This window comes from uncultured Pseudokineococcus sp. (genome assembly GCF_947495735.1).
In the GTDB taxonomy this organism is placed as follows: Bacteria; Actinomycetota; Actinomycetes; order Actinomycetales; family Quadrisphaeraceae; genus Pseudokineococcus.
Genome location: NZ_CANMAA010000014.1, coordinates 1 through 56,844 on the forward strand (window position 1 = coordinate 1; position 56,844 = coordinate 56,844).

A 56,844-nucleotide genomic window follows, 5' to 3' on the forward strand; every position below is an offset into this window, starting at 1 on the left:
CCAGCATCCAGATGCTCCTGCACGCCGCAGAACGCGCGGACCAGGACCGACCCGGCCTGCAGCACGTGCGTCTGGCCAGCGAGACCGCCGCCGCCAACCTCGCCGAGGCCCGCCGGTTCGTACGCGAGCTGACCCCGCCCTCCCTCGACCACGGCCTGGGCACCGCACTGCGACGGATGTCCACCGACGAACAGCACCCCGACCACGGGCCCCGGGTCGACGTGCAGGTCGCCGATGAGCATCCTCTGCCGATGGAGGTGCAGACCGCCTTGCTGCGCATCACCCAGGGCGCCGTCGCCAACGCCGCCCAGCACGCACACGCCACCCGGGTCCGGGTGCACCTGCAGACCGGACCCGCCCAGGCACGACTGGTCATCGCCGACGACGGCGTCGGCTTCGACCTCACCGAGATCCGCCACACCGCCCCGTCCTCGGACTCCTTCGGGCTGCGCGCCATCACCGCACGGGTGGCCCAGCTCGAAGGGACGCTGGACATCGACTCCGCACCAGGGCGCGGCACCACCCTGACCGTCAGCCTCCCGACGACCACCCGGAGCCCGTGATGATCCGCCTGCTCATCGCCGACGACCACCCCGTCGTGCGCGCCGGGATCCGCGCCCTGCTCGAGAGCGAGGACGACCTCACCGTCCTCGCCGAAGCCTCTACCCCCGACCAGGCCATCGCCCTGGCCCGCGACCTGGCCCCCGACATCGTCCTGATGGACCTGCAGTACGGACCGGGCGCCACCGGCGTCGACGCCACCCGGGCGCTGCGGGCGCTCGAGGTCGCCCCCTACGTCCTCGTCCTGACCAACTACGACACCGACGGGGACATCCTCGGCGCTGTCGAGGCAGGCGCCAGCGGCTACCTGCTCAAGGACGCACCGCCCGAAGACCTCGTCGCAGCCGTCCGCGCCGCCGCCGCCGGCGAGAGCGCTCTGGCCCCCTCCATCGCCGGACGCCTCATGGCGCACATGCGCTCACCCCAGGCCAACCTGTCCCGACGGGAGATCGACGTCCTGGCCCTCGTGGCCGACGGGGCCTCCAACAACGACATCGCCGGCCGCCTGCACATCACCGACGCCACCGTGAAGTCCCACCTCGTCCACGTCTTCTCCAAGCTCGGCGTCAACTCCCGCACCGCCGCCGTCGCCGCCGCGCGCCGACGCAACATCATCTGACCCCGGCAACTCGCGCCTACCAGGTTCAAACGCACTGGGATTTAGACGAAAGCGTCACATCCGGGCGGCGTTACCCAACTGTCGACTGCCTGCCGGAGCACCTTGGCGCCCGAGGCCGGACGCGAACCCCCTCGTGACTCTGTGCCGCAGAGGATCGCTGTCCGGTCAGCGTCCCGCTGACGATCCTCATCCGGTCGCACCGCCCGGACATCGCAGGCTCCGACGCCGCCGACTGCTGCAGCGGGTCCGCTGCCCCTTCCTCAGGCGCAGTCGTGACAGCGATCGATCTACCCCAGCACGGGCACGCGACGGGCTACGTCGCCCCACCCGGCCGGGGCGGATCGCCGGCCGGCGCCGACGAGGACGGCTTCGACGTCGTCGTCTGTCGGGAGCACCTGACCTGCGAGCTCTTCGATCGTCGTACGCGCGAGACCGAGCGCCTTCGCGGGTACGGCCCCCTCGCACCGGAGGTCTAAGTGGTGGACGACGTCCTCGACAGCCCACGTGGCAAGGAAGTCCCCGACCGTGAGCACCTCGCCCTGGAAGACCCGCCCCTCCTCGGGACCGGCAGCGCCGCGCTGCACCGCCGCCGCGACGTCACGAAGCTGGGCCACCGCCGAGGAGGGCCGTGCGAAGGACGCAGTCCTCCTGCGCTGGGCCATGAGCTCGGCGACGGGGTCTTCTCCTGCAGTGGCAGCGGCGAAGCCCGTCCAGTAGCTGGCGGCGTCGACGGTCGGGCGGTCGCTCGTGCGCGAGACGAGGCCTCCGAGGACTTCCTGCCACCCCGCGAGCACGTGGACGACGACATCGAGCCGTGTCCACCCGTGGCACCGTGAGGCGCCGAGGAGCTCGAGCTCCTCGAGCCCGTCCACCGTGCACACAAAGGCCTCGACGGACTCGACGAAGGCAGCGCGGCCGAAGTCAGCTGGCACCGAGAGGCTCACGCGGCGCAACCTAGCGACGGAAGCGCTGCCAGCCGGGCCCACGGTGCCTGGACGTCGACGACGCGGTGGTGGCTTGGCTACCCATACGTCGTCACCATCAGCCGCTCCTCCGCCGATCCCGCAGACGATCCACAACTGAGAACGTCGCATGCTCGTCGTCAGTGAGGAGCCTCCGTACGGTTGCTGGGTGTCTTCCAGCGACGACGGCCCGAGCGAGGCGGTGAGGTCCGCCGCTGCGGGGGACGTCACGCTCGAGAGCTACCAGGCCGCCGCCGACGTCTACCGCGACCAGACCCCATCGCCCGGGCCCGCCGTCGCCGGCTTCCTGGACGAGGTGGCCCGGCGGGTCGGCAGCGGGAGCATCTTGGAGATGGGCAGCGGTCCCGGCGCCGACGCCACCTACCTGGAGGCCCGCGGGCCGCGCGTGGTGCGGACAGATGCCGTGCCGGCGTTCGTGCAGATGCTGCGCGCCGACGGCCACCAGGCCCGGGTGCTGGACGTACGGGTGGACGACCTCGGTGGCCCGTACGCGGGCGTGCTCGCCAATGCGGTGCTGCTGCACCTGACCCGCGAGGAGGTCGCAGACGTGCTGACGCGCGCCCGTGACGCCGTCGTGGACGGCGGTGTCCTGGCCATCACGCTCAAGGAGGGCGACGGGGACGCGTGGACGTCGGCCAAGCTCGGCCTGCCGCGGCACTTCACGTACTGGCGCGAGCCGCAGCTGCGCGCTGTGCTGGAGGCGACGGGCTGGAGCGATGTGGTCGTCGACCACGTCGCCGGTCGCGACGAGGCCTGGCTCTTCGTGCTCGCCCTCGCTGCACGTCATGCACCGGCCGTTGACCACGGCCTCGACTGACCGTTCTCGAGGGCGGCGTGCGCAAGGCGTCTCGCGGCACGCGGTCCGGGAGGATCAGCGCGTGATGGAGCACCGGGGCGTCTACGGGCTGTGGCGCCAGCACGGTCTGCTCGTCGCCGTCCGCAAGGCCCGCGGGCCCTACACAGGCTTGCTCGACCTTCCCGGCGGTGCCCCCGAGGACAGCGAGACGCCCGAGGAGACCCTGAGACGGGAGCTGGCCGAGGAGTGCGGTGTCACGCTCCACCGCCACGGCCCCTGGCACCCCTTCGAGCTGCACGTCACCCGCGACAGCAGCGGCGGGCCCATCGACTTCCGCCACCGCGGGCTGATCACACCGGTGACCGTGCTCGACGAGGTCGCAGCGGTCCAGGACGTCGAGGACGTCACCGGCGTCGAGCTCGTCGACCCAATTACGACGCCCCTCGAGCAGATGAGCGCCTTGACCCAGCACGCGCTCACCATCCTCGAGCCAACCACCCTTCCAGTGAGCCGCTGCGGCTCAGCATCCCTACGGCCGGATTAGGTCGTGTCCGTGGCGGCCAGCGGACCACGTCGCCAGGCCTCAGCCTCGGCGTGCGACCGCAGCCGCACCACCGGCAGGGCCGGGACCGTCGTCGCCAACGCCTCGACCCGCGCCCCAACCGCGCGTGGGAGGTCCAAGCCCACCGCACGATGTGCTCCTCGTCGGTGAAGAAGGTCCGCAGCGGCGGCTCGACGTTGCCGTTCCACAGGACCTCCCGACGCAGCCGGCGACGCAACGTCCGCCGCACCACCTGCCGCATCACCACCGCCCGCGGCAGATCCAGCCACACCAGCAGGTCGGCCCGGGCCGCCAGCACGTCCCGCGTCGGGCCGTAGCCCCACTCCGTGACCCACCCCGGCCTTGCGGTGAAGTCATCGACGTCCGCAGCGAAGGACGACCGCGGCACCCACCCGGGGCCGTGGTGCAGCGCGTCGAGCTCGACGTGCGGCACCTCCAGGTCGACGGCGAGCCGGACCGCCATCGTCGTCTTGCCCGCTCCTGACGCACCGGCCACGACGACCCGTCGTGGCCGCGCGCCCATCGCATCGCCCGCCCCCAGCACGAGGGTCGACGCTAGCCGTCAGTCCAGCAACGCCCGGTGGGCTCGTCCGAGTGGCGAGTTCGCCAAGTGCCTCGGCGGGCAACGGCGTCTCCGACGCCGGCGGTCGGTTGCGCCAAGGGCGTCCCAGCAGGCGACCGTCTATCGGTGACGCCGGAGGTCAGCGGCCTGCCGAGACGCCAGCTGGCATCGGACGTCCCGATAGACCTGTCCGGATGGTCAGTCCCGCACAGGGGCGTCATACGGAGCAGCCCAACAGCTCCCCGACCGGTCCACCGGCAGGCGTCAGCGGGACACGCCGCCGCGGAAGGTGCCGGCAAGGAACGCACAGCGGCGTCCACGGTCTCGTCTCGCGCCGCCAGCCCAGGCGCGAGCTGGCGCACCTCGTCCAGCAGATGCTCGTCGACGCGGCCGCCGTCGGCGTAGGTCACGAGCATCCCCACGAGCATGTCGACGACGGCCTCGCGCTTCATCCAGGCGTCCTGCTCGTCGCCGGGCAGGTGGTCGGGGTACTCCCCCGAGTCGTTCGCCAGCCGCTGCGACAGCCGTCGCGCTTTCTCCTCAGAGCCGCTGGGCCACACCCCCGCCCGCTCGACCACCACACCACCTCCCGTCCGGCGTCCAGCGCCATCCCCCTGGCCGCTGACCATCAACGGCGTCGGCGCACCCACCGCCGCAGGCGATCGACCTGGTGCTCGCTGTGATCGACGAAGATCGGCAGCATTCGGGGTGAGGTCCAGAACATGCTCAGCGGCGTCCACCGTGCGCGGCCGCGTCCGTCACGCCATCGCACGGCCGGGAAGTCGGTCACCTCGACGACCGCCTTGCGCGGCACGGTCCGCGTCCACAGCCACCCGCGGACCACCACACCCCGCTGGTCGCACACCACCTCGCACCCGGGCGCCCGCACCGCCAGGTAGACACCGAGCGGGACTGCCACCACGGCCGCCGGCCACCGCCACGAGCCGAGGTCCCCGTCAGTGGCCAGCAGCCACGCGAGGAGGACGAGGGACACCCCCGGGGTCACGTTGCCGACCCGCGCGACAGCCAGCGGCCTCAACCGTATCCCGGTCCTCCCCGCGGCTTCGCCCGCTTCGGCGCGGCGTGAGGGCTCATGCCTGCTCCTGCCGGGACAAGACGTTGCGGTACAGCGTCGCCCGGCTCACCCCGAGGTCCTTGGCCACCGACGTCACCGTCGCCCCCGGCACCGCGAGCAGCGCCTTGGCTGCCTCGACCCGCGCCGGCGTCATCACCGTCGGGCGACCACCGACGCGACCGCGCGCCCTCGCCGCCTCGAGCCCAGCGATGGTGCGATCCCGGACGAGGTCACGCTCGAACGCGGCCAGAGCCCCGAAGATCGAGAAGATCAGCCGGCCACCCGGGGTGGTGGTGTCGATGGCCTCGGTCACCGACCGGAACCCCACTCCCCTGCCCTCGAGCTCGGTGATCGTGGCGAGCAGGTGCGGCAGCGACCGGCCAAGCCGGTCCAGCCGCCACACCACCAGTGTGTCGCCGGGCAGCAGCCGCTCGAGCAGCTTGGCCAGCTCGGGCCGGTCGTCCTTCGCGCCGGAGGCGACGTCGGTCCACACCTGCGCGCACCCCCCCGCCGTCAGGGCGTCATGCTGCAGCGACGGGTCCTGCGCGGTGGTCGAGACCCGGGCGTAGCCGAGCGCGTGTCCCATGCCTCCGAGCGTACGGAAACCCCCCGGCGGGGGTTCCGCGACACAGGAGTTTCGGACACGAGTTCTGGACGCCGATCCGTCGGCGTGTCGCCCCGCCGGCGCGACTGTCGCTCAAACGATGGCGAGCTCAAGGGGTGAACGCACCGCTTGGGAGCGTGACAGTACTGGCCGCTTTCTCTAGTGCAGTGGTGGTTGCTGCTGCGTAGACCTCGGCGGGGGTTCGCCAGCCGAGGACCTCGCGTGGTCGTCCGTTGAGTCGGGCGGCGAGGGCGTCGAGGGCGGCCTGGTCGAGCTGGCGCAGGTCCGCGGCGCGGGGCAGGTACTGGCGCAGCAGGCGGTTGGTGTTCTCGTTGGTGCCGCGTTGCCAGGGGCTGCGGGGGTCGCAGAAGTAGACCGGGCAGCCGGTGTCGGCGCTCAGGCGGGCGTGCTGGGACATCTCCCGGCCGCGGTCCCAGGTGAGCGACCGGCGCAGGTGGGTCGGGATCTCGTTCAGGGCGCCCGCGAGGGCGGGGTGGACGTCCTCGCCCTTGAGGCCCGGCAGTGCGACCAGGACGGTGTACCTACTGGTGCGCTCGACGAGGGTCGCGATCGCCGAGGGGCGACGACCCATCACGAGGTCGCCCTCCCAATGGCCTGCCACGGCTCGGGTCTCGACCTCGGCGGGCCGCTCGCGCCAGGAGGTCATGTCTCTTAGTCGACCTCGCCCTGTCGACTGGCGGGCGATCTTGGGGTAGCGCATCGCCCGCCCGGTCCTCAGCTGCTGGGTCAGTCGGCGCGGCAGCGGGGAGTGGTGCGGCACGAACAGGCTGAGGTAGATCGCCTCGTGGCTGATCCGCATGGCGTGGTCGTCGGGGTGCTCCAGGCGCAGCCGGTGGCTGATCTGGCGCGGTGACCACTCCTGCGCCAGGCCCTGCTCGACCGCGGCCCGCAGGGCGGGGCGGGCGGTGAGCTTGCTGGTCTTGGGCCGCTTGGCGCGGGCGTAGGCCGCGGTGTCGGCGTCGTGGGCGCGGTAGGCGCGGCGGCCGCCGTTGCGGGCGACCTCGCGGGAGATGGTGCAGTGCGGGCGACCGAGGGTGGTCGCGATGGCCCGCAGGCTGTGGCCGGCTGCGAGGCCGCGGGAGATCTCCTCCCGGTCGGCCAGCGATAGATGCCGGGTCGAGCGTCCGGCGGGTCGGGTGCGGACACCGCCGGTCGCGGCGAAGTGCCGGCGGACGTGCTGGACCGGGACGCCGAGGTCATGGGCGACTGAGCGCACCGAGCGCCCTGTGCGCCACTGCGCCCAGGCACGGTCTTGCTGCTCGAGGGACAGATGAGGTCGGGACAAGGGCACCTCCACGGGTCGTGATCCTCGTGGTGGTGCGTTGACCCCTTGAGCCCGCCATCGGTTGTGTTTGCGGGCAGCCAGGTTGTCGGTGTTCTACACATGGCGTCTGCTCGGAGTCGGCTTGCCTCAAGAGCTGGGCCGGGTGGGAGGGTGCGCGCGTGGACGCCTCGACGGTCAGGATCGGTGTCGGGGGCGCTGCGGTCGTCGGTGTCGCCTTCGGGATGGCCCGCTACGTCTACGGCCTGACGTTGCCGGACGTGCGCGCGGAGTTCGGGATGAGCGAGCTGCTGCTCGGTCTGGTCGCCAGCGGCACCTTCGCCGGCTACCTCCTGGGCCTCGTCGGTGCCCCTCGCCTGTCGGCGCGACGAGGACCGCGGGCACCGACGACCGTGGGGGGCGTGTGCGGGGTCGCCGGGTGTGCGACCGTCGCGCTCGCCCCCTCGCCCTCGGTCCTGGCAGTCGGCGCGGTCCTGGCGGGCAGCGCCGCCGGCTGGGTCTGGGCCCCCTACTCCGACATCGCTGCTGCGGCTGTGCCGCGTCGCGACCGCCCGGCTGTGCTGGCGGTGATCACGACGGGTACCAGTGCCGGTCTGGTCGCGCTGGCCGGGCTGAGCGTGCTCACCGGGGCCGCGTCGTGGCGGTGGACCTGGGCGGGCATCGCCGGCGCGGCCGCGGTCGCCGCTGTCGTGAACCTGCGTGCGGTGCCGCGGCTGCCTGCTCACCGCACCGACGCGGGGGCCCCTCGGGCGTCGCCGCTGCGCCGGGCCATGGCGCGTCCCCTGGTCTACGCCGTCCTCTACTTCGCCGCCACGACCGTCTACTTCACCTACGTCAGTGACGTCGCCCGCACCGGCGGGCGGGGTGCGGGGGTAGCGGCCCTGGTCTTCGCCCTCGTCGGTGCCGGCGGGCTCATCGGTCTGGGCACAGGCCGGATGGCCCAGGCCGTCGGCGCACCGGTGGTCGCCGTCTTGAGCGTCTGCGTGGTCGGCGGCGCGCTGGTGCTGCTGGCCCTAGGGCGCGCGTCGCTGCTGCTGGTCCTGCTGTCCGCGGTGCTCTTCGGGGTGGGCTACATGGTCGGCTCAGCGGTGCTGGCCATCTGGACCGCGCAGGTGGTCGCAGATCGGCCCGGTGACGGCTTCACCGTGGCCCTGGTGGTCGGGGCTCTCACCTCGATCGCGGCGCCTGCGGTGATGGGCGCCCTGATCCCCCTCGTCGGGCTCCCGGTGATGCTCGCGGCCGTCGCCGTGGTCGCCGTCAGCGGCGCCCTCGTCGTCGCGGCAGCACCGCGCCTGCGCGCGAGAGTCGTCTCGCAGCGAGGTCGTCGCTGACGCGTCCTCGGCCGCGCTGCGGAGTCACATCTGGGCGAGCAGGTCTTCCATGGTGGTGATCTCGGCCTCCTGGGCGTCGGCCATGTCAGCGGCCAGCTGCCGGACCTCCTCGTTGGCGCCGCCCTCGACCTCCATGCGGGCCATGTCGATGGCGCCGGCGTGGTGCTCGACCATCATCGACAGCCACATCCGGTCGAACTCGGTCCCCGAGGCCTGCTCCAGCGCGGCCATGTCCTGCTCGCTCATCATCCCGCCCATGCCGTGACCGCCGCCGTGGTCCATGCCCTGCATGGAGTCGGCGGAGGGTGCGGGCTCGCCGAAGGACTCCAGCAGGGCGCTCATCTGGTCCATCTCGGCCTGCTGGGCCTGCTCGATCTGGTCGGCGAGGTCCAGGACGTCGGGGTTCTGGGTGCGCCCCTGCACCAGCTGCGACATCTGCCTCGCCTGGGCGTGGTGGGGGTACATCATCTGCAGGAACATCACGTCGGCCTGGTTGTGCTGGGCCTGGCTCGACGAGCTCGACGAGCTCGAGGCGGCAGGGCCCGCCTCGGGGCTCATGCCCGCGCCGCCGCCCATGCCACCGTTCTGGCCCACGCCGCAGCCGGCCAGGGCCAGGGTCGCGGACAGGGCCAGGGCCGGCAGGGTCTTGCGCATCGGTCGGGTCTTCACGGCAGTCCTCCTCGGTGCCCGGCCGGTGGCCACCTGGGGCGGCAGCCACCGGACCGGACGCGGTGTCTGCACCCCAGCACCGATACCCCCTCCGGGTATTTCACGGCGGGGCGGCACCAGCGGCGCGACCACCTCGGCGGCCAGGGCCGGGAACAACCGGCTACCCTCGTCGTTATACCCCCCGGGGTACCCCAGACGGGGGCCGTGAAGGAGATGACCATGGACGTGGACACCAGCGAGCTGACCGACGTGCTGGCCCGACTGAAGAGGACCCAGGGCCAGATCGGCGGGATCATCAAGATGATCGAAGAGGGCCGCGACTGCGCCGACGTCGTGACCCAGCTCGCGGCGGTCTCCCGGGCCCTGGACCGGGCCGGCTTCAAGGTCATCGCCACCGGCATGCGCCAGTGCATGGTCGCCGAGCGGGACGGCACCGAGCGACCGCTGACCGACGCCGAGCTGGAGAAGCTCTTCCTGTCCCTGGCCTGAGGCCCGCCTGCCGTCGGTCACGCGCGGCTTCCTCGCCGCCCGTGACCGACGACCAGGCACGCATCTGACCCATCGCCACCATCACCGAAGCATGATCACCGCATACCCTACGGGGTAGGGGAGGACGACGACCATGATCGACATCGTCACCATCGAGACCACGAGCCTGGGCGACCGCAGCTACCTGGCCACCGACGGCACCACCGCCGTCGTGGTCGACCCCCAGCGCGACATCGACCGGGTCCTGGACCTGCTCGAGCGCCTGGGCGTGGACGTCTCTCTCGTGCTCGAGACGCACGTCCACAACGACTACGTCACCGGCGGGCTCGAGCTCGCCCAGCGCACCGGCGCCCGGTACGTGCTGCCCGCCGACAGCCACGTCGAGTTCGACCACACCCCGGCCGGCGACGGAGACGTGCTCGAGGCCGGCGCGTTCGCAGTCCGGGCGATCCACACCCCCGGGCACACCCACCACCACACCTCCTACGCCCTGCAGAACGGCGAGGGCGTCGTGGAGGCGGTCTTCACCGGCGGGTCGCTGCTGTTCGGCTCGACCGGGCGCACCGACCTGGTCTCCCCCGAGGACACCGTGGGCCTGACCCACGACCAGTTCCGCTCCGCGCGGCGCCTGGCCGCCGAGCTGCCCGCGAGCACGGCCGTCTACCCCACCCACGGCTTCGGCAGCTTCTGCTCGGCCACCCCCACCAGCGGGGACTCCTCCACCATCGGCGAGCAGGCCACCACCAACCCGGCGCTGACCCAGGCCGAGACCGACTACGTCCAGACGCTGCTGGACGGGCTGGACGCCTACCCCGCTTACTACGCCCACATGGGCCCGGCCAACCGCCGCGGCCCGGACCCGGTGGACCTGTCGATGCCCGCCCCGGTCGAGCCCGACCAGGTCCGCCGGCGCATCGCCGGTGGGGAGTGGGTCGTCGACCTGCGCGAGCGGAACGCCTTCGCCGCCGGGCACCTGGCCGGCTCCTACGGCTTCGAGCTGTCCGACAACTTCGTGACCTACCTGGGCTGGCTCTACCACTACGGCACCCCGCTGACCCTCATCGGGCAGTCCGAGGAGCAGGTCCTGGCCGCCCGCCGGGAGCTGGCGCGCATCGGCATCGACCACCTCGCCGGCGCAGCGACCGGTGACATCGAGGCCATCGCCGGCGGCACCGTCGCCGACGGGGCGCTGCGTGGCTACCGCGTCAGCGACTTCGCCGGCCTGGCCGAGCGCACCCGCCAGGGCCCGGTGCAGGTGCTGGACGCCCGCCGCCGCGACGAGCGCGCCGGCGGCGGGGTGCGCGGCTCCCAGCACATCCCGCTGCACGAGCTGGCCGAGCGGATCGAGGAGGTCCCCACCGGGGAGGTCTGGGTCTACTGCGGCTCGGGCTACCGCGCCTCTGTCGCCGCCTCGGTCCTGGACCGCCCCGGCCGCGACGTCGTCCTGGTCAACGACTCCTACTCCGCGGCCGCCGACGCCGGCCTCGCCGTCCCCCACCCCGACCAGGGCTGAGCGCCCTGCTCAGGACACGAAACCCCGCGAGACCCGCCCCCCTCGACAGGAGAACCGTGAGCACCACCACCAGCGCCACTGCCACCACCACCGGCCCCATCACCACCGGCCCCATCACCACCGGCTCGGACACCCCCGGCGCCCCAGCGGGCGGCCACCTCGACGCCGCGACCGCCGTCGCCTGGGCGGGCGAGCACCAGGCCGTCGTCGTCGACGTCCGCAGCCCCGGTGAGTTCGCCGGCACGCACATCGCCGGCTCGACGAACATCCCTCTGGACCTGCTGCTCGCCCACCCCGAGCAGACCGCGACCGCCCTGGCCGGCACCGGCGCCCCGGTGCTGCTGGTCTGCCAGTCCGGTGCCCGCTCGACCCAGGCGCTGGAGCGCCTGAGCGGGCTCGGCCTGGCCGGCGTGCACGCCCTGGACGGCGGGGTGCCCGCCTACGCCGCCGCCGGCGGGCAGGTCGAGAGCGGCCGCGGCCGCTGGGCGATGGACCGCCAGGTCCGCCTGGCCGCCGGGTCCCTGGTCACCACCTCGGTGCTGGCCAGCCTGGCCCTGCCCCGGGCCCGGTTCCTCGCCGGCGCCGTCGGCGCGGGCCTGACCTGGTCGGCGGTCTCCAACACCTGCGCGATGGCCCGCGCACTAGGCGCCCTGCCCTACAACCGCGGACCCCAGGCACCCGAGCTCGAGGACGCACTCGCCCAGCTCGGGACCACCCCGCAGGCCAGCACTCCGGGCGCGAAGACCCAGGGCACGCGCACCCAGGGCGTGAGCACGCAGGTCCCCGGCTCGTGACCGGTACCGCGCGCCACCCCGCGACCAGCACGCGGGCACAGCAGCCGCGCGCCCGCCGGGGTGGTGCGCGGTGACCGCCCTGCTGGGCGCCCTCGGCCTGGTCATCGGGGTGCTCCTGGGCCTGCTCGGCAGCGGCGGGTCGATCCTGGCCGTACCGGCCCTGGTCTACGTCGCCGGGCTGCCTCTGTCAGCGGCGATCCCGACCTCCCTGGTCGTGGTCGGCGCCGCCTCAGCCACCGCCGTCGCACCGCGCCTGCGGCAGGTCCAGTGGCGCCTGGCCGCCGTGATGGGCGCCGCCGGCGCCGCAGCCGCCTACGGCGGCGCGGCCGTCAACCAGCTGCTGCCCGAGACCGCGGTGCTGCTCGGCTTCGCCGTCGTGATGGCCGCCGCCGGGACCCGGATGCTGCGCAGCAACGACGAGACCACCGGCGGCTCCTGCGCCCTGCCCGGCGGAGGCGTCGACTGGCGGCACTGCCTGGTCCGCTCGACCGGCGCGGGCGTGGTCGTGGGTTTCCTCACCGGCCTGTTCGGCGTCGGTGGCGGCTTCCTGCTCATCCCCGCGCTGACCCTGCTCCTGGGGCTGCCGATGGCCGCCGCCGTCCCCACCTCCCTGGTCGTGGTGCTCGTGAACGCCGCCGTCGGGTTCAGTGCCCACGCCGGGCACGGCGCCGTCGAGTGGGCCGACGCCGCCGTGTTCACCGCGGCCGCCGTGGTCGGCTCCCTCGCCGCCGCCCGCCTCGCCCGACGCATCCACGGCCCCCGGCTGCGGCAGGCCTTCGCCGTCCTCGTGCTGCTCGTGGCCGCCGCCGTGGCGGTCACCACCCTGCTCGACCTGACCACCGGGCCCTGACCACCGCGCTTCGACCACCGCTTCCCTCACCGACGCGCGGTCCGCGGCCTCCTCCCAGCTCTCGACCCGCACCCACCTGGAGCCAGCCCGTGCCCGCAGCCGCACCCGCCACCGACCGCCAAGCCGCCGGTGGCCTGGGCAGCGCCCGGCCCTGGACCCGCGCCGACACCGCCTCCCTGACCCGGCCGCTGGCCGTCGTTGCCGCCCTGCACGTGGCCGGCTTCGGCGCCCTCGCCCTGGGCGCCGGCCCACTCACCGGGCAGGGCACCGGCCAGCTCCTCGGCTGGGGCCTGGCGCTGAGTGCCTACGCACTAGGGGTCCGGCACGCCTTCGACGCCGACCACATCGCCGTCATCGACGGCGCCACCCGCAAGCTCACCGCCGACGCCGCCCACACCCCCGGCAGGCCACGACCGCTGTCGGTGGGGTTCTGGTTCTCCCTGGGCCACTCCAGCGTCGTGCTCGCGATGGCCCTGCTCGTGGCCGCCGGCACCGGCCTGGCACCACCCTGGCCAGCGAGGACTCCACCGCCCACCAAGGGCTGGCGACCTTCGGCACCACCGCCGCCGGCCTGTTCCTGTGGGCCATCGGCCTGGTCAACCTCGTCGCCCTGGTCACCGTCCTGCGGATGCGCCGGCGCGTGCGCGCCGGGCAGCTCGACCCCCACCAGTCACCTGAGGCCCTGGAGGTCCCCGGCGCCCTCGCCCGGCTCCTGCGGCGCCTGACCCGACGCATCCGCACCCCCCGCCAGACCTACGGCGTCGGGCTGCTCATGGGGTCTGGGCTTCGACACCGCCACCGAGGTCGCCCTCCTCGTCCTGGCTGCGACCGCCACCGTGACCCTGCCATGGTACGCCGTCCTGGTCCTGCCGGTCCTGTTCGCCGCCGGCATGAGCCTGTTCGACACCCTCGACGGCGCCGCCATGCACCTGGCCTACGACCGCGCCCACCACCAGGGCACCGACCCCGCACGCAAGCTCACCTACAACGCCGTCGTCACCGGCCTGTCCGTCGCCCTCGCCCTAGGAATCGGCACCATCCAGCTGGCCACCGCCACCCACGACACCCTGCCCGCCCTCGGTGACCACCCCGCCGGGGCCCTCCTGAACTGGCTCAGCGCCCTGGACACCTCCGCCGTCGGCATCACCACCGTCGCCGTCTTCGCCCTCATCACCACCGCCGCGGTCCTCACCCACCGCCTCACCACCCGACCGGCAGGCGTGGCTACGTCCAGCTAGAAGAAGACACCGGGGCGACTCCCTCGAGCGACTCCCTCGGACGACAGACCCCGCGTGGTCACTCCCGCTGCAGCGGTGAGTCCTGCGGCGCGGCGGTGACCTGCTCCGGCGGCCGCGGCGGCAGGTGCCGGTACAAGCTGGTGCGGGCAATGCCGGTCTTGGCGATGATGTCAGCCATCGTGTGGCCGCCCTCGCGCAGGTGCACCGCATAGGCCAGCTTGTCGGGGTCGACCACCGTCGGGCGGCCGATCCGGCGGCCCTTGGCCGCGGCGACCGAGCGGGCGTGCGCGGCCCGCTCCACGGTGTACGTCCTCTCCATCTGCGCGAACAGCGCCAGCAGCACCACCGCCAGCTGGGCCATCGGGTCCTCCGGGCGGGAGGAGTCCACTCGGATCGGGTCGGCGAGGTTGCGGACCCCGACGCCGGTCTCGGTGAGCTCGTGGATCAGGTTCAGGGTGTCCCGCACGGTGCGCCCGAGCCGGTCCAAGGTGTGCACCACGATCACGTCGCCAGGCCGGGCGTACGCCAGCGCGGCGCGCAGCCCGGGCCGGTCGGTGGTGGCGCCGGACTTCTTGTCGAGGTAGATCCGCTCCCGGGCGACGCCGGCCTCGACGAGGGCCTCGACCTGGCGCTCGAGGTCCTGCTTGGCGGTCGAGACCCGCGCGTACCCGATGTCCACGCCTTGACCGTACCGAAGGTTGGCGCCGTACGGCCGATGCGGGACAGTCTTATGGGTCTGGCTTTTGGGACGCCCTACGGCCTCCCGGGCGGCCCCGGGGCACCTCGCCGCCGGACCGTCCCGCTTCCAAGGAAGTGGGACGACCTGCCAGGGAACTCACAGCCGGTGGCGCGCCCATGGTGATGCGGGGACTCAAGCCCCCCGGCGACAGCAACAGCACCCCTGACGAGACGCCGTCCTCGTCGTCACCCCAACCAGCGTCGCCAGCGCGAGGGCTCGGGACCGCCCGCAGGACCTTCACCCAGCGCGCGTGCGGCCTCGGCGACGTCGTCCGCGGTGAGCGTGCTCACGTCGGCGCGGTCCAGCGCCTCCACGTCCCGGCTCTGGTCTCGCGTGAGCCGCAGCGCCTGGCGGTTGAGCGACTGCTCGAACAGCGTCCTGGCGAAGCGCGCGTTGCCGGACTCCTCACCAGGGCGGAGGCCGCCGAGGACGTCGCGGAGCGTCGTCTCGGCCGCGGGCTCCAGGGCGTACTCGTGCTGAGCCGCGATGTTCGCGAAGATCGCTTCGAGCTCGTCCGTCGAGTAGTCCGGGAAGGTGATCTCGCGGGCGAACCGCGAGCGCAGACCGGGGTTCGAGAGCAGGAACGACTCCATCAGCCGGGGGTAGCCGGCCACGATCACCACCAGGCGGTGGCGGTGGTCCTCCATGCGCTTGAGCAGGACCTCGATCGCCTCGGGCCCGAAGTCGAGCCGGCCGTCGCCCTCCGGCGCCAGCGAGTAGGCCTCGTCGATGAACAGCACCCCGTCGAGCGCCCGGCGGATCACGCGGTCGGTCTTGGTCGCGGTCGCCCCGACGTACTGCCCGACCAGCGCGGCCCGGTCGACCTCCACCAGGTGGCCCTTCTGCAGCAGGCCGACCGCCCGGTACATCTCGGCCAGGAGCCGCGCCACCGTGGTCTTGCCCGTGCCCGGGTTGCCGGAGAACACCAGGTGCTGGGACGTCGCGACCTCGGGCAGGCCGTGCGCCTTGCGGCGCGCCTGCACCTGCAGGAAGGCGACGAGCGCCTGCACCTGCTCCTTCACCGTCTCCAGCCCGACGAGCCCGTCCAGCTCGGCCTGCACCACCGCGAGCGGTCGGGCCGGCGGCATCCGTCCGCCGAGGAAGTCGCTCACCTGGTCGTCCACGCCCCGCAGGCCCGGCCGCGGGAGCTTCTCCCCCAGGCGGCCGGCCGCCGCGCGCAGGTCGTCGAGCGGCACGCGTGAGGCCATGGCGGGAGCCTAGGTCTCCGAGGTGGAGCGCGCCTCGCCACGGCCAGGTGGCCGTCGGCGGCCGGCCACCGCCCACCGCAGCCCCGTCACCAACGCAGCCCCGTCACCCCAGCACGCAGAGCTCGTTGCCGGAGGGGTCGGCGACGACCAGCCACGGGTGCTCGCCAGGCGCGCTCAGGGCCGTCGCCCCGAGGCGCCGCAGGCGCTCCCCCACGTCGCCGTCCCCGCTCTCGCGCCGCACGTCGAGGTGGACGCGGTTCTTGCCGCGCTTCGGCTCGGGCTCCCGCCAGAGCTCCAGCACGGGGCCCTCGCCGGAGGGATGGCGCAGGCTCACCGCGGCGTCGCTGCTCTCCGTCGGGACCCATCCGGTGAGCGCGGCCCAGAACGCGGCATCCCGCGCCGGGTCGGCGCTGTCCAGCAGCAGCGCGGCGACCGGGCCGGTGCCCCGGCGGCCACCCCTGCCGGGCACGACGCAGAAGGCGCCGCCCTCGGGGTCCTCCAGGACCACCCAGGGCACCTGCCCCTGCCCGATGTCGGCGCGCCGCGCGCCGAGCGCGAGCAGGCGCGCGACGACCTCGTCCGGCCGAGCGCCCCCCGCGACGTCCAGATGCAGCCGCGCCGGTGAGGTGGACGGGGCCTCGACGCGGGGGAAGCACAGGTCCAGGAAGGAGGCGCCGCCCAGCTGCAGGCGGGCCTCGACGAGGTCCGGCTCGTCGGTGATCTGCTCGGCGCCGAGCGCGGCCGCCCAGAAGCGTCCGAGCCGCTGGGGGTCACGGGAGTCCCGCACGACGTTCTCCAGGCGCACGTCGCCATCCTGGTCGCGGGCGGGGTTGCCGGCCACCACGCCGGGCTCAGCGGGTGGCGCCCAGGAGACCCCGGCGCCGCGTGGACGAGGCTCGACCGCCCTCGGGCGCCGGCTCGCTCCGGAAGGAGCCGAGGGTCGACGTCGTTAGGCTCGTCGGGCGCTGGACCGCAGGCGCGCCGACCACCGACACCAGGAAGGACCGCCCCCCATGCTCCGAACGCTGGTGAACGGGAAGATCCACCGGGCCACGGTGACCGAGGCCGACCTCGACTACGTCGGCTCCATCACGATCGACGCCGAGCTTGCCTCCGCCGCCGACCTGGTCGAGGGCGAGCAGGTGCACGTCGTCGACGTGACGAATGGCGCGCGCCTGGTCACCTACGTCATACTCGGCGAGCCGGGAGACGGGCAGATCTGCATCAACGGCGCTGCGGCGCACCTGGTCTCGCCGGGCGACCTCGTGATCATCATGTCCTACGTCGAGGTCGACGAGGCAGAGCGGGCGCACCATTCCCCCCGCGTCGTCCACGTCGACGCCGCCAACCGTCAGGTGGCCGTGGGCGCCGACCTCTCCGAGCCGGTGCCCGACGTCCCCGGCCACGACGTGCCGCCCATGCAGCGCCCGCCGGGCGCGCTGGCCGGCGCCTCCGCCTGAGCCCCGGCCCGGCCCGGCCCGGCCCGGCCCGGCAGAGCAGACCGGCAGACCACCCCGTCGGCTAGGAGCCCGTGGAGGGCTCGCTCCCCCACGGGTCCGCGCCGACGGCGACCGGCCGCGCCGGGTCGCTCGACCACGCCGACCACGAGCCCGGGTAGAGCACCGGGCGCCGTCCCGCCAGGACGAGCGCCAGCGCCAGGTGCGCAGCGGTGACCCCAGAGCCGCACGAGACGCCGACCTCCTCCCCCGCGCCCACGCCCAGTGCGGCGAAGCGGTCCTCGAGGGCAGCGGTCCGGAGCAGGCGCCCGTCGGCGTCGAGGCTCTCCGCCGTCGGTGCGCTCACCGACCCGGGGACGTGCCCGGCCCGGGGGTCGACCGGCTCGACCTCGCCGCGGTAGCGCTCCCCCGCCCTCGCGTCGAGCAGGCGCCCGCCCCCCGCGAGCGCGGCGGCGCCGTCGGCGTCCACGACCGGCAGCCGGCCAGCGCTGAGGACGACGTCGCCGGGCGCGGGCGGCTCGGGCTCGCCCGCCGCGAGCGGCAGACCGGCCGCCCGCCACGCCGCGAGCCCGCCGTCGAGCACCCGGACGTCGGTCAGGCCCGCCCAGCGCAGGAGCCACCAGGCCCGGGCGGCCGACAGCCCCGCGACGTCGTCGAGGACCACGACGGCGCTCCCCCGCCGCACGCCCCACCGCCGCGCCGCGGCCTGCAGGTCGGCGACCTGGGGCAGCGGGTGCCGCCCGTCGGTCGGAGTCCCGTGACCGGCGAGCTCGGTCTCGAGGTCGACGTAGACCGAGCCGGGCACGCGGGCCTCGCGGTGGGCGGCGCGCCCGTCGGGTCGCCCGAGCGCCCAGCGGACGTCGAGCACCACCGGGGGCGCGTCCCCGGCCAGCAGCGCAGCCAGCGCGACGGGCTCGACGAGGTGGGCGGCGCGCACGGCGTCGGAGGGCGTCAGGTCCACGGGGCGACCGTACGGCGGTGCCGGCAGCAGGCGGGCCGCCCGAGGACGGCCCCCAGCGAGTCGTGGCGCCACCACTTCGGCCGTCGAAGAGCGACGGACGGTCAGCGCGGGGCGAGCGGCATCTCGTCGAAGAGCACGACCGGGCCGTCGGGCTCGCGGGTGTCGAAGCGGTAGGAGCGCACCACGCCGTCCGCCGAGTCGAGCACCGAGAAGGCGGTGATGTCGTTGCTCGACACGTACGGCAGCGGCGAGCCGTCCGGCCCCGCCAGCGGCGCCACGGTCGGGACCACGGGCTCCAGGCCCCCCGGGTCGCCCTGGAGCACGTGGTCCTCGTCCGGCGGCAGCGCCCGCGAGCGCCCCGAGCTCTCGTCGTAGGCGCCGTAGGAGTTGCCGACGTTCGAGGTCTCCAGCCAGTTGGTGCCGGTGGGGCCGACGAAGCGGTTCCACAGGTGGCTGTGCCCGTTGTGCACGAGGTGGACGTCGTGGGCGGAGAACAGCGGCTCGAGGTCGCGCAGGACGTGGTCGTCCTCGAGCGGGTAGTCGTAGGTGACCGCCGTGACGGCGCCGTCGGCGTCGCGCTCGACGCGCTGCACCGGGTCGGTGAACGGCGGGGCGCTGTTGTCCCCCAGGCCGTGCGCCGGGTGGTGGTACATGACGACGCGGTAGCGGGCCCGGCGCGCCGCCGGAGAGGCGAGCTCGGCCTCGAGCCACCGGTACTGCTCGGAGCCCCGGTCCACGCGCTCGAAGATGTGCTGCCCGTAGCCCCACTCCAGCGGGTCGCCGAGGTCGTCCGCCGCCTCGGAGAAGGTGCCGCGGACGTTCGGCGCCGTGCTCTTGGAGCGCCAGATCTGCGTGGCGAACAGCGCGACGACGAAGACGTCGCCGATCGTGCGCGACCACCAGCGCGGGCCGCCGCTGCGGCTGGCGGGCACGGGGAAGAGCTCCTCGTAGGTGGTGGTGCTCCAGGAGTGGTCCTCGAGCCACTGCTCGCGCTCGCCGCTGCCCTCCCCCGCGGCCCAGCGCTGCTCGGCGACCCAGCGCGGGTGCGGGTCGTTGAACTGCCCGCCGAGCGTGGGCTCGCGGTCGCGGCCCATCACCTCGTGGTTGCCGATCGCGGGGTACAGCGGCGCGTGCTGCACGAGGGGCGCGCCGGTGTACGTGCGCCCGGCGATCTCCTGGTGCCCCCGACCGGTGAGGCCGGCGAAGAACGCCAGGCCGCTCGCGTCGTCGAACCACTCGCTCGCGCGGTCGGGCACGTTGACGAGGTCGCCCGCCACCATCACGCCGTCGAGCTCGACGCCCACGGTCTCGGCGACCTTCTCCAGGTTCGCGGGCGTCATCGTCTTGAGCTGGTGGTCGCTCGTCAGGAGCAGCCGCACGGCGCCGGAGCGGCGGATCGGGGCGAGGGTGTGCAGGTCGCCGACCGTGGCGCGGCCGTCGGGCAGCACCGAGACGACCCGGTAGGGGGTGCGGCGGTCGGTCGGCAGCCGCCCGGGGACCCGCGCCTCGTGCTGGACGACGAGGCGGCGCGCCATCGCCTCCCACTGGCGACCGGGGACGCGCGAGGCGGCGTCCTCCCGGGTGCGCGACAGGGTGCTCGTCGTGGCGCGCACGCGCTGCCACCCGCGGCCCAGCGAGCGCGCGCCCACGGCGGCCGCCGCGACCTCCTCCAGCGGCAGGTCCGCCAGCGCCTCGCCGAGGACGACGGCGGAGGCGGCGACGTCCTCCTCGGTGTGCCAGAGCACGGCCGGCCCCGCAGCGCCCGCGTCGAGGAGGTAGGGCCCGCCGAGCAGCGGCGGGCCGTCGAGGGTGAGCGGCCCGCGCAGCGCCGGCCGCACCCGGGGCGCTGCGGCCGCCGGGGCCGACCCGGCGGCGACGGCGGCGACCCCGGTGGCCGCGCTGCCGATCACGGTGCGCCGGCTGGGCCGGCGGTCGGGGGACGTCGGGCGCGCGGGCTCCATGGCCCCATCACAGCGACGGCGGGCGACGCCACGGCGACGCGGCGGCGACGGCGGCGCGACGAGCCGGCGGCGGGCCGGGGCCGCCCGGGCCGGTGCCCGCCGCCGGGAGCCCCGGGCCCCCGCGCCAGGATGGGCCCGTGCAGACGTTCCTCCCCTACGCCAGCTTCGCCCGCAGCGCGCAGGTGCTCGACTCCCCCCGGCTGGGCAAGCAGCGGGTGGAGACGCTCCAGATCCTGCGGGCGCTCGAGCTGCCCGACTACGGCTGGGCCAACCACCCGGCCGTGCTCATGTGGCGCGGCTGCACCCCCGCCCTCGTGAGCTACGGGCTCGCGTGCGTCGACGCCTGGCGCGAGCGCGGGCACGCCGACGGCACGGCCGACCTCATCGGCGAGTTCGCCCCGGACGTCGTAGGGCGCCCGCAGGAGGAGCTGGCCGCCGCCGGCCTGCTGCCGCGCTGGCTGGGTGACGAGGCGGTGCACCGGAGCCACCGCTCCGCGCTGCTGCGCAAGGACCCCGACGCCTACCGCCCCGCCTTCGGCGACGAGCCCGACGACCTGCCGTACGCCTGGCCGGAGCCGCCGCCCTTCGGTCCCCCAGCGCCGGCGCGCGGGCGTCCGCTGTGGGTGGTGCGGCCCGGCGACGCCGAGACGCTCGCCGCCTTCCTGACCGACGGGATCATCGGCCTGTCGACGAGCTCGGGCGTCGACGCCGACGTCGTCGAGGGCCTCGCCGAGACCCGGCGCGCCGCCGAGGAGGCCGCGCTCGCCCGGGCGGCCGCCAAGGGCGGTGACCCGCCCCCTGTCGAGGAGCCGGACCTGCGCGCACTGCTCAAGCGCCTGCACCCCGAGCGCCGCCCCGGCAAGGAGCTGCGGCAGCTGGAGTCCCTGGTCCGCGACGTCGCGGTGGGCGACGAGGTGGGCCTGCCCATCGAGGGCGAGCAGGCGCTGCTCGTGGGCGAGGTGGTGGGCGAGTACGCGTTCGTCCCCCGCCGCGGGGCTCCCGCACCCCACCGCCGAGCCGTCCGCTGGGGCGGTCGCCTCCCCCGGGGGGCGGCCCTGCCGCCCGCGGCGCTGCAGGACCCGCGGCGGCTCTTCGGCATCCGCGTCGACGCCTGAGGCCCTCCACGTCTGAGCGCGTCCGTGCCTGAGCCCGGTGGTGCGCCCGGAGGGCTGCCCGGACCGGGGACGACGAAGCGGACCGGACCCCGACGGGGCCGGTCCGCGTCGTCGTGGTGCGGAGGTGTCGGTCAGCGCGCGGGCCCGGGGGCGTCCACGGCCTTCGTGGTGTCCTCGCCCTCGGAGGCGAGGTGCTCGATCTCCTTCGCGTCGTCGTGGCTCAGCACGGCGCTGCCGTCGCCCTCGCCCTCGTCGGACGTCGGGTGCTCGCCCAGGACGGACTCGCGGATGTAGCGCAGGATCACCGTGCCCACGGCGGCGATCGGGACGGCCAGGAAGGCGCCGACGATGCCCGCGAGCGTCCCGCCGAGCGTCACGGCGGCGATGACGACCGCCGGGTGCAGGGCCAGGGCCTTGCCCACGAGGATCGGCTGGAGCACGTTGCTCTCGATCTGCTGGACGAGGAGCACGAGCGCGACGGTCAGGAGCGCGTCCGTGACGCCGCCCGTGAAGAGCGCGACGAAGGCGGCCAGGGCGCCGGTGGCGACCGCACCGACGATCGGGATGAAGCCACCGAAGAAGACGAGCACGGCGAGCGGGAAGGCGAAGGGCACGCCGATGATCAGCAGGCCGATGCCGATGAAGATGGCGTCGACCAGCGCGACGGCCGCCTGGGACCCGATGTAGCCCCCGAGGGTCCGCCACACCCGGCCCAGCAGCTCGTCGGCGTGGTCGGCGACCTTGCTCCCGCTCCACAGGTGCAGCCACGGGAGGAACTTGGGCCCGTCCTTGAGGAAGAAGAAGGTCAGGACGAGGACCAGCAGCAGGGTGATCAGGGCAGAGCCGACGCTCGCGAGGCCGGTCAGCAGCCCGCCGCCCACGGAGCCGGCGATCTGCTGGGCGTTCTGCTGCACGCGCTCGATGCCCTGGTCCACCCAGGTGTTGATCTGGTCGCCGGAGATGCCGAAGACGCCGCCCTGGAAGGTCCGCTGCACGTCCTCGAAGCCCGCGACGATCTGGTCGGAGAGCCCGGACGCCTGGGAGATGACCCGCGGGATGAGGAAGGAGAAGATCCCGACGATGGCGCCCAGGAAGACGATCAGGCTGAGAGCGGCGGCGAGCGCCCCCGGCATGACGCGGCGGAGCAGCCGCGTCGCCGGCCAGAGCACCGTGGACAGGATCAGCGCCAGGACGACCGGCAGGACGACCGTCCACAGCTGCCCCAGCAGCCAGACGACCCCCACCAGCCCGGCGACGACCACCAGCACCCGCAGCACCCACAGGGCGATCGCCGTCATGGCGTGCTCGAGCCGGCCGAAGCGGCCCTTGGGGTGCGCCTTGGACGGGCGCATCTCGACGACCGCGTCGACCGCGTCGTCGTCGCGGGGACGGCCGCCTCCCGCGGGCTGCCTGCGGGGCGCGGGGGACGCGCCCCGGGAGGGGGGCTGCGCGCCCTGCGCGCCGTCAGGGGCGCCGCGCAGGCGTTGGATCAGGGACATCCGGGGGTCTCCTCACCGCAGCGGCCGGTCGCCGGTGCGATGACCCACTCTGGGGCTCCCGGCGGGTCCCGGCGACCGCAGGCGCCGGGAGGGGCAGCGGCAGCGGCTGATCTCCTACGCTGCGGCCATGAGCCCAGCGCAGCCCTCGACCGCCGCGGCACAGGTCTGGTGGTGGCAGGTCGACCCGCCCTCGAGCCTCGCCGACGTCGTCGTGCGCGCGGCCGAGGAGGAGCCGGACCGCGAGGTCCTGGCCCGCCGGGCCGGGGGCGGCTGGCAGGGGGTCACCGCCCAGCGCTTCCGCGAGGAGGTGGAGGAGGTCGCCCTCGGGCTCCTCGCCGCGGGCATCGCACCCGGGGACAGGGTCGGGCTGATGGCGCGCACCCGCTACGAGTGGACGCTCGTCGACGCGGCGGTCTGGGCGGCCGGCGCCGTCGTCGTCCCCGTCTACGAGACGAGCGCGGCCGACCAGCTGCGCTGGATCCTCGAGGACTCCGGGGCTGTGGCGTGCTTCGTGGAGACGCCGAGCCACGCCAAGACGCTCGCGCAGGTCGCTGGCGACCTCCCCGCGCTGCAGACGTCCTGGGTGCTGGACGGCGGCGCGACCGGTGTCCTGCCGACGCTCGGCGACCTCGTGGCGTCGGGGACGGAGGGGGCCGCGCAGGGCCGCGCCGAGCTCGCGCGCCGCCGGGAGGCGCTCACGCGCGAGGACGTCGCCACGATCATCTACACCTCCGGCACGACGGGGCGCCCGAAGGGCTGCGTGCTCACGCACGGCAACTTCCTCGTCGAGTGCGGCACCGCGGTCGAGCTCCTGCCCGAGCTCTTCACCGACCCGCGGTCCTCGACCCTGCTGTTCCTGCCGCTGGCGCACGTCTTCGGCCGCATGATCGAGATCGCGGTGCTCATGGCGCGGGTGCGGGTGGGCCACAGCGACGTCGCCCGCATCACCCGCGACCTGCCGACCTTCCAGCCCACCTTCGTCCTCGCCGTGCCGCGGGTCTTCGAGCGGGTCTACGAGACCGCGCGTCGCCGGGCGACGACGGAGGGCAAGGGCGGGATCTTCCAGCGCGCCTCGGACGTGGCCACCGCCTGGAGCCGGGCGCAGGACACCGGCGGCCCGGGGCTCCTCCTGCGGGCGCAGCACGCCCTGTTCGACCGCCTCGTCTACGGCAAGCTGCGCGCGGCCCTCGGGGGGAAGGCGGAGTGGGCGGTCTCCGGCGGCGCCCCCCTCGGGGAGCGCCTCGGCCACTTCTACCGCGGGATCGGCCTGACCATCCTGGAGGGCTACGGCCTCACGGAGACCACGGCGGCCACCACGGTGAACACCCCCAGCCAGCAGCGGGTGGGCTCCGTCGGCCGGGCCCTGCCCGGGACGGACCTGAGGATCTCCGAGGCGGGCGAGGTGCTGGTCCGCGGCGGCCACGTCTTCCGGGAGTACCTGGGCAACGCCGGGGCGACCGCGGAGGCGCTCGACGCCGACGGGTGGTTCGCCACCGGTGACCTCGGCTCGGTGGACGCGGACGGCTACCTGACCATCACGGGCCGGTCCAAGGACATCCTCGTGACGTCCTCGGGCAAGAACGTCTCCCCGGGCCCCCTGGAGGACAGCCTCCGCGCGCACCCGCTGGTGAGCCAGGCGGTCGTCGTCGGCGACGGGCGCAGCAGCATCGGTGCCCTGGTCACCCTCGACGAGGAGGCGGTCGCCGCCTGGCTGCAGCAGGCGGGCCGGGAGCCCGCGCCCGTGGCCGAGCTGGTCGAGGACCCCGACCTGCTCGCCGAGCTGCGGCGGGCCGTCGACGCCGCGAACTCGACCGTCTCCTCCGCCGAGGGGATCCGCCGGATCCGCGTGCTGCCGGTGGACCTCACCGAGGAGGGCGGTCAGCTGACCCCGAGCATGAAGGTCAAGCGCGGCGTCGTCCTCGAGCAGTTCGCCGACGAGCTCGAGGCGCTGTACCGCTCCCGTCGGTAGGCCCCGGCGCCCCTCCCCCGTCGGGCTCCGGACACCCCGCGGACACCGCGCTGCGCTGTGCTGGGCCGGACGGGGGAACCGGAGCGGCCGACGGGTTGCTCCAGTCCCGGGACGCCGCTGCCGATGCCGGGAGAGGATCGGGGCAGCGGGCGAGACGAGGAGCAGCTGGTGGCGGGCAGGGCGAGGACGCGGCGGACGACGACGGCGACCCCGGGGAGCCGTCCGGTGGGCCGCTCCGGAGGCCCCGGACGCGCGAGGTCCCCGATCGCGGCGCTCACCGCCGCGGCCGGTGCCGCTGCGCTGTGCGGAGGCCTCGCGCTGCCGGCGGCCGCCAGCACCGCCGTCGCCGCCGAGAGCGCCGCGGCGGCGGCGCCCGCGCCGGCCCCGACGAGCAGCCCGACCGACGACGGCCCGACGAGCAGCTCGACCGACGCCCCGACCGAGGCTCCCGCGACCGCCCCGACCGAGGCTCCCGCGGGCGCCGCGCCGGAGGAGCCGGCGGCGGCGTCCGGGGACGACGCCCCCGACGTCGGCACGCCGCCCACGGCACCGGCGCCCGACCCCGCGCTCGTCGCCGCCTACGAGGCGGCTGTCGCGGCCTCCGCGGAGGCCTCGGCGCGGCTGGCGGAGGTCTCCGCCCGTGCCGCCGTCGCGCTGGAGGCGCGGGACGCCGCCCGCGCCCGGCACGACGTGGCCGTGGCCGAGCGGGCGCACCAGGAGGAGCTCGCCGCCACGGCGGCCACGGCGGTGGCCCAGGGCCGCAGCGCCGTCGGACGCTGGGCGAGCTCGGCCTACCGCGGCGGCGAGGACGCGCGGGGCGGGATGCCCGTGGCCTCCGCGCTGCTGGGCAGCGCCACCACCGACCAGGTCGGGTCCCAGCTCAGCCTGCTGGCGGCGGTGGGCCGCCAGCGCACCGGCGCCGTCCGCGGGGCCCTGGACGCCGAGCACGTCGCCGCGCAGGCGCTCGCGCGGGCGGCCGCCGCCGAGGAGGAGGCGGTGCTCGCCCAGCAGCGCGCCGACGTCGAGGCCGCCGCCGCCGAGTCCGCCCTGGCCGAGCAGCGCGAGCTCGCGGCCGCGGTGGACGCCGAGCTCGCCGCCGCGCGCGAGCAGCTGGGCGTGGCCGTCGACGCAGCCCGGGCGGCGGCCGACCTCGCGGCCGCCGCCGCCGAGGTCGAGCCCGTGGTCGGCGCCGTGGACCTGCCCGCCGGCGCCGGCGGCTGCGCGTCCAGCGACGTCAGCGGCTACCCGAACGGGCAGATCCCCGTCGCGGCCCTCTGCCCGCTCGAGACCGCAGCGGGCCACCTGCTGCGGGCCGACGCGGCGCGCTCCTTCGACGCCATGAGCCGCTCCTACGAGGTGACCTTCGGCACGCCCCTGTGCGTCACGGACTCCTACCGCTCGCTGGCGGGCCAGATCGCGGTGCGCGCGAGCAAGCCGGAGCTGGCCGCCGTGCCCGGCACGAGCCGCCACGGCCTCGGTCGCGCGGTGGACCTGTGCGGCGGTGTGGAGGACTTCGGCAGCGTCCAGCACGAGTGGGTCGTCCAGCGCGCCCCGCTGTTCGGCTGGTTCCACCCCTCGTGGGCGGACGAGGGCGGCTCCAAGCCCGAGGCCTGGCACTTCGAGTACGCGGAGTCCGCCGGCGGGTCGGGCGCCGCGTGACGGCAGGGCCCCCGAGCGCGCCCGTCGGCGCAGCGGGCGACGGGCGACCCCGGCCGCTCGCCCTGACGGGCCCGCGGCCGCTGCTCCTGGCGCACCGGGGCTTCTCGCGCGACGGCCTGGAGAACACCCTCGCGGCCTTCGCGGCCGCGCTGGAGCTGGGCGCCGACGTCCTGGAGACCGACGTGCACACGACGTCCGACGGCGTCCTCGTGGCCTTCCACGACGACCGGCTCGACCGCACGACGGACGGCGAGGGCGAGCTCGCGCGCACCCCCTGGTCGGTGGTCTCGCGCGCGCGGATCGGGGGCCGGGAGCCGGTCCCGCGCCTCGCGGAGGTGCTCGAGGCGTTCCCCGACGCCGTCCTGAACATCGACGTGAAGGCGCCCGGCGCCGTCCGCCCGCTCGTCGCGCTGCTGCGCGGCACCGGTGCGTGGGAGCGCGTCGTCGTCGCGAGCTTCTCCGAGCGCCGGCGCCGGGCGGTCGTGCGGGCGCTGCCGACCGGCACCGCCACCTCGGCCGGCGCCCCCCTGGTCGCGGCCGTCGTCGCGGCCGTGCGCGCCCCCGTCCCGGCGACGGCTCGGCGGCGTGCGGTCGCCCGCGCCCTGGCCGGCGTGGACGTGCTCCAGGTGCCCGAGGACGTGGCCACCGACGCGTTCGTGCGCGCCGTCCACGAGGCCGGACGGCTGGTCCACGTGTGGACCGTGGACGACGTCCCGACGATGCACCGGCTGCTGGACGCCGGCGTCGACGGGCTCGTGACCGACCGCACCGACCTGCTCCGGCGCGTGCTGGACGCGCGGGCGGCGGGCCGCCGCGGACCGGTGGCGCCGGCGTGAGCCGCTCCGCCACGGGGCTCGCGGAGGCGTCGCCCGGGCCCTCGCCCGAGCTCCGGCGCGAGCGCCGCGCCTGGTACGTCTACGACTGGGCCAACTCGGCGTACGTCACGACGACCGGCACGGTGCTCTTCGCGCCCTACCTGACGGCCGTCGCCACCGCGGCGGCCTGCCCGGGGCTCGCCGACGGGGAGGTCTGCGGGACCACGCTGTCGGTGCTGGGCGTGCCCGTGGCCCCGGGCTCGCTGGCGCTGTACACGACGACGGTCTCCACGGCCCTGAGCGCGCTCCTGCTCCCCCTCGTGGGGGCGCTGTGCGACCGGGTGGTGCGCAAGCGGCTGCTGCTCGGCGCCTTCGCGCTCGTCGGCGCGTCCGCCGCCGCGGCGATGGCCGCGGTCACGGGGACGGACTGGCAGCTCGGCGTCCTGCTCCAGGTGGTGGCCGGCGCCTCGCTGGGAGCCTCGCTCGTCGTCTACAACGCCCTGCTGCTCGACCTCGCCGGCCCGGACGAGCGCGACGCCGTCTCCAGCCGCGGGTGGGCGATGGGCTACCTCGGCGGCTTCCTGCTGCTGGCCGCCAACCTCGGCGTCGTCTCCGGGCACGACGCGCTCGGCCTCACCGAGGCCGAGGCCGTCCGCGTCAGCCTGCTGTCCGCCGGCCTGTGGTGGGGGGTCTTCAGCCTGGTGCCGGTCCTGGGGCTGAAGGACCGGCCGCTGCCCGTCCCACCCGACGGGGAGCCGCGCGCACCGCGCGGCGGCGCGGTGTCCGGCACCTTCGGCGAGCTCGTGCGCACGCTGCGCCACGCCCGCGCCCACCCCATGACCCTGCTGCTGCTGGCCGCCTTCCTGCTCTACAACGACGGCGTCCAGACGGTGATCTACGCCGCGAGCCTCTTCGGGACGGTCGAGCTCGGCCTCGCGCAGGCGCAGCTCATCACCGCCATCCTGCTCGTCCAGGGGGTGGCCTTCGTCGGCGCGCTCGTCTTCGGCGTCCTGGCCGGGCGCTTCGGCGCCCAGCGGACGGTGCTGTGGTCGCTCGTGGCCTGGACCGGCGTGGTGGCCGCAGGGTTCTTCCTGCCGGCGGGTCGCTTCGGCCTCTTCCTCGGGCTGTCCGTCGCCATCGGGCTGGTCCTGGGCGGGACGCAGGCCATCTCCCGCTCCCTGTACAGCCAGCTCGTGCCCGTGGGGCGCGAGGCGCAGTACTTCAGCCTCTACCAGGCGGCCGAGCGCGGGACGTCGTGGATCGGGACGCTCGTCTTCGGGCTCGTCTACCAGCTGACCGGCTCCTACCGCCCGGCCGTCGCGTCGCTGGTCGTCTTCTTCGTCCTCGGCGGGCTGCTGCTGCTGCGGGTGGACGTGCGGCGCGGCATCGCCGACGCGGGGCGCCCCCAGCCGCAGCGCGTCTGAGCGGCACAGCGCCGGCGACCGGCAGGGCACCGCAGCGGGCTGCGCGCTGCTCCGTCCGGGTGAACTCCCCTCGGCGGCTGGGCGGCGGCGGCAGCGGGGTCGTCTCCGGAGCATCCGCGCGGGCTCCCGGGCCGAAGATGGGGTAGCCGGGCCCGCAGCGGGTCCCGGCGGAGCGGACTCCCAGGTGCTGCACAGCCCGCGCAGGAACAGGCGGCCCCGGGGGACCGTTGAGCCAGACGTACCGGACGCCCCCAACCTGTGGCGTCCAGGAACGCACGGACGAGGATGGAGGTGGCTCCCCATGGCCGACCGGAGCCTGAGAGGCACCCGACTGGGCGCAGCGAGCCTGGAGTCGGACACCGGCGTCGAGCCGGCGCCGCGGCAGATGCGCGAGTACGTGTGCTCGAACGAGCACCGCACGGTCGTCCCGCTGTCGATGGAGGCGGACGTGCCGGCGCTCTGGGAGTGCCGGTGCGGTGAGCAGGCCCTCCTGCGCGACGCGTCGCGACCCGAGGAGAAGGCGGGCAAGCCCCCGCGCACGCACTGGGACATGCTCCTCGAGCGGCGCTCGGTGGGCGACCTCCAGGTGCTGCTCGACGAGCGGCTGGAGCTGCTCCGCAGCGGGATGCTGCACGCCAAGCGCTCCGCCTGAGGACCGGTGGACCCGGTGCTCAGGGCGCGGGCGGCTGTGACCAGCAGCCCGCGCCCAGCCCCCTGACCCCGGGCGCCGCGCTCCTCGAGCGCTGACCCACGACGACGGCCGCGCCACCTCCGGGTGGCGCGGCCGTCGTGCGTGCGGGGCCCGGTCGTGGTGACGGGGCGCGGGCCGGGTCGTGGTGACGGGCCTGCTCACCGCGCCGTCAGGGGCGCGGGTCGTCCCGGGGAGGCAGCACCCGGCCCTCGATGGGGCCCCCGGGCCCGGAGCGGCCGTCGGGGCGGTCCGGCTCGACGACCACCCGGCCGGCGACGACGTCCCCGCGCCGCAGCCCGACCACGCGCAGCGCCGCGGTCCCGGCCGCGGCGCCCAGCAGCCGTCGCACGAGCGGGCGCGTGGGCGGGAAGAGGCACAGCAGGCCGGCGAGGTCGGACACGAAGCCGGGCAGGAGCAGCAGCAGCGCCCCGAGGGCCACGAGGCCGGCGTCGGCCAGCTCGCGGCCGGCGGCGCGTCCGTCGGTCCGCCCGTCCCGGGCGCGCGCGGCGACGCGGCGCACGCCGCCGAGGCCCCCGCGCACGAGCGCGAGGCCGCCGACCACCGCGCCGGCGAGGAGCAGCAGGAGCGTCCACCCGGCGCCGAGGGCCTCCCCCACGAGCAGGATGCCGGCCAGCTCGACGAGCACGACCAGGGGCGGCACGGCCGCGAGCCAGCGCGAGCGCCGCCGGGCCGCCGGGCGCGGGGCGGCGCTCACGCCAGCCCCCGGCCGCTCGCGCTGCCGGCCCCGGTGGCGACGGGCTGCGGCGCCCGTCCGTCGAGGGGGCCGGGCTCGACCACCGCCCGGCCCGCGCCGCCGTCGCGCGCGCGCCGGCGGCCGGCGAGCGCGCCCGCGCCCGCGGCCAGGGCGCCCAGCAGGCTGATGCCGAGCTCGGGCCACGCCCCGGCGCGCGCCGCCGGCGTCAGCGTGGTGCGCAGCGGGATCTCCTGGACGAGGACGTCGGGGGTGAAGAGCTCGGTGGTCCGCCCGGTGCTGCCGTCCGGGGAGACCACCGCGGAGACGCCGACGGTGGACACGTGCACGACGGCCCTGCCCTGCTCCACGGCCCGCACCCGGGAGATGGCGAGCTGCTGGACGCTCTCGTCGGTGAAGCCGAACGTGGCGTTGTTGGTCGGCACGACGAGCGCCTGGGCGCCGCCGCGCACGACCTCGGCGACGAGGCCGTCCTCGACGACCTCGAAGCAGATGAGCGCCCCCAGCGTCGTCCCGGCGACGTCGAGGAGGCCCGGCCGCTCCCCCGGTACCATGTCCGCGCGCACGAGGTCCACCTTGTCGCTGAACAGGCGGAAGAAGTCGCGGTGCGGCACGTACTCGGCGAAGGGCACCGGGTGCTGCTTCGCGTACACCTGGCCGGGCCCGGTCTCGGGGTCCCACACGAGGACGACGTTGCGGAGCTCGTCGTCGGCGAGGGCGTCGTCCGGCGCGCCCGGCAGCTCCTGCGGGAGACCGGTGCCCCGACCGCCGCGCACGAGGGTGCCCACCAGGACCGGCGCACCGACGGCGGTGGCCGCCTCCTCGATCGCGGCGGCCGCGTCCGCGTTGGCGAAGGGGTCGAGGTCGCTGGCGTTCTCGGGCCAGACGACGACGTCCAGCTGCGGGGCCCGCCCCGCCTCGACGGCCTCGGCCAGCTCCACCGTGCCGCGGACGTGGTTGTCGAGCACCGCGCGGCGCTCGGCGTTGAACTCCAGGCCCGCCGCGGGCACGTCGCCCTGCACGGCGGCCACGACGAGGGTGCCGGCCTCGGCGTCGGTCGGCCGGGGCACGACCGCGCCGGCGGCGGGCAGGAGCGCCGCGAGGGCGAGGAGGGCGCCGACGGCCGCCGCGCCGCCGCGGGACCGGTGGGCGAGCGCGCCGCCGCGCCGGGCCCGGCGCTCGCCCGCCACCACGGCCAGGCGCAGGGCGGCCAGCGCCAGCGCCGCGCCCGCGGTGGCCACGGCGAAGGAGACCAGCGGCGCGCCGCCGAGCGCGGCGAGGCCGACCACCGGTGCGTCGGCCTGGCTGAAGGCCACCCGGCCCCAGCCGAAGCCGCCGAACGGCAGCCGGGCGCGCAGCGCCTCGACGCCCGTCCAGACGGCCCCCGCGCCGGCGGCCTGCAGGCACAGGCGCGCCGCTCCGGAGGCGGCCCAGGAGCCGGCGGGGGCGCCGCCCGTCGCGCGGGAGGTCCAGCGCAGCACCAGCACGAGCAGGGCACCGGCGACGGCGATGAACAGGGCCTCCATCACGGCCAGGGCGTAGGCGACCGGGCCGACGTACTCGGCCGCCCAGCGCAGCAGCACGACGAAGCCGACGAGTCCGTGCAGGAGGCCGAGCAGCGCACCGGTGCGCAGGCGCGCGCCCGCGACGGCGGCGACCAGGGCGCCGACGCCGGGCCCGGCGAGCCACCACCACCCCGGCTCCGGGAAGGAGGAGGCGAGCAGGAACCCCCCGAGAGCGGCGACGAGCGCCCGGGCGAGGGGGGACGGCCGCAGCAGCACGGCCCCAGGGTAGGCGCCGCCGGCGCGGGACCGGACCGGTGAGGCCGGTCCGGCGGCCCCGCGGGGCCCCGCCATGCCCGGTCGGCGCGTGCGCGGCCGGTGCGAGCCGACGGACCCGCCCGCCCTTCGGTCCGTCCGAGCCTCGGTGGCGCCGGGGTCTTCGAGACGTTGTCTACGGGGCGAGCGGGCCCGCCGCTGCTCCACCACGTGCACGGTGGCCGCGGTGGCCGACGCCGACGGTACTCGGGGCGGGCCGTCTGTCAACCGTCCGCGAGGAGGTCCGCCACCCCCTCTGACCTGGGACGACGCGTCGTCGTCCCAGGTCAGCGAGGAGCGGCGCGAGCCCTCGCGGGCGTCCGCCCGGCGGCGTGTCGAGCGGCGTGTCGCCCTCGGTCGCCGAGGGGCCCGGGGCGACGAAGGGCCGGTCCCCCGGACGGGTGCCTCGCGTCACGATCGGATCACGACCCTGCTGCTCCGGCGGTCGCCCGTATATGTTCGGGCCCGCGACTTATCCCGCGTCGACGACGACCCGGGACCCCTGATGCGAAGGAGCATCCATGCGCGCTCGCAGCACCGCCGTCGCGGTCACCTCGATGGCCGCCGTCCTCGCCCTCTCCGCCTGCGGCGGCGGGAGCAGCTCCGGCTCGGGCGGCGGGGGCGGCGACGCCACCGCCGGCGGCTCCGACGACGCCTCCGGCAGCCCCCAGGTCGGCGTGATCCTCCCGGACACCGAGTCCTCCGCCCGCTGGGAGTCGTTCGACGCACCCCTGCTGCAGCAGGCCTTCGAGGACGCCGGCGTCACGGCGACCATCCAGAACGCCCAGGGCGACGCGTCGGGGATGCAGACCATCGCCGACCAGATGATCACCCAGGGCGTGGCCGTCCTCGCGATCGTCAACCTCGACTCCGACTCCGGCGCGGCGATCCAGGCCAAGGCCGAGCAGGCCGGCGTCCAGACGATCGACTACGACCGCCTCACGCTCGGCGGCACCGCGGACTACTACGTGTCCTTCGACAACACCCGCGTCGGCGAGCTCCAGGGCGAGGGCCTGGCCACGTGCCTCGGCGAGGAGCCGAAGAGCATCGCCTACCTCAACGGCTCCCCCACCGACAACAACGCGACCCTCTTCTCCGCGGGCGCCCACAGCGTCCTCGACCCGATGACGCAGTACACGGTCGTCGGGGAGCAGGCCGTGCCCGACTGGGACAACCAGCAGGCGGCGACGATCTTCGAGCAGATGCTCACGCAGGCGGGGACGATCGACGGCGTCCTCGCCGCCAACGACGGCCTCGGCAACGCGGCCATCTCCATCCTCGCCAAGAACGGGCTCAACGGCCAGGTGCCCGTCACGGGCCAGGACGCCACCGTCCAGGGCCTGCAGAACATCCTCGCGGGCGACCAGTGCATGACCGTCTACAAGGCCGTCACCGAGGAGGCCCAGGCGCTGGCCGACACGGCCATCGCCCTCATCGGCGGCGAGGAGCCCGAGACCACGGGCACGGTCACCGACGAGACCGGCGGCCGCGAGGTGGCGTCCATCCTCCTCGAGCCGCAGGCGATCTTCCGCGAGAACGTCGCCGACGTCGTGGAGGACGGCTTCGTCACGGCCGAGGAGCTGTGCACGGGCGACTTCGCCGACGCCTGCACCGAGCTCGGCATCTCCTAGGGGGCTCCGGCGGCCCGCTGCCGCGGATGCCGCCCCCCCTCCCCGCACCGCCGGGCGCCCCTCCGGGCGCCCGGCGGTGCCCGCCGCGCCGGCCCGCCCGCGCGCTCCCGACCCGCCGCGGGGCCCGAGGCCCGCACCGCCCCCGGCGCCCTCGACGAGGAGGACCCTTGGACCGCTCCACCCCCCCTGCCGCGCACGCGGCGAACCCCGGCGCCGACGGGGCGCCACCGCTGCTGTCCCTGCGCGGCATCGACAAGAGCTTCGGTGCGGTCCAGGTGCTGCACGGCGTCGACCTCGACGTGAGGGCCGGTGAGGTGACGGCGCTCGTGGGCGACAACGGCGCCGGCAAGTCCACGCTCGTGAAGTGCGTGGCCGGCATCTACACGACCGACGCCGGCGAGTACCAGTTCGAGGGGCGCCCGGTGCACGTCTCCGGCCCGAAGGACACCGCCGCGCTGGGGATCGAGGTCGTCTACCAGGACCTCGCGCTGTGCGACAACCTCGACGTCGTCCAGAACATGTTCCTCGGCCGCGAGAAGAAGCGCGGCGGCGTGCTGGACGAGACGGCGATGGAGGAGCTCGCGCGCCAGACCCTCGCCAGCCTGTCCGTGCGCACGGTGCGCTCGGTGCGCCAGCTCGTCGCCAGCCTGTCCGGCGGGCAGCGCCAGACCGTCGCCATCGCCAAGGCCGTCCTGTGGAACTCCCGCGTGGTGCTCCTGGACGAGCCCACCGCCGCCCTCGGCGTCGCCCAGACCCGCCAGGTGCTCGACCTCGTGCGCCGCCTGGCGGACAACGGGCTGGGCGTGGTCCTCATCAGCCACAACCTCAACGACGTCTTCGAGGTCGCCGACTCGATCGTGGCCCTCTACCTCGGCCGCTCCGCCGCGACGGTGCGCACGCGCGACGTCACGAGCAGCCAGGTGGTCGAGCTCATCACCGCCGGGCGCTCGGGCGACCTCGGCCTCGTCCCCGCCGCCGACCCGACCGCCGCCGCGCCGGCCTGAGGAGCACCCGTGACCACCACACCTCCCGAGCCCGCCCGCACCGCGCCGGGCGACGCGCCGCGCACCGCCCCCGCCGTCAGCGGCGCCCGCTCCGGCGGCGCCCGACCGGGGGTCTCCGACGAGCAGACCCGCATCGCCGAGCTGGCGCGGGCGACGGGCGCCAGCCCGCTGGCCGAGCCCGCCCAGGCGCCGTCGTTCCGCGAGGGCGTGCAGGCCTACGTGCAGCGGCTGCGCGGCGGCGACATCGGCTCCCTGCCCGCCCTGCTGGGGCTCGCCGTCCTCCTCGTGCTCTTCTCCGTGCTGCGCCCGGAGACGTTCCCCACCGCCGGCAACATCGCGAACCTGCTCGTGCAGGCGTCCTCGATCATCGTCCTGGCGATGGGCCTGACCTTCGTGCTCCTGCTCGGCGACATCGACCTGTCGGCGGGCGTCGCGGGCGGCGCCTCGGCGGCCGTGATGGCGCTGGTGCTGGGCTCCGCCGGGCTCCCGTGGTACGCGGGCGTCCTCGCGGGCCTGCTCGCCGGCCTCGTCATCGGCACGGTGATCGGCCTGTTCGTCGCGCGCGTGGGCATCCCCAGCTTCGTCGTCACGCTCGCGCTCTTCCTCGGGCTGCAGGGCGTCACCCTCCGGCTCATCGGCGAGGGCGGCACCATCGCGGTGCGCGACCCCGTCGTCGTCGCCATCGCCAACGGCAACGTGCCCGTCGCCCTCGGCTGGGTGCTGGCGGCCGTCGCCGTCCTCGCCTACGCGGGGGTGAGCCTGCTGTCCTGGTCGGGCAAGCGCCGCCGCGGGCTCACGCGCGACAACCTCGGCGTCGTCGTCCTGCGGGTCCTCGCCGTCGCCGCCGCCGTGCTCGCGGTCACGGCCGTGCTGTCGCAGAACCGCGCCCGCGTCCCGAGCATCGTCCTCGCCGGGATGCCGTACTCCGTCCCGCTGATCGCGGTGCTGCTCGTCGTGCTGACCTTCGTCCTGGGCCGCACGTCCTACGGCCGGCACGTGTACGCCGTCGGCGGCAACGCCGAGGCCGCGCGGCGCGCGGGCATCTCCGTGCCGATGATCCGGGTCTCGGTGTTCATGATCGGCTCCACGCTGGCGGCCGCCTCCGGGATCATCGACGCCTCGCGGCTCAACTCGGTGGCGCCCGGCTCCGGCGGCGGCAACACGCTGCTCCTCGGCGTGGGCGCGGCCGTCATCGGCGGCACGAGCCTGTTCGGCGGTCGCGGGAAGGTGACCAACGCCGTCATCGGCGGGCTCGTCATCGCCGTGATCGCCAACGGGCTCGGACTTCTCGGGCAGCCCGCCTACGTGAACTTCCTGGTCACCGGCGCCGTGCTGCTGCTGGCCGCCGCCGTCGACGCGGTCTCGCGCCGGCGCCGCTCCAGCGCCGGCCGGTAGCCGTGGCCCGCCCTCCCCGGGGGTCGCGCCCAGCGGCCCCCGGGGACGGCGAGGAGCTGCGTCGCGGGGGGTCCGCACCGGCCGTCGGGCATGCTGCCCGGGTGCCTCCTCCGACCGGCTCGCTCCTGCAGCCCCCGCGACCCGCGCCCCGGGCGCTGGGCCCCGCCGCGGGCGGACGCAGCCAGGAGGACGTCCGGCGCCACAACCTCTCGGTCGTCCTGGGCGCCGTCCACCGCGACGGCTCGCTCACGAGGGCGCAGCTGACGGCCGTCCTGGGGCTGTCGCGCTCCACGGTCGGCGACCTCGTCGGCGGCCTGGCCGCCGCCGGCCTCGTCGTGGAGGACCGCGCGCCCGCGGCCGTCGGGCGCGGGGTCGGACGGCCGTCCCTGGTCGTGCGCCCCCTGGAGCGCTCGGCCACGGCCCTCGCCGTCTACCTCGACGTCCACTGGCTGCGCGTGGCGGTCGTGGGCCTCGGTGGCGCGGTCCTCGACCGCGCCACGCAGGAGGTCCCCGCGGGCTCCCCGCCCCACGTGGTGGCCGACCTGGTCGGGGAGGTCGCCGCGCGCCTGGTCCCCGACGCGCAGGACCGGCGGCGGCTGGTCGGCGTCGGCGCCGCCGTCCCCGGCACCGTCCGCGCGGGCGAGGGCGTCGTCGGGCTCGCGCCGAACCTCGGCTGGGCCGAGCAGCCCGTCGGCGAGCAGGTCAGCGCTGCGGTCGCCCACCACCTCGGGCGGCGGCTGCCCGTCGTCGTCGCCAACGACGCCGACCTCGGCGTCGTGGCCGAGTGCCGACGGGGGGCTGCGCGCGACGCCTCCGACGTCGTGTACCTCTGCGGCACCTGGGGTCTCGGCGGGGGCGTGGTCTCCGGCGGCCACCGCCTGACCGGCAGCCGCGGCTTCGCCGGGGAGGTCGGGCACATCGGCGTCGACCCGGAGGGGCGCGCCTGCCACTGCGGGAGCCGCGGGTGCTGGGAGTCCGAGAGCTCGGCCGCCGCCTGGGCGGTGCCGCTGGAGCTGGACCCCGACGCACCCGACATCGCCGAGCAGCTGCTCGACCGGCTCGACCGCGGCGGGGTGGCGGCCCGGCGCACCCGCGACCGGGTCTCGCGGGCGTTCGCGCGCGGGCTGGCGAGCGTCGTCAACGTCCTGGACCCGCAGGTGGTCCTCCTGGGCGCGGGGCTGTGGCGCGACCTGTGGCCCGTCGTGGCCGACGACGTCCTGCCGTGGGTCGAGCGGCTCGTGCTGCCCGCCCTGCGCGAGCACGTCGACGTGCGCCCGGCCGGCCTCGGCGAGGACTCGACGCTGCTGGGGGCCGCCGAGATCGCCCTCGCGCCGCTGCTCGAGGACCCCCTGGCGGTGGCGCCGGGCTGACCCGCCCCCGCGGGCCGCGCGTCGTGCCTCAGGCCGCCAGGTCGCCGGAGTCGTGCAGCACCCGGCCGGCCCGCAGCAGCCGCTGGCACCGGGGGGCGGGCGCGCCGGCGGACAGGTCCGGCAGGCCCGGCGTCCCCGAGCGGGGGTCGGTGCTCCAGCTCGACACCCGCGCGTCCGCGGCCTGGACGACGAGGTCGCCGACCGACCACACCGCCAGCGTCGCGAGCGCCCCGGGCACGAGGACGCCCTCGCCGTCGCGCCGGGCCGCGCGCCAGCCCCCGCGGGTGTGCGCGAGGAAGGCCGCGCGCGCCGAGAGGCTCTGCCCCTCCCCCGACATGGCGGTGCAGGCGCGCACGGCGCCCCACGGGTCGAAGGGGGTCACGGGGGCGTCCGAGCCGAGGGCGAGCGGCACGCCGGCGGAGGCGAGGTCGGCCAGCGGGTTGAGGGCCGCGGCCCGGCCCACTCCCAGCCGCTGGGCGTACAGGCGCCCCGCCCCGCCCCACACGGCGTCGAAGGCGGGCTGCACGCTGGCGACGACGCCGAGGCGGGCCAGCTCGGCGACGGCGCGCGCGTCGGGCGCCTCGAGGTGCTCGACGCGGTGGCGGGCGGAGGCGAGGGCGGGCGTCCCCACCTCCCGCTCGGCGGCCAGCAGGCCCTCCACGAGCGCGTCGCAGGCGGCGTCGCCGATCACGTGGAAGCCGCCCTGCACGCCGGCGCGCGTGCAGGCGACCAGGTGCGCGGCCACCTCGTCGGCGGACAGGTGCAGGAAGCCGGCGTGCCCGTCCGGCAGGCCGGTGCCCGCCAGGTCGGCGTAGGGCTCGCGGAGCGCCGCGCTGCGCGAGCCGTAGGAGCCGTCGACGCACAGGTCCCCGGCCAGGCCGAGCACACCGGCGCCGTCCACCTCCGCCAGCGCGGCGCGGGCCTCGTCCTCGTCGCGGGCCAGGGCGCCCCAGTAGGCGAGCACCTCGGGGACGTCCCCGCCGTCGGAGAGGGCCCGCAGCGCGCGCAGGTCCTCCGGGGAGCCGACGTGCGGCGCCGAGCACTCGGTGACGGCGGCCACCCCGGCCGCGGCCGCGGCCTCCAGCGCGCGGCGCTGCACCCGCTCCCGCTCGCCGGCGCTCATCCGGCGGCTGACGTCCCGCGCCACGTCGTGGGCGCGCCGGGCCACGAGGGCGCCGCCGTCCCAGCCCTCGAGGCCGCGCAGGCCGGCCCGCTCGGCGAGCGCGCTGGAGACCAGCGCCGAGTGCACGTCGACCCGCGACAGGAGCACCTCGGCGCCGCGGGCGGCCCGGTCCAGCTCCTCGCGCGAGGGCGGTGCGCCCTCCGGCCACGCGGTGTCGTCCCAGCCGTGGCCCAGCACCGGCCGCCCCGGGGCCGCGCGCGCGGCGTCGGCGACGAGGTCGAGCACCTGCGCGGCGCTCGTCGCCCTCGAGAGGTCGACGCCGGACAGGGCCAGGCCGGTCTCGGTGACGTGCGCGTGGGCGTCGACGAAGCCGGGGGTCACGAGCGCCCCGGGCGCCTCGACGACGACGTCGGCCCGCGAGCGCTGCGCCTGCGCCGCCTCCTCCGAGCCCACCCAGGCCACGCGGTCGCCCTCCACGAGCACGGCGGTGGCGAAGGGGTCGGCCGGCGAGTACACCGACCCGGCCAGGTAGAGGACGCTGCGCGGGCCGGTCTCCTCGGCGGGTGCGGTGCTCACGCGCCCGAGTGTGCCCGGCGGCCCCGCGAGCGCACGAGGGCGGTGCGCCGCGCCGCGGGCGTCGCCGTGCCGCAGCGGCACACCTGCCGGCACGGCGCCGTCACCGCGCGCCTCGGGCGCCGACTCCGGGGGCAGGGTGTCGACGAAGTGCGCATGAGGGGGTGTCCTCGACGGCAGGGTGTCGACGAAGTGCGCTTGAGGGGGTGTCCTCGGCGGCGGGGTGTCGACGAAGTGCGCCTGAGGGGGTGTCGTCGGCGGCAGGGTGTCGACGAAGTGCGCTTGAGGGGGTGTCGTCGGCGGCAGGGTGTCGACGAAGTGCGCCTGAGGAGGCGTCTCGGCGGCAGAGTGTCGACGAAGTGCGCTTGAGGGGGTGTCGTCGGCGGGCAGGGTGTCGACGAGGTGCGCTTGAGGGGGTGTCCTCGGCGGCAGGGTGTCGACGAAGTGCGTCTCGAGGGGCGCCGCCGGCGGCCCCGGGCGTCCTCGGACGGCGCTGGTCCCCCGCGCCTCTAGGCTCCTGCGCATGGACGCCCGCACGACCCGCACCGGCTCGTCCTCGAGCGACGGCCCCCTGCTCCTGCTCGACGCGGCGTCGATGTACTTCCGCGCCTACCACGGCATCCCCGACTCGGTGGCCGCTCCCGACGGCAGCCCCGTCAACGCGCTGCGCGGCTTCCTCGACATGACCGCCCGCCTCGTCGCCGACCGTCGCCCGGGCGGGCTCGTCGCCTGCTGGGACGACGACTGGCGCCCGCAGTGGCGCGTGGACGCCGTGCCCTCCTACAAGGCCCACCGGGTGGGGGCCGACGGCGGCGAGGACGCCCCGCGGACCCTCGGCCCCCAGGTGCCGGTCATCGCCGAGGCGCTCGCCGCCGTGGGCGTCCCCCGGGTGGGGGCGCCGGGCTGCGAGGCCGACGACGTCATCGGCACGCTGACGACGCGGGCGCTGGCCGCGGGCCGCCGCGTCGAGGTCGTCACGGGCGACCGCGACCTCTTCCAGCTCGCGGGGACCGGCGAGCGCGACGACGACGTCCTCGTCCTCTACACCTCCCGCGGCATCCGCGACCTCGAGGTCGTCGACGGCGCCCGCCTGCGCGAGCGCTACGGCGTCGCCGACGGCGACCGCTACGCCGACCTCGCCGTCCTGCGCGGCGACGCCAGCGACGGGCTGCCCGGCGTCGCCGGCGTCGGGGAGAAGACGGCGTCGACGCTGCTGGAGCGCTTCGGCGACCTGGCGGGCGTGCGCGCGGCCGTCCTGGCGCGGGACCCGTCCCTGCGCCCGGCGCAGCTGGCGCGCCTGGCCGAGGCCTCCGACTACCTCGACGCCGCCCCCGCCGTGGTGCGCGTCCTGCGCGACGCCGACCTGCCCGAGCACGAGGACGCGCTGCCCTCGGCGGTGGCCGACTCCGACGCCGTCACCCGGCTCGCGCGCCGCTACGGCGTCGCCTCCAGCCTGCGGCGCCTCCTGGTCGCGCTGGGCCTGCCCACCGAGGCCGTCCGCGACGAGGTCGTCGGCGGGCGCTGACGCCGGGACGTCGTCGCCGGCTCCCCCTGCGCCGAGGGAGACCACGTCGCCGACCTCCCCACCGGGCTGCTCCGGCCCCCGGTTGCGGGACACGTGGCCCGGGCGTACTTTCCAAACGTTCACCTAACGCGCACCAGCGCGTCCCGAGCGGTCGCAGACCGCATCCCGTCCTCGGCGCCAGCGCGCCGGGACGTCCTTCCGAGACCTGTCGCCACTGAACCGGCGCACCCTCGCAGCAGCCGCCGACCACCGCGGCGCTCTTGGGCGCAGCCCGTGGCTCGACCGGCTCCCCGGTGCCGCCTTCCCGGCCGCGCACCCCCTGACCCGAAGAGGACCCCCATGGCCGACGAGGCCCGCCCCACGAACCCGAGCACCTCCGGCGCCCCGACCGGCGCGCACACCACCAACCACCAGGCCCCCGACCGCCCGGCCGCGAACCGCCCGGCCGCGAACCGCCCGGCCGCGAACCGCCCGGCCGCGAACCTGCCGCCCCGCAAGGCCCGTTCCACCGGGCTGGCCGTGGCCGCCGCCGGCATCGTCGTCTTCAACGTCTCCCCGTTCCTGAACTGGGTGGGCTTCGACGACGAGACCGACTTCCGCACCGGCTACGAGACCGACTCCCTGGTCCCCTTCATCGCCTACCTCGGCCTGGGCCTGCTGCTGGCGATGGCCTACGCCCGCGGTCGCGCCCACCGCGGCCAGCACCGCGGCCTGACCCTGGTGTCCATGGCCGTCGGCCTGGCCGCCACCATCCAGGCCGTCGCCTTCGCCCTGAACCCCATGGGCGGCCTCGAGCGCGGCGACGACCTCTCCGCCCAGATCGGCGTGTTCGTCGCCATCCTCGGCGGAGCGATCTGGGCCCTCGGCTCCGGTCTGCTCGCCAAGGAGATCGAGGGTGACGACCACGACCGCACCGACGACGACGCCCGCGCTGCCGAGAACCACTGACCCACCGCGCCCGCAGCGCGGAGGCGCCGGACCCCGTGGTCCCGGCCCCCGTTCGGGCGCAGGCAGGACGCCCCGGTCACCGGCTCGCACCGGTGACCGGGGCGCTCGTCGTCCGGGGGCGGCCCCGCGGGCGCGTCGTCCCCGGCCCCGGAGGAGCCGTGGGGCTGCCCGCCGCGCCAGGCGCCGGCCCTGCTGCGCTCGGACTCCGGACGGGGCGCAGGCCGGCGGCGCCGCGCGTACCGTCGTCGGGTGAGCCTCGCACCGCCGTCGACCGTCGTCCTCGACTCCCGCTTCGCGCGGGAGCTGCCGGAGATGGCGGTCCCCTGGCGAGGCGAGGCGGCGCCCGAGCCGCGCCTGCTGGCGCTCGACGAGGAGCTGGCCGCCGAGCTGGGTCTGGACCCGGACTGGCTGCGCAGCCCCGACGGGCTGGCCCTGCTCCTGGGCCTCGAGGTCCCCGACGGCGCCCAGCCCGTGGCGCAGGCCTACTCCGGGCACCAGTTCGGCGGGTACTCCCCGCGCCTCGGCGACGGGCGCGCGCTGCTGCTCGGTGAGCTCGTCGACGCCGACGGCTCCGTCCGCGACCTGCACCTCAAGGGGTCCGGGCGCACGCCGTTCTCCCGGGGCGGCGACGGCCTGGCCGCCGTCGGGCCCATGCTGCGCGAGCTCGTGGTCAGCCGAGGGCTGCACGCCCTCGGCATCCCCACGACCCGCGCGCTGGCCGTGGTGGCGACCGGGCGCGCGGTGCGCCGCGAGACCCCGCTGCCCGGCGCCGTCCTCGCCCGGGTCGCAGCCAGCCACCTGCGCGTCGGCAGCTTCCAGTACGCCCGCGCCACCGGTGACCTCGACCTGCTGCGCCGCCTCGCCGACCACGCGATCGACCGCCACCACCCCGCCGCCTCGGCGGCCGACAACCCCTGTCTCGCGCTGCTCGACGCGGTGGTCGCCGTCCAGGCGTCGCTGGTCGCCCGGTGGATGCTCGTCGGGTTCGTCCACGGCGTCATGAACACCGACAACACGACCATCTCCGGGGAGACCATCGACTACGGGCCCTGCGCCTTCCTCGACGCCTTCGACCCGGCCACGGTCTACAGCTCCATCGACTCCGGCGGGCGCTACGCCTACGGCAACCAGCCGGCCGTGGCCGAGTGGAACCTCGCCCGCCTCGCGGAGGCGCTCCTGCCCCTCCTGCACGAGGACCAGGAGCAGGCGGTCGCGCTCGCGACGCGGTCCCTCGAGACCTTCCGCCCCCGCTACGAGGCCGCCTACGCCTCGGGGGCGGGCGCCAAGCTCGGCCTGCCCGACGACCTCGACGACGAGGTCCTCGTCCCGCTCGTGGCGGACCTGATGGACCTGCTCACCCGGGCCCGCCCCGACCACACGCTGTTCTTCCGCGCCCTCGCCCCCGCGGCGCGCGGCGACGGCGCCCCCGTGCACGAGCTGGTCGCGGACGCCGCCGCGCTCGACGGCTGGCTGGCGCGCTGGCTCGACCTGGAGCCCGACGCGGCCGCGATGGACCGGGTGAACCCGCTCTACATCCCGCGCAACCACCTCGTCGAGGAAGCCCTCGCCGCCGCGACCGACGGCGATCTCAGCCCGTTGGAGCGGCTGCTGGAGGCCGTCGACGCGCCCTACGACGAGCGCCCCGGGCTGGAGCGCTACGCCGCCGCGGCCCCGGAGGACTTCGGGGCGTACCGGACGTTCTGCGGCACCTGAGGCCCGCGCTCGTCAGCGCGCGCCCCCTCGCCGGCGCGTCGCGCCGCGACCGCCGCCGGCCGGGTCGAGCGAGGTGGTGGGGTCGGAGGACCTGCTCGCCGGAGCAGCCGCGGGTGAGCGGGGCCCCCGACGGTCGGCCTGGGTCGGCGCGCGCTCCCCCGGGAGGCCCGCGACCTCCCTAGGCCCCGGGCCGGTAGCGCAGGCGCCCCGCGCGGTACCGCTCGAGGAGCACCGCCGCGACGGCCGCCGGCTCGGCCGGCGGGTCGGCCAGCACGTGCCGCTCCTCCAGGTGCACGAGGTCGGCGGTGAAGTCGGCGTGCATGTGCGCCGTCGCCGCGGCGTCGGTGAAGCCGTGCCCGGTGCGCTCGGCCACCTGCTGCTGGCAGCGCTGCCGCGAGGGCAGCAGCAGCGCGTAGTGCAGCTCCCCGGGCACCGCCAGCCCGTGCCGGCCGGCCTCCCGGGCCGCCGTCGGGAGGAACCCGGGGCGCAGCACGCCGTCGTAGACGACCGGGCAGCCACCCGCCGCGAGGGTCGCCGAGGCGGCCACCGCCGAGCGCAGGACGAGGGTGTTCTGCTCGTCGGCCTCCGGCAGCCAGGGCAGCAGCGCACCTCGGACCCAGAAGGCGAAGAAGTCGTCCCCGGGCACCAGCGCGGCGCGCTCGAAGGAGGCCACCAGCAGCGCCGCCACGGTGCTCTTGCCGGCGCCGGGAGGACCGCTGACGACCACGAGGTCGGACAGCCGGACCACCCTGCCAGCCCGCGCACCGGCCGTGGCCCGCCGTCGTCGCCCACAGCCGAGGGACTGAGGACCTCCGGCGACGAGCCGTGGGGACGCCTCGCGGGCGCACCGATGCGGTCGGTTCCCGGCCATCCGCCCGGCGCGCGTGACACCCTGCGCGCTGGTCCGGGCTCGCCGTCGAGCCCCGGGCAGGCGGCACGCGCTCACGGGGGGACGTCGTGGCAACGACCAGCGGACGAGTCGACGAACGGGTCGACGGCGCGGCGCGCCCGTCGACGACGAGCAGGGGCGTCCTGCGGCTGGGGGCGCTGGGCCGGGCGTGGCGGACGGCCGTCGTCGTGGTGCTGGCGGTGGGGTTCGGAGCCGGGAGCCTCGTGGGGGACGACCACTGGTGGCCGCTCTCCCCGTGGCGGATGTTCTCCACCTCCAGCTCCCCGAGCGGGGCCGTGCGCGTCTTCGTCCTGGAGGTCACCACCCCGACCGAGCCCGCCTGGCGCGAGGTCCCGATCAACCTCGGGGTCGTCGGGCTCAACCGGGCCGAGCTGGAAGGGCGCTGGCCGCTGGTGCAGGAGCAGCCGGAGGTCCTGGCGACCCTCGCCGACGCCCACGCCCGGCTGCAGCCCGAGCAGGAGCGCTGGGACGGCGTCCGCCTGGTGCGCCGGTCCACGCCGCTCGTCGGGGGCAGCCCCGACCGGGAGGCCACCAGCGACCAGCCCCTCGCCGTGTGGACCGCCCGCGACGGGGCGCAGGTGCTGGGCTCGTGAGCGCCACCACCGACCACGACCCCGCCGGCTCCTCCCCCGCCCCCGGCAGGGCGGCCCCCACCGGGCTGCCCGGCCGGCTGTCGGCGTGGTTGTTCTGGGAGGCGCCGCTGGCGCGCGTGGCCTGGCTGCGCCTGGCCGTCTACGCGTTCGTCGTCCTCGACGTCCTGTGGCTGCACTCCACCGGTCGCCACCACGGCGCGGCCGACCCGCTCTGGTACCAGCCGCTGGTCGTCGGCGAGGTCCTCGGCGTCCCCGCGGCGACCGTGCTGCTCGCCGAGGTCACCCGCTGGGGCTCGGTCCTCCTCGCCCTCGCGGCGATGACGGGCCGGGCGCCGCGGCTGCTCGGCTGGGCGACCGCGCTGTGCTGGATCTGGTTCCAGTACATCGCCTTCTCCTACGGCAAGGTCGACCACGACCGCGCCGACTTCCTCGTCGCCCTGCTGATCCTGCCCACCGTCGGGCTGGCGCACCTGCGTGACGGGCGCCGGTCCGAGGCCGCCGGCTTCGCGCTGCGCGCCGTCCAGCTCATGGCCATCGCCACCTACTTCCTCGCCGCCGTCGCCAAGGTCCGCTTCGGCGGGTGGGAGTGGGTCAGCAGCGCCACCATCGCCCGCGCCGTCGTCCGCCGCGGGACGTGGGTCTCCGAGTGGATGCTCGACTACCCCGCGCTGCTCCAGGCCTTCCAGTGGGGGCTGTTCACCGCCGAGCTGGCCTCACCGGTGGTCTTCGTCCTCGCCCTGCGCTGGCAGCGGCGCGTGGTCGGCGCCTGGTACCTCTTCCACCTGGCGACCTACGCGGCCATCACCATCGCCTTCTGGCCCCACCTGGTGATGATGCTCGCCTTCCTCCCCCTCGAGCGGGCCGCGCAGCTGGCCCGCCGGCGCTGGCGCCGCCTGCGCGGCCAGGAGCCCGACGCGGCCGTCCCCGAGCCCCTCGTCGCCCCGGGCCGCGACGGCTGAGCGCACGCGGCCGCCGGAGCGCGCGCCGACCGCACCGGCGGCCGTCGAGGCCGGCTCGGCCCGCCGGCCCGGCGTCAGGCGACGACGGAGTAGGCGACCACGCCGCGCCGGACCCGCTCGACGGCGTCCAGCGCCGCGGAGCGCAGGTCCCCGTCGTCGCCGGCGGCCCCGGCGACCTGGTCGAGCAGGTCCACCGTCTGCTTGCACCAGCGGACGAAGTCCCCGGCCCCGAGCTCCAGCCCGGCGGCCTCCTCGAGCACCGCCGACAGGCTCGCCCCCTGGGCCCACCGCTGCATGGGCAGGGCGAGGCCGACGTCGGGCACCGAGGTCGGCGCGAGGCCGTGAGCCCGCTCCCGGTCCTCCAGGTCCGACCACAGGCTGACGACGTCCCGCAGCGCCGCGCCGACGGCGCCCGGGGGCGTCCGCGGCCCGGTGCCGACCTCCTCGCGGCGCGCCTCGAAGACGAGCGCCGACGCCACGGCCGCCAGCCCGGCGCCGTCGAGCCCGGCGAGGACCCCCTCGCGCAGGCACTGGGCCACGAGGAGGTCCTTCTCGGCGTACACGCGCTTGAGCCGGCGACCGGCCTCGGTGACCGCCACGTCGTCCGGCGCCCCGTGGGGCAGGCGGTCGACCACCCGGCTCCCGTCGGGGTCCCTGCCGCTGTCCTCGCGGCTGACCCGCTCCAGGTAGCCGAGCTCGAGCAGGAGGTCGCAGACCTTGTCGAACGTGCGGGCGATGCCGCTCGTGCGGCCCTCGATGCGACGCACGAGGCCGTCGGTCTCCCCGCGCAGGCGCGACCAGCGCTCGGCCCAGCGCGCGTGCTGCTCGCGGTCGGGGCAGCCGTGGCACGGGTGCTGGCGCAGCTGGCGGCGCAGGCCCTCGAGGGTCTCGAGCACGGCGTCGTCGTCCTGGCCGCGGCGGCGACGGGCCGGCCGCTCGGGCACCTCGCGCCGCTCGTCGGCCAGCGCGGTGCGCATCGCGCCCGCGAGGTCGCGACGCGCCCCGGCGTCTCGGGCGTTGAAGTCGCGCTTCACGCGCACGCGCGTGACGACCTCGACGGCGCCGGGCACGTCGTGCAGCGACAGGCGCCGCACCTCGCGCTCCTCGGTGAGCACCGTCGGCCGCGGTCCCTCGAGCCCGCCGGCCGTGCCGGGGTCCAGGACGACGGCCGTGCCGGCGCGCCGCCCCGCGGGGACCCGGACGACGTCGCCGACGCTCAGGCCCTCGAGGGAGTCGAGCACCTCCGCGCGGCGGCGGCGGGAGGCCTCGCGGCTGCCCTCCTTCTCCAGCTCGCCGATCCGGCGGCGCAGCGCGGCGTACTCGGAGAAGTCGCCCAGGTGGCAGTGCATCGCCTCGGCGTAGCCGTCGAGCGCCTCCTCCTGGCTGCGCGCCCGGCGCGCCAGGTCCACGACGGCGCGGTCGGCCTGGAACTGCGCGAAGGAGGTCTCGAGCACCTCGCGCGCGCGGGCCCGCCCGACCGTGTCCACGAGGTTCACGGCCATGTTCGAGGTCGGCCGGAAGCTCGAGCGCAGCGGGTACAGGCGGCGGCTGGCGAGCCCGGCGACGGCCTCCGGGTCCAGCCCCGGCTGCCACAGGACGACGGCGTGCCCCTCGACGTCGATGCCGCGGCGCCCCGCGCGGCCGGTGAGCTGGGTGTACTCCCCCGGCGTGATGTCGGCGTGGGACTCGCCGTTGTACTTCACGAGCTTCTCGAGCACGACCGAGCGCGCGGGCATGTTGATGCCGAGCGCCAGCGTCTCCGTGGCGAACACGGCCTTGACCAGCCCGCGGCTGAAGAGGTCCTCCACGACCTCCTTGAAGCGCGGCAGCAGCCCGGCGTGGTGCGCGCCGATGCCGCGCTGGAGGCCCTCGAGCCACTCCCAGTAGCCCAGGACGGCGAGGTCGGTGTCGGGGATGTCCGCGCAGGCGGCCTCGACGGAGCTGCGGATCTCCGCGCGCTCCTCGGGCGAGGTCAGGCGCAGACCGGCCGCCAGGCACTGGCGCACGGCCGCGTCGCAGCCCGCCCGGCTGAAGACGAAGGTGATGGCCGGCAGCAGGTCGGCGTCGTCGAGCGCCGCGACGACGTGCGCCCGGCTCGGTGCGCGCTGGGAGGAGCCCGGAGACCCGGAGGGAGCGGCCTGGCCGCGCGGCCGGTGCGGCGGGTAGCCGCCGCGACGGCGCCGTCCTCCGCGCGGCGGCGGGGCCCCGCGCCCGCCGAGGTCGCGGGCGCTGCGCTCCTCGTCGCGGGCGATCGCCACGAGCTCGGGGTTCACCGACGGGCGCAGGTCCCCGGCGTCGGCGGCCTCGACCGACCCGCCGGCGACCGCCTGGTCCGCCTCCCCGACGAACAGGTCGAGCATCCCGGCGCGGCCGGTCAGCACGTGCTGCCACAGCGGGACGGGGCGCACCTCGGAGACGACCACCTCGGTGCCGCCCCGCACGGTGTCGAGCCACGCGCCGAACTCCTCGGCGTTGCTCACCGTCGCCGACAGCGAGGCGATGAGGACGTCCTGCGGCAGGTGGAGGATGACCTCCTCCCACACGGGCCCGCGGAAGCGGTCGGCGAGGTAGTGCACCTCGTCCATCACGACGTACCCGAGCCCCTGCAGGGCCCTCGACCCGGCGTAGAGCATGTTGCGCAGCACCTCGGTCGTCATGACGACGACGGGCGCGTCGCCGTTGACGACGACGTCCCCGGTGAGCAGGCCCACCCGGTCGGCGCCGTGGCGCTCGACGAGCTCGGCGTGCTTCTGGTTGCTCAGCGCCTTGATCGGCGTCGTGTAGAAGGCCTTGCGACCCGTGGCCAGCGCCAGGTGCACGGCGAACTCGCCGATGACCGTCTTGCCCGCCCCCGTGGGGGCGGCGACGAGGACCCCGCGCCCCTCCTCCAGCGCGCGGCAGCCGCGCACCTGGAAGTCGTCGAGCCGGAAGGGCAGGGAGTCGCGGAAGCGCGCCAGCTCGGAGCCGTACCCGTCGGCGTCCGGCAGGGCGTCGTCCCCCGGCGCGTCGTCCCCCGGCCCGGCGTCGGCGGCCCCACCCTGCGCGGCGCGCTCGCGGCGGGCGCGCGCGGCGGCGAAGCGCGCGGCGGGCGACAGCTCCTCGACGTCGGTGTCCACGGCGGGGGAAGGGGTCGCCCCGCGGTCCCGGGGAGCGCCGGCGGCGGAGCCCCGGCGGGACCCGCCCGTGCGCTGGCGTCGCGACGGCATGCCGCCAGCCTAGGCGAGGACGCGCAGGCCCCCCGGGCGCACCCTGACGGACAGCGGCAGCGCGCCCAGCCGCTCGCCGTCGCCGTAGACGGGCGACTCGCGCCCGTCGGCCTCGGCGGAGAGCTGCACCGAGCGGACGCGGCGGACGCTCACGGCCGGGTGGTCGACGTGCGTCCCCGAGAACACCTTCGGGAAGACGCGGGCGATCTCCCACCCCGGCAGCGGGTCCACCACGACGAGCTCGAGGCACCCGTCCCCGGCGTCGGCGCCCGGGGCGATGCGCATGCCCCCGCCGAAGCTGGAGGTGTTGGCGAGGGCGACCAGCAGCGCCTCCCGGGTCTCGGGCACGCCGTCGACGACGAGCGTGTACCGCAGCGGGCGGCGGGCGGGCAGCTCCCGCGCCACGGCGAGGACGTACCGGGCGCGGCCCCGGGGCCAGCGCCAGCTGTTGGCCCGCTCGTTGACCAGGGCGTCGAAGCCGGCCGAGACGACGCCGAGCACGACCCGCTCGCGCGCGGCGCCGTCCGCGGGACGGGGGGAGCCGCTGCGCTCGGGGGAGCCCGCGGCGTCCCCGCCCTCGACGGCGAGGACGTCGACCCGGCGCGTGCGGCCCGCGCGCAGCGCCGCGACGGCGCGGCGCACGGCGCGCGCGGGGTCCGAGCCGTCCAGGCCCAGGCCGCGGGCGACGTCGTCGCCGGTGCCGGCGGGCACCAGGCCGAGCGGCAGGTCGTGCGCGGCGGCGACCTCGGCGCCCAGGTGCGCCATCCCGTCGCCCCCCACCACGAGCACGGCGTCGGCGCCCTCCGCCGCCACGTGCGCCCGTCGCAGCGAGCGCGACGCGCTGCTTCCCGTGGCGTCGAACACGCGAACCCCCAGGCGCGCGAGCTCCCGGCGCGCCGTCGCCGACGCCCCGTGGCCGCGCCCCGCCCCGGAGACCGGGTTGGTGAGCAGGCAGACGAGCGGGTCGCCCCTCACGCGGCGCCCGGGCGCCCGGCGGCGGCCGGGGACGGGGTCACAGCGGGCTCGCCTCGTCGTCGGACAGGCCGGCGTAGCCCTCGCGCAGGTCGCGGCGACGGCGGCGACGGTCGTTGAGCGCCGACACGCCGATGGCCAGGAAGAACAGGGCGCACATCGGGAGCGCCAGGAAGAACATCGCCGTCACCTCGGGGCTCGGGGTCGCGACCGCCGCGAAGGCGAAGCACACGACGACGACCCAGCGCCACCCGGCGAGCATCGTCTTGGCGCTCATGAGGCCGACGACGTTGAGGGCCACGAGCACCACCGGCAGGAGGAAGGCGATGCCGAAGGCCAGCAGGATGCGCATGACGAAGCCGAGGTACATCGACATGTCGACGACGTTGACGGTGCCCTGGGGCGTGAGGTCCACGAGGAAGGTCACGGCCCGCGGCAGCGCCGTGTACGCGAGGGCGACACCGCCGAGGAACAGCGGGACGGCGGCCACGACGAAGGCCGCCGCGTAGCGCTTCTCCCGCCGGGTCAGACCCGGGGTGACGAAGGCCCACAGCTGCCAGAGCCACACGGGGCTGGCCAGGAGCACGCCCGTGAAGATCGACACCTTCACCTTGAGGTCGAAGGCGCCGACGACGCTGCCGATGTTCGGCACGACGTCGTCCTCGCGACCGGCCGCCGCGGCCGCCACGTTCAGCGGCCTGGTGAGAGCGCCGAGGACCTCGTCGTAGAAGACCCAGCCGAGCACTGCGGTGACGACGACCGCGACCGCCGCGACGACGAGGCGGTTGCGCAGCTCGCGGAGGTGGGCCCCCAGGGGCATCCGGCCCTCGGGGTCACGGCCACGGCCACGTCCGCGGCGACGGCTGGGGGTGCGGATCGCCACCGGTCAGGCGGACGGGCGGTGCTGCTCGTCGCGAGAGCGCTGCTCCTCGCGCGCCCGGTCCACCGCGCGGCCCTCGAGGGGCTGCGGGGTCGACGTCGCGCTGCTGTCGCTCGTCCGCTTGGCCGACGCGTCCTCGTCGTCGTCGTCGTCCCGCAGGCTCTTGACCTCGGACTTGAAGATGCGCATGGACTTGCCGACGTTGCGCGTGATGTCCGGCAGCCGCTTCGCGCCGAAGATCACGATGATGACGATGAGGAGGATCAGGAGATGCCACGGCTCGGGGCGCATGTGCGGGACCTCTCGACGAGTGGGGTGAGCGGAGCGCGATGACGGGAGTGCGCGGCCCCTACCGGGCCAATGTACGCCGGGGCAGGCCGGCGCGACGGCGACGGGCGCGTGTCCGCTGGGCCAACTGCTGGGTGCGGCTGCGGCGCATGGCGACCGGGTCGTCGAACGCCGTGGTCACGACGGGCTCCCGGGGCTCCTCCGCCCGCAGGCGGGCGACCTGCTCGGACAGGGCGGCCGAGACCTCCCCGGCGCGCCCGAGCTCGGTGAGCACGGCCGTCGCCTTCCGCCAGAGGCCCAGGGCCAGGCGGAGCAGGACGACGGCGGCACCGACCACGAGCACGAGCCAGAGCAGGACCCACATCCACCACGTCACGGCGCGACCCTAGCCGGGGGGCCGGAGGCGCCGGGGAGCTCGTCCGCGTCGTCGCCCTCGCCACCGCCGGCGGCCGCCGCGAGCGCCGCCCGCGCGGCCTGCGCCACCTGCTCGGCCAGCGCCGGCGGGGAGACCACGCGCGCCGACCCGCCCAGGCGCAGCACGAGGCGGCGCAGCCACCCGTCGTCGGCCACCCGCAGGCGCACCCGCACCCCGCCGGGCTCGTCGGCGCGCTCGGTGACGTCCTCGACGGGGACGGACTCGGCGACCCAGCGCACGTCGGCGTCGAGGTCGAGGACGACGAGCGGCACCTCCTCCCCGGGGGCGAAGAGGCTGCTGCCCAGGTCGCGCGCCACGGCCTCGGCGGGCGGGGTGCCGTCCACGTCGAGCTCCTCGGCCGCCAGGACCCGGTCCAGGCGGAAGCGCCGCACCCCCTGCGCGCGGTGGCACCAGGCCTGCAGGTACCAGCGGCCGTCCAGGGACTGCAGCTCCATCGGGTCGACGTCGCGCTCGGTCGTCTCGTCCCGCGTGGCGACGAGGTAGCGCAGGTGCAGGCGCCGCCCCCGGGCGAGCGCGCCGCGCACGACGGCGAGGACGCGGGTGTCCGCGCCGGCCGCGAGGTCCAGCTGAACCGACGTCGCGGCGGCGGCCGCGTCCCCGGCGGCCGCCGTCAGCTTCGCGCGCGCGCCCTCGAGCGCCGCGCTGTCCTCGACCCCCTGCAGGTCGGCGAGCGTGCGCAGGCCGACCAGCAGGGCGAGCGCCTCGTCCTGGCCGAGGCGCAGCGGGCGCGCGATGGCGTCGGCGTTGCCCAGGTAGACGTGCCCGGACTCCCACTCGGCCTCGATCAGGTCGTCGGGCATGTGCCCCGGCGTCCCGCAGACGAACAGCAGCTCGAGGTCGGCCACGAGCTGGTCGGTCGAGATGTCGAAGTGGCGCGCCGCCTCCTCGAGCGCGACGCCCTGGCGCTCCAGCAGCCACGGGACCATCGCGAGCAGCCGGGAGAGCCGGTCGCCGGCGCCCGCCCCCGCGCCGACCGCGCTCGGGCCGGACGCTCGGGCGCCCGACCGGCCCGCCGCGGGGCTCATCGCCCCGTCCCCGCCGCGGCGGGGACGTCCTCGGCCGCCCCGTGGGCGGAGAGCACCCCGCGCCAGAGGTCCAGCACGGCCTCGCGCAGGTCCGGCGGGTCCAGGACGCGCGCGTCGGCGCCCAGCGCGGCCACCTCCTGCGCCAGCTCGTCGACGTCGGCGAAGGCCACCTCGACCTCCTGCGCGTCGGCCGGCGCCCCGGCCCGCAGGCGCAGCCCGGCCCCTGCCGCGCCCAGGAGCCGCACCCGGGCCGACCGCTCGGCGGGGGCGACCGCGCGCCCGCGCACGAGGGCGCGCGCGTCGAGGTCGGCGGGGACGGGGACCCCGGCCGGCTCCCCGGTGCGCGTGATGCCGGGGCTCACGCGGTCGAGCCGGAAGACCCGCGGCGCCCCGCGGTCGAGGTCGTGCCCCACGAGGTACCAGCGGCCGTAGCAGGAGGTGATGGCCCACGGCTCCACCCGCCGGCGCGCCGTCTCCCCCGTGCGACCGGTGCGGTAGCGGAAGGCGACCGGCGCGCGGTCGCGCGTCGCGGCGTACAGGGGGCTGAAGGCCGGCTCGCTCGTGCGCACGCGCGGCTCGACGCCGACGAGGGAGGACTCGTCGGGCTCCACCCCGAGGGCGCGCAGCTTCACCAGCGCCCGCGAGGCCGGGCCGGCGAGGCTGGCCTGCTGCCACACCCGCGACGCCAGGCCCAGGACCGCGAGCTCCTCCGGCGTCACGTCGATGGCGGGCAGCTCCCAGGCGTCGCGGTCGACGCGGTAGCCGGCCTCGTCGTCGAACCACGCCGCGTCGGTGCCGGTGACCAGCGGCACGCCGAGGTCGCGCAGCTCCTCCTTGTCGCGCTCGAACATGCGGTCGAAGGCCTCGTCGCTCGTGGCCTCGCTGTACTGCGGGACGGCCTGGCGGATCTGCTCCTTGCGGAGCCAGCGGCGGGTCGACAGCAGCGCGATCACGAGGTTGAGCAGGCGCTCCGTGCGCTGGGCGGGGGCCACGGCCCGACGCTACCCCGAGGGGACGCGCCCCCTGCCGCGGAGGCGATCGGCGGCCACGTCGTCGGGGGCCGCGCTCCGGACGACGCCGCCCCCTCGCCGGTCGCCGCCCCCTCGCCGGACGTGGCGCCGTCCGGGGCGGGTGGGCGCGTCGCCGCGGCGCGGGCCGTAGCGTCGCCCGGGTGCAGGACGACGGCGGGCACCGGCAGACGACCGAGGACGCGGCCCCCGGGGGGGCGGGAGCCGCGCGGCGCGGGGCCGTGCACTGGCGCCGGGGCCGCGTGACGGCCGTCGTCCGGGAGTGGCCCGGCGCCCGCGAGGTCACCGCCCGGCTCGACGAGCCCCTCCCCCGCGTCGGGGACGCCGCCGGCGACCCCGGTGCCCGGGACGGCGCGCTCGAGGTCCGCGCGACGGCGCTGGTCGACCTCGTGGGCGCGCCCGAGGTCGGCGACGAGGTGCTGCTGTCGGTCTCCGCGCTGGCGCGCGGCCTGGGCACGGGCGGCTCGGCGGGCGTCGTCGCGGTGCCGAGCCGGCTCCCCTCCGACCCGCCGCCGGCGCCGGGGCACCTCGTCAAGGCGCGCTACACCCCGCTGCAGGCGATGGTGCTGGGCGTCGACGAGCAGGAGTCCCCCGCCCACGAGGTGCTGGCCGACGCCGACGACCTCGGGGGGCTGCCCGTCGTCGTGGCCGACCTGCACTCCGCGCTGCCGGCGGTCCTCGCCGGGTGGCGCGCCGCGCGCGCGGACGCCGGGCTGGCCCCGGGGCGGTGCGTCTACGTCATGACGGACGGCGGCGCCCTGCCCGCGGCGCTCTCGCGCGCCGCCGCCGGGCTGCGGGGGGCGGGGTGGCTGGACGCCGTCGTCACCACGGGGCAGGCCTTCGGCGGCGACGCCGAGGCGGTGACGCTGCACACGGGGCTGCTGGCGGCCCGCCACGTGCTGGGCGCCGACCTCGTCGTCGTCGCCCAGGGGCCGGGCAACCTCGGGACGGGGACGCGCTGGGGGTTCTCCGGCGTCGCCTGCGGCGAGGCGGTCAACGCCGTCGCGACGCTGGGCGGACGGCCTGTGGCGTCCCTGCGCGTCTCCGGCGCGGACGAGCGCGAGCGGCACCGCGGCGTCTCCCACCACTCGCTGACCGCGTACGGCCGCGTGGCCCTGGCGTCCGCCGAGGTCGTGGTGCCGCTCCTGCCCGGCCCCCTGGGCGCGCGCGTGCGCGAGCAGGCCGCGGCCCTGGGGGCTCGGCACCGCCTCGTCGAGGTCGACGTCGCCGGGCTGGAGCCGGCCCTGGCCGACAGCCCCGTGCGCCTGTCGACCATGGGCCGGGGGCTGGCCGCCGACGCGGCGCCCTTCCTGGCCGCCGCGGCGGCCGGCCGGTGGGCGGCCTCCGGCGGCTGACCCGCCCGGCGCGCGAGGGCGCTCGGCGACGTGCCGACGCAGTGCCGCTCTGGGAGCGCTGAGGCGGCGTTATGTCGACGCAGTGCGGCTCTGGGGGCGCTCACCCGGCGTTGTGTCGACGCAGTGCGGCTGTGGGGGCGCTCACCCGGCGTTGTGTCGACGCAGTGCGGCTCTGGGGGCGCCCAGGCGGCGTTGTGTCGACGCAGTGCGGCTGTGGGGGCGCTCAGGCGGCGACGTGCCGACAGGGTGCGGGTCTGGAGGGGGGGGGACGCACGAGACCCCGCCGTCCGCGGTGCGGACGACGGGGTCTCGGGGCGGGCGCGCGAGCCGTCAGGAGACGGAGTCGAGGTCCACGACGAAGACGAGGGTCTCGCCCGGGGCGATGACCGGCGGGGCGCCGCGGTCGCCGTAGCCCAGGTGCGGCGGGATGGTGATGCGACGGCGTCCGCCGACCCGCATGCCCTGGATGCCGGTGTCCCAGCCCGAGATGACCTGGCCGGCGCCGAGCTGGAAGGACAGCGGCTGGCCGCGGTCCCACGAGGCGTCGAACTGCTGGCCCGTGGACCAGGACACGCCCACGTAGTGAGCGGCGACGGTCGAGCCGGCCACCGCCTCCTGGCCCTCGCCGGTGACGAGGTCCTCGAGCACCAGGTCGGTCGGCGGGTCGGTGCTGGGGATGTCGACGACGGGCTTGTCAGCCATGGGGTCCTCCGCAGGTCGGGTGGGGGTGGTCGGTGGGTGCGTCCGCGGGACGCCGTCCGCCCGGACCAGCGCAGCGGCGCCGCGCGCTGTTCCGGGCCTCCCCTCCCGCGGGCTGCCGGGAGGGGAGGAGGCGTCAGCGGGTCGAGCTCTCCGCGGCGAGGACGTCGACGACGAAGACGAGCGTCGACCCGGGCGGGATGCTGCCGGTGTCCTGGTCGCCGTACGCCTGGTCGGGCGGGGCCACGACCATCACGCGGCTGCCGACCGGCACGCCCGCGAGGCCCTGGTCCCAGGCCGGGATGACCTGTCCCCCGCCGAGGGCGAAGGAGAACGGCTCGCGGTCGTCGCCGCGGGAGGAGTCGAAGACCGACCCGTCGCTCCAGAGCACGCCGGTGTAGTCCACGACGACGGTGTCCCCCGCCGCCACCTCGCGCCCGCTCCCCCGCACGAGGGTCTCGACCCGCAGCTCCGCGGGCGGCTCGCCCTCCGGCGCCGCCACGGTCAGCGCGCCGCCCTCGCCCTCGGACACGGCCGGCAGCCCGGCGGGCAGGGGGACCTCCTCGCCGTCGACGTCCGGGAGCACCTCGGAGGCGCTGAGCACGTCCACGAGCAGCAGGACCGAGCCGTCGCTCCCGGGCGCCGTCGTGGCGCCGGGGGCGGACGCGCCGAAGTCCTCGGGGCTGACGCCCACGAGCACGCGCGAGCCGACGGTCTGGCCGACCACGCCGGCCACGAGCCCCGGCACGGTCGTCGCGGGGTCGGCCTGCAGGACGAGGCGGGACTCGGTCTCGTAGGTGGTCTCCAAGACCTCCCCGGTGCCGCCGTCCACCGCCAGCACGTCCATCGCCACGAGGTCGCCCTCCTCGACGACCCGGCCGTCGTCGTCCCCCTCCTCGACGACCTCGGTCACGGTCTCGGCGACGCTGACGGGGGTCTCGACCTGGAGCTCGGGGCTCTCGGCGCCGCCGACCACCTCCACGCGCGAGAGCGCGTCCTGCTGCTGCTGCTGCTCGGGAGCGGGGGCGGCCTCCTCCCCGCACCCGGCCGTGAGCAGGAGGACGGGGAGGGAGGCGGCCAGGACCGCGCGGGAGGTTCGGGGGCGTCGCAGGTGTCGCACGAGGGCCTCTCGTCGTGCCGGGCGTGCCGGCGGTGCTGCCCGACCGCGGTCGGCGTGCACGCACGGTAGCGCGCGGTCCTGGACGGTCACTGGACGGCGGCTGGGCGCGGGCAAG

General features: G+C 76.2%; 51 protein-coding genes and 3 pseudogenes. 29 read left to right on the forward strand and 25 right to left on the reverse strand.

Going from position 1 to position 56,844, the window contains the following annotated elements:
• Positions 1 to 242: hypothetical protein (locus Q0848_RS15530; RefSeq protein ID WP_299039158.1), on the reverse strand; the 242-nt coding region annotated here is incomplete at its 3' end.
• Positions 243 to 251: 9 nt separating this feature from the next.
• Between Q0848_RS15530 and Q0848_RS15535 the strand changes: the two genes are divergently transcribed.
• Both Q0848_RS15535 and Q0848_RS15540 read left to right on the forward strand, forming a co-directional pair.
• Entirely contained in the window at positions 252 to 563 is a 312-nt protein-coding gene (locus Q0848_RS15535; protein WP_299039160.1) for a sensor histidine kinase, read from the forward strand.
• On the forward strand, positions 563 to 1,180 hold the full coding sequence (locus Q0848_RS15540) for a response regulator transcription factor (RefSeq protein WP_299039162.1): 618 nt from the start codon (positions 563 to 565) through the stop codon (positions 1,178 to 1,180). The genes Q0848_RS15535 and Q0848_RS15540 overlap by 1 nt, the downstream gene beginning before the upstream one ends.
• 287 nt (positions 1,181 to 1,467) lie before the next feature.
• On the opposite strand, the gene Q0848_RS15545 is transcribed toward Q0848_RS15540, so the two are convergent.
• A complete protein-coding gene (locus Q0848_RS15545; RefSeq protein ID WP_299039164.1) occupies positions 1,468 to 2,124 on the reverse strand; it encodes a maleylpyruvate isomerase N-terminal domain-containing protein in 657 nt (218 codons plus the stop codon).
• Between the two features lie 187 nt (positions 2,125 to 2,311).
• On the opposite strand from Q0848_RS15545, the gene Q0848_RS15550 reads away from it, so the two are divergent.
• On the forward strand, positions 2,312 to 2,980 hold the full coding sequence (locus tag Q0848_RS15550) for a trans-aconitate 2-methyltransferase (RefSeq protein ID WP_299039165.1): 669 nt from the start codon (positions 2,312 to 2,314) through the stop codon (positions 2,978 to 2,980).
• 64 nt (positions 2,981 to 3,044) lie between these two features.
• Complete coding sequence (locus Q0848_RS15555) at positions 3,045 to 3,503, forward strand: NUDIX domain-containing protein (protein WP_299039294.1); 459 nt, start codon at positions 3,045 to 3,047, stop codon at positions 3,501 to 3,503.
• 1,208 nt (positions 3,504 to 4,711) lie between these two features.
• Here Q0848_RS15555 and Q0848_RS15560 read toward each other — a convergent pair.
• The 3 genes from Q0848_RS15560 to Q0848_RS15570 form a co-directional block, all read right to left on the reverse strand.
• Positions 4,712 to 5,122, reverse strand: coding sequence for a hypothetical protein (locus Q0848_RS15560; protein WP_299039167.1), 411 nt, complete (start codon positions 5,120 to 5,122; stop codon positions 4,712 to 4,714).
• Between the two features lie 52 nt (positions 5,123 to 5,174).
• The gene (locus Q0848_RS15565; RefSeq protein ID WP_299039169.1) at positions 5,175 to 5,744 is read right to left on the reverse strand and encodes a recombinase family protein; all 570 of its coding nucleotides are present in this window, start codon (positions 5,742 to 5,744) and stop codon (positions 5,175 to 5,177) included.
• 127 nt (positions 5,745 to 5,871) lie between these two features.
• Positions 5,872 to 6,885, reverse strand: coding sequence for an IS30 family transposase (locus Q0848_RS15570; RefSeq protein ID WP_366146636.1), 1,014 nt, complete (start codon positions 6,883 to 6,885; stop codon positions 5,872 to 5,874).
• Positions 6,886 to 7,226: 341 nt separating this feature from the next.
• Between Q0848_RS15570 and Q0848_RS15575 the strand changes: the two genes are divergently transcribed.
• On the forward strand, positions 7,227 to 8,396 hold the full coding sequence (locus Q0848_RS15575) for an MFS transporter (protein ID WP_299039173.1): 1,170 nt from the start codon (positions 7,227 to 7,229) through the stop codon (positions 8,394 to 8,396).
• 24 nt (positions 8,397 to 8,420) lie between these two features.
• On the opposite strand, the gene Q0848_RS15580 is transcribed toward Q0848_RS15575, so the two are convergent.
• Entirely contained in the window at positions 8,421 to 9,065 is a 645-nt protein-coding gene (locus Q0848_RS15580) for a DUF305 domain-containing protein (RefSeq protein WP_299039175.1), read from the reverse strand.
• A 213-nt stretch (positions 9,066 to 9,278) separates the two neighbouring features.
• Between Q0848_RS15580 and Q0848_RS15585 the strand changes: the two genes are divergently transcribed.
• The 7 genes and pseudogenes from Q0848_RS15585 to Q0848_RS15610 form a co-directional block, all read left to right on the forward strand.
• A complete protein-coding gene (locus Q0848_RS15585; RefSeq protein WP_366146637.1) occupies positions 9,279 to 9,554 on the forward strand; it encodes a metal-sensitive transcriptional regulator in 276 nt (91 codons plus the stop codon).
• A gap of 136 nt (positions 9,555 to 9,690) precedes the next feature.
• Positions 9,691 to 11,067, forward strand: a complete 1,377-nt coding sequence (locus tag Q0848_RS15590) for an MBL fold metallo-hydrolase (RefSeq protein ID WP_366146638.1) — start codon at positions 9,691 to 9,693, stop codon at positions 11,065 to 11,067.
• Positions 11,068 to 11,123: 56 nt separating this feature from the next.
• Positions 11,124 to 11,861 (forward strand): rhodanese-like domain-containing protein, encoded by a 738-nt coding sequence (locus Q0848_RS15595; protein WP_299039181.1) that lies wholly within the window; start codon positions 11,124 to 11,126, stop codon positions 11,859 to 11,861.
• Between the two features lie 70 nt (positions 11,862 to 11,931).
• Positions 11,932 to 12,711, forward strand: a complete 780-nt coding sequence (locus tag Q0848_RS15600; RefSeq protein ID WP_299039183.1) for a sulfite exporter TauE/SafE family protein — start codon at positions 11,932 to 11,934, stop codon at positions 12,709 to 12,711.
• Positions 12,712 to 12,923: 212 nt separating this feature from the next.
• Positions 12,924 to 13,190: pseudogene (locus Q0848_RS19075) on the forward strand (HoxN/HupN/NixA family nickel/cobalt transporter); the annotation flags it as partial.
• A gap of 62 nt (positions 13,191 to 13,252) precedes the next feature.
• A pseudogene (locus Q0848_RS19080) lies at positions 13,253 to 13,414 on the forward strand (HoxN/HupN/NixA family nickel/cobalt transporter); the annotation flags it as partial.
• Positions 13,415 to 13,487: 73 nt separating this feature from the next.
• A pseudogene (locus tag Q0848_RS15610) lies at positions 13,488 to 13,949 on the forward strand (HoxN/HupN/NixA family nickel/cobalt transporter); the annotation flags it as partial.
• A 58-nt stretch (positions 13,950 to 14,007) separates the two neighbouring features.
• On the opposite strand, the gene Q0848_RS15615 reads toward Q0848_RS15610, so the two are convergent.
• The 3 genes from Q0848_RS15615 to Q0848_RS15625 form a co-directional block, all read right to left on the reverse strand.
• On the reverse strand, positions 14,008 to 14,628 hold the full coding sequence (locus tag Q0848_RS15615; protein WP_299039187.1) for a recombinase family protein: 621 nt from the start codon (positions 14,626 to 14,628) through the stop codon (positions 14,008 to 14,010).
• A 245-nt stretch (positions 14,629 to 14,873) separates the two neighbouring features.
• The gene (locus Q0848_RS15620; protein WP_299039189.1) at positions 14,874 to 15,896 is read right to left on the reverse strand and encodes an AAA family ATPase; all 1,023 of its coding nucleotides are present in this window, start codon (positions 15,894 to 15,896) and stop codon (positions 14,874 to 14,876) included.
• Between the two features lie 103 nt (positions 15,897 to 15,999).
• Positions 16,000 to 16,701, reverse strand: a complete 702-nt coding sequence (locus Q0848_RS15625; protein ID WP_299039191.1) for a VOC family protein — start codon at positions 16,699 to 16,701, stop codon at positions 16,000 to 16,002.
• A gap of 208 nt (positions 16,702 to 16,909) precedes the next feature.
• Here Q0848_RS15625 and panD point away from each other — a divergent pair, with 208 nt between their 5' ends.
• Positions 16,910 to 17,356, forward strand: a complete 447-nt coding sequence (gene panD / locus Q0848_RS15630; protein ID WP_299039193.1) for an aspartate 1-decarboxylase — start codon at positions 16,910 to 16,912, stop codon at positions 17,354 to 17,356.
• 61 nt (positions 17,357 to 17,417) lie between these two features.
• Here the strand turns inward: panD and Q0848_RS15635 are convergent, their stop codons facing one another.
• Complete coding sequence (locus Q0848_RS15635) at positions 17,418 to 18,314, reverse strand: sulfurtransferase (RefSeq protein WP_299039195.1); 897 nt, start codon at positions 18,312 to 18,314, stop codon at positions 17,418 to 17,420.
• Positions 18,315 to 18,415: 101 nt separating this feature from the next.
• Positions 18,416 to 20,275 (reverse strand): metallophosphoesterase, encoded by a 1,860-nt coding sequence (locus Q0848_RS15640; protein WP_299039197.1) that lies wholly within the window; start codon positions 20,273 to 20,275, stop codon positions 18,416 to 18,418.
• A 137-nt stretch (positions 20,276 to 20,412) separates the two neighbouring features.
• Between Q0848_RS15640 and Q0848_RS15645 the strand changes: the two genes are divergently transcribed.
• Positions 20,413 to 21,390: an MSMEG_6728 family protein gene (locus Q0848_RS15645; protein WP_299039199.1), complete on the forward strand. Its 978-nt coding sequence runs from the start codon at positions 20,413 to 20,415 to the stop codon at positions 21,388 to 21,390.
• 131 nt (positions 21,391 to 21,521) lie between these two features.
• On the opposite strand, the gene Q0848_RS15650 is transcribed toward Q0848_RS15645, so the two are convergent.
• Positions 21,522 to 22,889, reverse strand: coding sequence for an AI-2E family transporter (locus Q0848_RS15650; protein WP_299039201.1), 1,368 nt, complete (start codon positions 22,887 to 22,889; stop codon positions 21,522 to 21,524).
• A gap of 127 nt (positions 22,890 to 23,016) precedes the next feature.
• Here Q0848_RS15650 and Q0848_RS15655 point away from each other — a divergent pair, with 127 nt between their 5' ends.
• The 5 genes from Q0848_RS15655 (at position 23,017) to Q0848_RS15675 (ending at position 29,408) form a co-directional block, all read left to right on the forward strand.
• Complete coding sequence (locus tag Q0848_RS15655) at positions 23,017 to 24,858, forward strand: long-chain fatty acid--CoA ligase (RefSeq protein WP_299039203.1); 1,842 nt, start codon at positions 23,017 to 23,019, stop codon at positions 24,856 to 24,858.
• 225 nt (positions 24,859 to 25,083) lie between these two features.
• Positions 25,084 to 26,517 (forward strand): D-alanyl-D-alanine carboxypeptidase family protein, encoded by a 1,434-nt coding sequence (locus Q0848_RS15660; protein WP_299039205.1) that lies wholly within the window; start codon positions 25,084 to 25,086, stop codon positions 26,515 to 26,517.
• A complete protein-coding gene (locus Q0848_RS15665) occupies positions 26,514 to 27,353 on the forward strand; it encodes a glycerophosphodiester phosphodiesterase family protein (protein WP_299039207.1) in 840 nt (279 codons plus the stop codon). Before Q0848_RS15660 ends, Q0848_RS15665 begins: the two co-directional genes overlap by 4 nt.
• Positions 27,350 to 28,756 carry an MFS transporter gene (locus Q0848_RS15670; RefSeq protein ID WP_299039209.1) on the forward strand — a complete coding sequence of 469 codons (1,407 nt, stop codon included), beginning with the start codon at positions 27,350 to 27,352 and terminating at the stop codon, positions 28,754 to 28,756. Before Q0848_RS15665 ends, Q0848_RS15670 begins: the two co-directional genes overlap by 4 nt.
• A 301-nt stretch (positions 28,757 to 29,057) precedes the next feature.
• Positions 29,058 to 29,408, forward strand: a complete 351-nt coding sequence (locus Q0848_RS15675; RefSeq protein ID WP_299039211.1) for an RNA polymerase-binding protein RbpA — start codon at positions 29,058 to 29,060, stop codon at positions 29,406 to 29,408.
• 208 nt (positions 29,409 to 29,616) lie between these two features.
• Here Q0848_RS15675 and Q0848_RS15680 read toward each other — a convergent pair whose 3' ends face one another.
• Together Q0848_RS15680 and lnt are read right to left on the reverse strand one after the other, a co-directional pair.
• A complete protein-coding gene (locus Q0848_RS15680) occupies positions 29,617 to 30,162 on the reverse strand; it encodes an FxsA family protein (RefSeq protein WP_299039213.1) in 546 nt (181 codons plus the stop codon).
• The gene (gene lnt, locus Q0848_RS15685) at positions 30,159 to 31,940 is read right to left on the reverse strand and encodes an apolipoprotein N-acyltransferase (protein ID WP_299039215.1); all 1,782 of its coding nucleotides are present in this window, start codon (positions 31,938 to 31,940) and stop codon (positions 30,159 to 30,161) included. The genes Q0848_RS15680 and lnt overlap by 4 nt, the downstream gene beginning before the upstream one ends.
• Positions 31,941 to 32,497: 557 nt before the next feature.
• Here lnt and Q0848_RS15690 point away from each other — a divergent pair.
• From Q0848_RS15690 to Q0848_RS15705, 4 genes are all read left to right on the forward strand, one after another.
• Positions 32,498 to 33,607: a sugar ABC transporter substrate-binding protein gene (locus Q0848_RS15690; RefSeq protein WP_299039217.1), complete on the forward strand. Its 1,110-nt coding sequence runs from the start codon at positions 32,498 to 32,500 to the stop codon at positions 33,605 to 33,607.
• A gap of 167 nt (positions 33,608 to 33,774) precedes the next feature.
• Positions 33,775 to 34,611, forward strand: coding sequence for an ATP-binding cassette domain-containing protein (locus tag Q0848_RS15695; RefSeq protein ID WP_299039218.1), 837 nt, complete (start codon positions 33,775 to 33,777; stop codon positions 34,609 to 34,611).
• A 168-nt stretch (positions 34,612 to 34,779) separates the two neighbouring features.
• A complete protein-coding gene (locus tag Q0848_RS15700; protein WP_366146639.1) occupies positions 34,780 to 36,006 on the forward strand; it encodes an ABC transporter permease subunit in 1,227 nt (408 codons plus the stop codon).
• 101 nt (positions 36,007 to 36,107) lie between these two features.
• On the forward strand, positions 36,108 to 37,376 hold the full coding sequence (locus Q0848_RS15705) for an ROK family transcriptional regulator (protein WP_299039223.1): 1,269 nt from the start codon (positions 36,108 to 36,110) through the stop codon (positions 37,374 to 37,376).
• A gap of 28 nt (positions 37,377 to 37,404) precedes the next feature.
• On the opposite strand, the gene Q0848_RS15710 is transcribed toward Q0848_RS15705, so the two are convergent.
• A complete protein-coding gene (locus Q0848_RS15710) occupies positions 37,405 to 39,075 on the reverse strand; it encodes an amidohydrolase (RefSeq protein WP_299039224.1) in 1,671 nt (556 codons plus the stop codon).
• Between the two features lie 520 nt (positions 39,076 to 39,595).
• On the opposite strand from Q0848_RS15710, the gene Q0848_RS15715 reads away from it, so the two are divergent.
• The 3 genes from Q0848_RS15715 (at position 39,596) to Q0848_RS15725 (ending at position 43,258) form a co-directional block, all read left to right on the forward strand.
• Positions 39,596 to 40,597: a 5'-3' exonuclease H3TH domain-containing protein gene (locus tag Q0848_RS15715; RefSeq protein ID WP_299039225.1), complete on the forward strand. Its 1,002-nt coding sequence runs from the start codon at positions 39,596 to 39,598 to the stop codon at positions 40,595 to 40,597.
• Between the two features lie 339 nt (positions 40,598 to 40,936).
• Positions 40,937 to 41,545, forward strand: a complete 609-nt coding sequence (locus Q0848_RS15720; RefSeq protein ID WP_299039226.1) for a hypothetical protein — start codon at positions 40,937 to 40,939, stop codon at positions 41,543 to 41,545.
• A 249-nt stretch (positions 41,546 to 41,794) separates the two neighbouring features.
• Positions 41,795 to 43,258 carry a YdiU family protein gene (locus tag Q0848_RS15725; RefSeq protein ID WP_299039227.1) on the forward strand — a complete coding sequence of 488 codons (1,464 nt, stop codon included), beginning with the start codon at positions 41,795 to 41,797 and terminating at the stop codon, positions 43,256 to 43,258.
• 178 nt (positions 43,259 to 43,436) lie between these two features.
• On the opposite strand, the gene Q0848_RS15730 is transcribed toward Q0848_RS15725, so the two are convergent.
• Positions 43,437 to 44,006 carry an AAA family ATPase gene (locus Q0848_RS15730; protein WP_299039228.1) on the reverse strand — a complete coding sequence of 190 codons (570 nt, stop codon included), beginning with the start codon at positions 44,004 to 44,006 and terminating at the stop codon, positions 43,437 to 43,439.
• 209 nt (positions 44,007 to 44,215) lie between these two features.
• Between Q0848_RS15730 and Q0848_RS15735 the strand changes: the two genes are divergently transcribed.
• Both Q0848_RS15735 and Q0848_RS15740 read left to right on the forward strand, forming a co-directional pair.
• Complete coding sequence (locus Q0848_RS15735) at positions 44,216 to 44,761, forward strand: hypothetical protein (protein WP_299039229.1); 546 nt, start codon at positions 44,216 to 44,218, stop codon at positions 44,759 to 44,761.
• Positions 44,758 to 45,720 (forward strand): hypothetical protein, encoded by a 963-nt coding sequence (locus tag Q0848_RS15740; RefSeq protein ID WP_299039230.1) that lies wholly within the window; start codon positions 44,758 to 44,760, stop codon positions 45,718 to 45,720. Before Q0848_RS15735 ends, Q0848_RS15740 begins: the two co-directional genes overlap by 4 nt.
• Positions 45,721 to 45,794: 74 nt before the next feature.
• Here the strand turns inward: Q0848_RS15740 and Q0848_RS15745 are convergent, their stop codons facing one another.
• The 7 genes from Q0848_RS15745 to Q0848_RS15775 all read right to left on the reverse strand — a co-directional run bounded on the left by Q0848_RS15745 (position 45,795) and on the right by Q0848_RS15775 (position 53,519).
• Positions 45,795 to 48,926, reverse strand: a complete 3,132-nt coding sequence (locus Q0848_RS15745) for an RNA helicase (protein WP_299039232.1) — start codon at positions 48,924 to 48,926, stop codon at positions 45,795 to 45,797.
• A 9-nt stretch (positions 48,927 to 48,935) separates the two neighbouring features.
• Positions 48,936 to 49,901, reverse strand: coding sequence for a diacylglycerol kinase family protein (locus Q0848_RS15750; RefSeq protein ID WP_299039233.1), 966 nt, complete (start codon positions 49,899 to 49,901; stop codon positions 48,936 to 48,938).
• Between the two features lie 37 nt (positions 49,902 to 49,938).
• Positions 49,939 to 50,718, reverse strand: a complete 780-nt coding sequence (tatC, locus tag Q0848_RS15755) for a twin-arginine translocase subunit TatC (protein ID WP_299039235.1) — start codon at positions 50,716 to 50,718, stop codon at positions 49,939 to 49,941.
• A 66-nt stretch (positions 50,719 to 50,784) separates the two neighbouring features.
• The gene (gene tatA / locus Q0848_RS15760) at positions 50,785 to 51,069 is read right to left on the reverse strand and encodes a Sec-independent protein translocase subunit TatA (RefSeq protein WP_299039236.1); all 285 of its coding nucleotides are present in this window, start codon (positions 51,067 to 51,069) and stop codon (positions 50,785 to 50,787) included.
• A gap of 58 nt (positions 51,070 to 51,127) precedes the next feature.
• Positions 51,128 to 51,442 (reverse strand): hypothetical protein, encoded by a 315-nt coding sequence (locus Q0848_RS15765; protein ID WP_299039238.1) that lies wholly within the window; start codon positions 51,440 to 51,442, stop codon positions 51,128 to 51,130.
• Positions 51,439 to 52,527, reverse strand: coding sequence for a YafY family protein (locus tag Q0848_RS15770; protein ID WP_299039239.1), 1,089 nt, complete (start codon positions 52,525 to 52,527; stop codon positions 51,439 to 51,441). The genes Q0848_RS15765 and Q0848_RS15770 overlap by 4 nt, the downstream gene beginning before the upstream one ends.
• Positions 52,524 to 53,519, reverse strand: coding sequence for a YafY family protein (locus Q0848_RS15775; RefSeq protein WP_299039240.1), 996 nt, complete (start codon positions 53,517 to 53,519; stop codon positions 52,524 to 52,526). Before Q0848_RS15775 ends, Q0848_RS15770 begins: the two co-directional genes overlap by 4 nt.
• Before the next feature lie 257 nt (positions 53,520 to 53,776).
• On the opposite strand from Q0848_RS15775, the gene Q0848_RS15780 reads away from it, so the two are divergent.
• Complete coding sequence (locus Q0848_RS15780) at positions 53,777 to 54,910, forward strand: DUF3866 family protein (RefSeq protein ID WP_366146640.1); 1,134 nt, start codon at positions 53,777 to 53,779, stop codon at positions 54,908 to 54,910.
• Positions 54,911 to 55,240: 330 nt separating this feature from the next.
• Here the strand turns inward: Q0848_RS15780 and Q0848_RS15785 are convergent, their stop codons facing one another.
• Positions 55,241 to 55,612, reverse strand: a complete 372-nt coding sequence (locus Q0848_RS15785) for an FKBP-type peptidyl-prolyl cis-trans isomerase (protein WP_299039244.1) — start codon at positions 55,610 to 55,612, stop codon at positions 55,241 to 55,243.
• A gap of 133 nt (positions 55,613 to 55,745) precedes the next feature.
• Positions 55,746 to 56,729, reverse strand: a complete 984-nt coding sequence (locus Q0848_RS15790) for an FKBP-type peptidyl-prolyl cis-trans isomerase (protein ID WP_299039245.1) — start codon at positions 56,727 to 56,729, stop codon at positions 55,746 to 55,748.
• Positions 56,730 to 56,844: the final 115 nt, after the last annotated feature.

Excerpts from the sequence above, each read along its gene's own strand:
- Q0848_RS15535 (WP_299039160.1), top strand. The coding sequence starts at position 252 with ATGGAGGTGCAGACCGCCTTGCTGCGCATCACCCAGGGCGCCGTCGCC.
- Q0848_RS15540 (WP_299039162.1), top strand. The coding sequence starts at position 563 with ATGATCCGCCTGCTCATCGCCGACGACCACCCCGTCGTGCGCGCCGGG.
- Q0848_RS15555 (WP_299039294.1), top strand. The coding sequence starts at position 3,045 with ATGGAGCACCGGGGCGTCTACGGGCTGTGGCGCCAGCACGGTCTGCTC.
- Q0848_RS15565 (WP_299039169.1), bottom strand. The coding sequence starts at position 5,744 with ATGGGACACGCGCTCGGCTACGCCCGGGTCTCGACCACCGCGCAGGAC.
- Q0848_RS15585 (WP_366146637.1), top strand. The coding sequence starts at position 9,279 with ATGACCATGGACGTGGACACCAGCGAGCTGACCGACGTGCTGGCCCGA.
- Q0848_RS15620 (WP_299039189.1), bottom strand. The coding sequence starts at position 15,896 with ATGGCCTCACGCGTGCCGCTCGACGACCTGCGCGCGGCGGCCGGCCGC.
- panD (WP_299039193.1), top strand. The coding sequence starts at position 16,910 with ATGCTCCGAACGCTGGTGAACGGGAAGATCCACCGGGCCACGGTGACC.
- Q0848_RS15640 (WP_299039197.1), bottom strand. The coding sequence starts at position 20,275 with ATGGAGCCCGCGCGCCCGACGTCCCCCGACCGCCGGCCCAGCCGGCGC.
- Q0848_RS15650 (WP_299039201.1), bottom strand. The coding sequence starts at position 22,889 with ATGTCCCTGATCCAACGCCTGCGCGGCGCCCCTGACGGCGCGCAGGGC.
- Q0848_RS15655 (WP_299039203.1), top strand. The coding sequence starts at position 23,017 with ATGAGCCCAGCGCAGCCCTCGACCGCCGCGGCACAGGTCTGGTGGTGG.
- Q0848_RS15675 (WP_299039211.1), top strand. The coding sequence starts at position 29,058 with ATGGCCGACCGGAGCCTGAGAGGCACCCGACTGGGCGCAGCGAGCCTG.
- Q0848_RS15690 (WP_299039217.1), top strand. The coding sequence starts at position 32,498 with ATGCGCGCTCGCAGCACCGCCGTCGCGGTCACCTCGATGGCCGCCGTC.
- Q0848_RS15715 (WP_299039225.1), top strand. The coding sequence starts at position 39,596 with ATGGACGCCCGCACGACCCGCACCGGCTCGTCCTCGAGCGACGGCCCC.
- Q0848_RS15720 (WP_299039226.1), top strand. The coding sequence starts at position 40,937 with ATGGCCGACGAGGCCCGCCCCACGAACCCGAGCACCTCCGGCGCCCCG.
- Q0848_RS15745 (WP_299039232.1), bottom strand. The coding sequence starts at position 48,926 with ATGCCGTCGCGACGCCAGCGCACGGGCGGGTCCCGCCGGGGCTCCGCC.
- tatC (WP_299039235.1), bottom strand. The coding sequence starts at position 50,718 with ATGCCCCTGGGGGCCCACCTCCGCGAGCTGCGCAACCGCCTCGTCGTC.
- tatA (WP_299039236.1), bottom strand. The coding sequence starts at position 51,069 with ATGCGCCCCGAGCCGTGGCATCTCCTGATCCTCCTCATCGTCATCATC.
- Q0848_RS15770 (WP_299039239.1), bottom strand. The coding sequence starts at position 52,527 with ATGAGCCCCGCGGCGGGCCGGTCGGGCGCCCGAGCGTCCGGCCCGAGC.
- Q0848_RS15785 (WP_299039244.1), bottom strand. The coding sequence starts at position 55,612 with ATGGCTGACAAGCCCGTCGTCGACATCCCCAGCACCGACCCGCCGACC.